The organism is Marinobacterium sp. xm-m-312, assembly GCF_013283295.1.
Taxonomy (GTDB): Bacteria; Pseudomonadota; Gammaproteobacteria; order Pseudomonadales; family Balneatricaceae; genus Marinobacterium_E.
Window position 1 is genome coordinate 56,725 of record NZ_WBYS01000007.1, and the last position, 57,671, is coordinate 114,395.

The following is a 57,671-nucleotide window of genomic DNA, read 5'->3' on the forward strand; positions in this document are numbered from 1 at the left end:
AGCAGGGTGATACATTTATCGAACAGGCAACAGCAGAGTTTGAAGCCTTTGTTCAAGAAGGAGAGTAAGCCATGGAAATTATGGTCATTACATTTATTGTTCTACTGGTTGTCATCGTTGGTATGTCAGTAGGCGTGATCTTCTCGAATAAGCCAATTAAGGGCTCTTGTGGTGGCATGAGTGCACTCGGCATGGATACCGTTTGTGATATCTGTGGCGGTCGTCCCGAAGATTGTGATGGCGAGCAAGACGCGGTCCAAAAGAAAGAGATTAATAAAGACGATCTAGCTTACGAAGTTAAGTAGATCGATCGACGATAACGACAAGGAAAGTTGAGGTACTAAATGGCAGCCTACGAATACGATGTAGTGGTAATTGGCTCGGGTCCTGCGGGTGAGGGTGCTGCAATGAATGCAGCTAAAAAAGGTCGCCGTGTAGCGGTGATCGAAGAGCAGTCCACAGTCGGCGGTAACTGTACTCATAAAGGTACCATCCCTTCTAAAGCGCTGCGTCACTCCGTTAAACAGATCATCGAGTTCAACACCAACCCAATGTTCCGTGATATCGGTGAACCACGCTGGTTCTCATTTCCTAAAGTGTTAAGTCGTGCCGAGAAGGTGATCTCTAATCAGGTCATGCTACGCACTAACTTCTATGCGCGCAATCGTGTTGATCTCTTCTTTGGTGAAGCCAAGCTGGTTTCAAACAGTGAAGTCAGTATTGTAGGTAATAACGGCAGTGCTGATACGCTCAAAGCGAAAAACATCATCATCGCAACGGGCTCCAGCCCATACTGTCCACCGGATGTTGATTTTAACCACCCACGTATCTACAACTCAGACACTGTGCTTAAACTCTGCCATACACCACGCAATATGGTGATCTACGGTGCCGGTGTTATCGGTTGTGAATACGCCTCTATCTTCAGTGGGTTAGGGGTGAAAGTGGATTTGATCGACAATCGTGATCGTCTTCTATCTTTTCTAGATGGCGAGATCTCTGATGCGTTGAGTTACCACCTACGCAACAACGGCGTCATGATTCGTCACAACGAAGAGTATGACAAGATTGAAGGGACAGAGAACGGTGTCGTAATCACCATGAAGTCTGGTAAGGTCCTTCGTACGGATGCCTTCCTATGGTGTAACGGTCGTACCGGCAATACCGCACAACTTGATCTTGATAAGGTCGGTTTGAAAGCCAACGGTCGCGGACAGTTGGATGTTGATGATCACTACCGTACGGAAGTCGATGGTATCTACGCTGTAGGTGATGTGATCGGCTGGCCTGGCCTGGCATCAGCAGCGCTTGATCAAGGGCGTGCCGCTTCAGAAGATATGTTGGATGCCGATGATTTTCGTTTTGTCAGTGAAGTGCCTTCAGGTATCTATACCATTCCAGAGATCAGCTCGATCGGTAAAACCGAAGAGGAGCTTACCTCGGCAGCGGTACCCTACGAAGTGGGTCAAGCCTTCTTTAAAGATACTGCGCGTGCTCAGATTTCCGGTGAACCCGTTGGTATGCTGAAAATCTTGTTCCACCGTGAATCTCTGGAAATTCTGGGTATCCACTGCTTTGGTGACCAAGCATCCGAGATCATCCACATCGGCCAAGCGATCATGGCACAAGAGGGTGAAGCGAATACTGTGAAGTACTTTGTAAACACCACCTTCAACTACCCAACCATGGCTGAAGCCTACCGTGTTGCTGCTCTTGCGGGCCTAAACCGATTAGAGAGTAAATAAACTATTCTATGGTTGTTAAGAGCGCCTTAGGGCGCTCTTTTTGTTTAAGCCAAAGATCTATAACGGTATAACTAAATTAGCTACAATGGTTCATTACTTCACCGAAGGGGTTTGAACCGTGAGCGAGCTGACACCACTGCATGAGTTAAGGTCTAAAATCGAAGAGATCATCGTCGGCCAAGAGTCTGTGATCGATCGTCTTCTTATTGCGTTACTCAGTGGCGGGCACGTGCTCCTTGAAGGCCCACCGGGTCTAGCTAAGACAACTCTGGTTCATTCTCTCGCCGCGGGAATGAATGCCCGTTTTCAGCGTGTTCAATTTACACCGGATCTTATGCCAGCCGATTTGACTGGCAGTGAAGTGTTCGATGCCAATAGTGGCAGCTTCCGTTTTATCGAAGGACCACTGTTTCATGAGGTGTTACTGGCTGATGAGATCAACCGTGCGCCACCTAAGGTGCAATCTGCACTGTTGGAAGCCATGGCCGAGCATCAAATCACGGTGGCCGGTAAAACCTATCCTCTGCCTCCTGTCTTTATGGTGTTGGCAACTCAAAACCCCCTAGAACAATCGGGTACCTACCCTCTGCCTGAAGCTCAACTGGATCGTTTCCTATTCAAGATCGTATTGGACTACCCAAGCATCGATGAAGAGATCGAGATCACTCGTCGAGCTCGTGCCGCCCAGGAGGGGCATGTCGAGGCCGACATGCAGGCCCTACTGACACCCAGTGAGCTTCTTGCCCTGAGAGAGTCGTTAAACAGTGTCTTTATTGAAGAAAGGGTAGAGCGGTTTGCGATAGAGTTGGTCTCTGCCACTCGTCGATTAAATCAATACATCCCAGAGTGGTGTGGTTATGTGAAAGCGGGTGCGTCGCCCCGCGCGTCGATTGCTCTGCTTCAGGCGGCGACCGCAAGAGCACTACTGAATCAGCGTGATTTTGTGCTTCCTGAGGATATTTATGCGCTTGCCGTTGATGTACTTCGTCATCGCTTGGTACTCAGCTTCTCGGCTAAGGCCGACGGGGTAACTGAAGAGGCAGTGATTCATCGTCTTTTAGAGACGCTCCCCGCGGTTTAACAGGTCTGTTGTGAACAGCTTAGTTGACCAACCACTGCTGACTCCTGATGAGATAGCACAACTGATTGCCTCTGGCGCTGCCTTGGCTTCACAGGTAGTAGGTCAGATTAATCAACGTCTAAACAGTGGTGCTAATAAAGCAGCATTATTAGGCAGTGGTACGGAATTTGATGACCTAAGGGTGTTTCAGTTTGGGGATGACCCTCGAAAGATCGATTGGCGCGCCTCTGCTCGATCTCAAGAGTGGTTAGTTAGATCCTACCGCAGTGAATTTCAGCAACCTCTTCAGTTGGTCGTTGATCGCAACTCAACCATGCGGTTTGGCACAAAGAAGCGTCTGAAAGTCACTCAAGCGGCTAGATTGTCACTCTGGTTAGCAGGTATTTACCATCAGCAAGATTATGCACTGGGTGCGTTTTTATTAGAGCAGAATGCCACTGTGTTTGACTCTAGGGTGGGGGATGACTGGCTCAACCTTCTCTGTGAGGCTTTGGTCTCGCCTGCACCGCCTTCGCAGAATTCAGCGATCAACTGGGATGCTGTTTTAACGCAACTTGTTTCTGATACACCCACCGGTGCTAAAGTCATTTTGATTTCAGATTTTAGATCGTTGAACTCAGATCACCGAGCGCTTTTAACTGAACTATCAGAAAAGAGATCATTGAGCGCGTTCCTCATTTCAGACCCCATGGAGAGAGATCCAAAGGCGCTGTTAGGTCGTGATTTGATCTGGGGTCCTAAGAGGTTCTGTGTCGATGACCAAGAGTCCATCGCTCGTATTCATCAAGCCTACTTGAATCGGTTGTTAGAGATTCAGGATCTAATGTCACAATCAGGCATCCCACTGATTGAGGTCTGTAGTTCGCTCGATCAGTTTACCCTGAGCCTGTTAGGTGGTGAGTATCATGAATGAAGCACCGTTAAGGCTGTTCGATATTTTGCCAATGGTTGACCACTCATCCAATCTGGCACTGACGGCTATACTCTCTCTGACAGTACTATTTACCCTATTTATTGCAATTTGGTACCGCTTTTTTACACCGCTGGCAAAGTTGCAGCGCGCACTATCAAATCAGTTAATGACGCCGCGTCAGGGCTGTCATCAATTAGCGGGAATCATGGTCATTGACACTGCCTTACTACAGGAACTGAACAGGTTGCGGTTTCAACCTGTTGAACCGACACTTGATGAAGTTCAAACATTGATCAAGAGGGCGCGACATGTTCTCTGATTGGGGAATGTTACAACCTCTTTGGTTGTTACTAACGCCTCTGATTTTGATTCTCTTTTGGCGTCGAAGAGACACTGATGCGCCTTGGCCAGACCTACTGCAAAGAGAGAGAGTTCGTTACCCTCTTTATGGCGAACTGACTAATGAACAGCCGGAAGCATCGCAATACCAGCCTCGTCGTGAACGGCTATTGTTGATGTCGATGACATTATTCGTATTGGCTTTGGCGCAACCCGTTGTCTACCGTGACACCATTGAGCTACCAGATCAGAAAGATCCTGTAGACCTAGTGCTATTGGTGGATACTAACATCACGATGGTGCTGAAAGACTATTTTGACGGTCAACAGTCGATTGAAAGAATGAGCCTTACCAAAGAGCTCTTATCAGAGTTCGTTAATGGCTTTCAGGGTAATCGTATTGGCCTAAGTATTATGGGTAACCCTCCCTATCATTGGTTGCCGTTTACCGATGATCGAGACGCCGTGACACAAGCCATTGCTCGTATTAGGGTGACACTCGGCGGGCGTTTAAGCGACATGTCGGCTTCACTCAAGCTGGTCAGTGACAACTATCCAACGGATCTTAATCCTGTCGTTGTGATGGTGACCGACAGCGGTATGCAGTTGGGTGAAACCTCTCCACAAGCTGCTGCGAAAGCCCTAGCTGATGCCGGCTATACTCTCTATGTCATTGCGATAGGCTCGACTGAGCTCTCTCAGGAACAGAAAGCGCGTGCCGGATTTGTCTATGATCCCGTGGACCTCGCTCTGTTGGATGAAGTGGCTAAAGCGGGCGCCGGCAAGATGTTTCACGCTCTGAACATCGATGCTTTTGAAGAGGCTCTGCAAACCATTTCACGTGAGCAGACGACTCAGAATCGATCGATTAATACATTGCCCTTGGTGGAGCCGCTCTACCCCTGGTTTATTCTGTCTGGACTCACGCTGCTGATACTGATCTTTGTTAGGAGGAGCGTCTGATGGTTTATTGGCGCGAACCTCTTCTGCTATGGCTAATGCTATTGCCATTGGCGATTCTCGTTATCTCTACTGTTAGAGAAAAAAGGAGACTGACACAGCTGGTCGATGATGAGCTGCTCCCTTGGGTTCAGCCACCCAGTCGCTCTGGACAGGAGGGGTTAAAGCCGCTCTTATTGTCATCGGTTTGGGCGCTTTTGATCCTTTCATTAGCGGGACCTAGAACCCCCCAATTCATACCAAATGATCTTACATCAGCGCAGGATCGAGTCATTATCCTGTTGGATTATTCAGACTCCATGCGAGCGATAGATGCGCGAGGTCTTCAGGGTGTGGTGCCTCGCATAACTGCAGCCACCGAGCTGGCAAACTCTTGGCTGGACCCTGATGTACAGATCGTTGAGACAGGTCTATTAGCTTTTTCTGGCAGTGCACACTGGCTATTAAAACCGACCATGGACAGTCATCTAATCCAACATTTTCTAGCTCAAGGTGATGAGTTTTATCTGCCCACTCTTGGGAGTAACCTAGTTGAGGCATTGTCGGCCATTCGGTCTCTGCCAAGGGGGCCTGATACAAAAAGCCATATAGTGCTTTTAACGGATGGAGATGTGGCTCTGGAAAACAGCGAGAGCATAGAGTCCGCTCTAGTATCCCTGCATGCCTCTATGCCGATGACACTGAATCTAATCGGGTTGGGCAGTGGAGAGCCTACTCAAGTTCCCGGTCACCCTTCGGCAAACACTCAAATGAACAGCACCTTTCTTAAGTCACTGGCGTCACTGCATCCCGATTTTAGTTACAGGACATCGGAATCCTTGCTTGGGCAGCCGTTGCTAAAGTGGCTCAATATTGAGTCTAGGCGCATCACTCCAGAGAACTACGCCCGAGTTGTCTGGTCTGAGTGGTTTTCGATACCGCTTTTGATAGCACTTCTGCTCATAGTCGTTCTCATTCATCGTTCACCAACGAGGTGGTCGAATGGTTAGTCTCAAGCGAGCGGCACTCTTCGGTTATGGCTTACTTTTGCTGTTAGTGATACTGATCTATTGGGTGGTGCCACAGTTTATTGAACCTTCGAAATATGAATCACAATTTCAGCAAGCAGAAGCCTGCTATCGTAAGCAAGATTGGAAGTGCGCGCAGCTCAACTTTGCGGCGGCTGTCTGGTCCTCTGAATCGGATATTGATCGTGGGATTGCACTGTTTAACCTGGCAAATGCTCACTTTTACCGCGGCGAATACACACAAGCTAAGTTGCTCTACCAAGAGGCTGAAGAGTTTGGGGTGGATGCGGAAAAAATAGCGGTGAATCTATCGTTCGCGCGTTCACTCGAAGCATCAATGAAGCAGCTGTTATTGGATATTCAAAAGAGTGCCGAGAAAGCCGATTGGCATAACGCTTCAGGTAACCTACCGATCGACCTTTTGGATCAGGTGGCAGAAGGTGTCTACCTTGGTGTCAGTCAGGAGCTTCCGGAAAACATACTTAACCTATCGGCCGATCAGGTCAAACCCCTGTTAATGGCCTCCATCGATCAGCATTTAGGCAGGCAGAGCGAGCTGGAGTACCAGCCACGCTGGATCAGAACTGAATCGACCGACTCCGGAACGACTGCAGAGTTATTGAGTCGTGTGATGCGCCTTGAGTTAGATTTACCTAATAGCATCGATCCAACTCCTATCAAAGTGGAGGGGGAACGGCCGTGGTAAAACTGTTATTGATGCTCGTCTTCAGCATCGGGCAGCTTCATGCTGCCAACTTGTCTATCCTGCCTGAAAAAGATCAGATCGAGCAGGGCCGCTCTGTGATAGTCAATATCCTCTATGTTGGCCCCACCTCGCCAGATGAGTTGAATGTTAAGCGTTGGCAAACTCAGGTGTTTACAGAAAAAGGTTATCGTAAAGAGAGAGAATTGCCCGATGGGCAGGTAGAAGTAAAGCAGCGCCTTACACTCTTTCCAAGACAATCAGGTCTGCTAACCTTGGGCCCCCTAGCATTGGGTGGGGCTAAATCGCAGCGTTTTAATCTGATGGTGACACCTGCGGTGGTTAATAATGTAGACATTACACCTATCTGGGACACACTGCCGGAACAGATCTGGCAAGGCGAATCCATTGAGAGTTGTGTGAGTATGCCGTTATCTGAGCAACGCAACCGTATTAAGATTGAGTCGCTGGAAATTCCGGGAATCTCTGCAGTGCAGACACTATCCAGAACAGGTTTATTTGAGGAGCAGCTCATCGCAAAACGGTGTTGGCGCTTCTCTGCCCAACAGTCTGGAAATTACCTCATTGAGTTACCACCCATTATCCAACGAGGGCGTGGCCGGTGGACTTTCTATCTACCAGCTCAGGTTATTGAAGTCTTACCTCTGCCAAGCTATCTGCCAAACAGCATCAGTATCGGCAAGCCGAATATTGAGGTACAGCAGGGTGAGCTTGGTTGGCGAATCAGTGTCCAGGTGGTTGCAGGGTCTTCGGCGCAAACCTTATGGGGTGTAAGAAGTGCGCTAGCCAGAGCGATGGCTATTTCTACAGATCAAATCATAGATTCTGAGGGTGAATTTTTTGTCCCCTATAAGCGCTGGTCGTTTGGCCAGATTGTCACAGTAAAACTCCCTTTCTTTAATACACTAACGGGGCGATTAGACACAGTTGATCTGCTGCTTAAAGCGCCCTGGAAATTGCCAATGACCGCCATTGTGCTCTTATCGATAATCGCTGTCGCTATCCTCATTAAAGTGACTCTTTTAGCGGGAGCATTTAGGCAAAGAAGAGCGAGAGTAAAGGCGTTTAAACGTGCGATCTACTCAGCAACGACGGCTGATCAGCTTAGATCACTCGTGTTAGCGAGTGGTTGTGCTGGGGCAGAGGGTAGCGAGCGTTATAAAACCCTTCAACACTGGGCCGATGCGCAAGGTGATCAAGAGGCGACTTGGCTAGCTCACAGCATTAACCAATTGGCTTTTTCTAAAAGCGATCAAGCGCCTCTTGAAGAGATAAAACGAACATTGATCAATCGATTAACTCTCTAGTTTGTTAACCGGTTGATCACAATTTTAAAGTTCACCCTCTGCTCTTAGCATTTCTATATCCCAATTTATTTCTAAATTGCCATATCAATTGGCACAAAACCTGCATTGTTAATTACAAACAGTCTTCAATTTCGAGATTTATGACTGAAATAGCAATTGAGGTTTTTAAATGCATCCAAATGATGTTGATCCACTACTAGAGTCTTTACTGGCTTTAGCGCGTATTTATGGCATCACCGCGACTGAAGAGACTCTAACAGCGGGTCTACCTCTAGTGGATGATCGGTTAACACCGTCAGTTTTCCCTCGTGCAGCTGAACGTGCCAAATTGACGACACGTATCGTTAATAAAACCTTGGAGGAGATGACAACTAACCATCTTTTGCCGGCTATTCTGTTAACAAAAGATAATAAAGCACTCGTATTGCTTGGTTGGAGTCAGGATGAAGATGAACTAGAGGTGATCCTTCCTGAACTAGGTCATGCCAAATCGACGATCAGCCGATCTGAACTAAATGCCATTTACACGGGCCACGCCATTTTGGCGCGTCCCGTGTTTCAAATAGATAACAATCTAAAATCAAATCGTCTTAAACAGCAAAAAGGACACTGGTTCTGGTCAGCTATTCGCGAAAATAGAGCAGTCTACCGTGATGTCCTGTTGGCAGCCCTGTTTATTAATCTCTTCGCATTAGTTGTTCCAATATTTACCATGAACGTCTACGACCGCGTTGTACCAAACCACGCCGTTGAGACGCTGTGGATGTTGGCGGCCGGAGTAGGGGTTGTATTGGTTGCTGATGCCTTTTTGAAAACGATCCGCTCTCACTTCTTGGATTTGGCATCTAGGCGTGTTGATGTGCGCCTATCCGCACTGATAATGGAACGTGTTTTAGGCTTACGCTTAGACGCTAAACCCAACTCAGTGGGCTCTTTTGCCTCTAACTTGCGCTCATTTGAATCGGTGCGAGAATTCATTACCTCTGCTTCAGTAAATACCCTAATAGATCTGCCATTTTCGATTATATTTCTAATGGTCATTGCCTGGATTGCACCGCCTATTGTTATTCCTGTCGTAGTCGCGATTGGTTTAGTTGTTCTGTATGCGTTAATCACGCAATCACGTTTACGCCGTTTAACTGAAACCATGCACGTAGCCAGCGCCATGCGGAACTCGACACTGGTTGAATCCCTGGTCGGCCTGGAGACCCTAAAATCAATGGGTGCAGAGGGGCGTATGCAGCGAAAATGGGAAAGCACCACCTCTTATATTGCACGAGTGGGTATTCAGCTGCGCAAACTATCGACCTCTAGCATCTCCTTCACACAATGGGCACAACAGACCTGTGCCGTTGCGGTCATTGTTTACGGCGTCTACTTAATCACCGCTGCAGAGTTGAGTATGGGCGGCTTAATTGCGGTGAATATGCTGGCATCTCGTGCACTAGCACCGTTTGCGCAAATGGCCGGCCTCATACTGCAATACCACAATGCCGCCACTGCGCTCGACTCGTTAGAAGAGATTATGTCTAAACCGGTTGAGCGCTCGGAAGATCGCCAACTCCTCACGCGCGATCATCTCAAGGGTGATTTGGTTTTCAGTAATGTCAGCTTTGCTTATCCAGAATCAGACGTCGGCGCCTTGCGTGATGCCTCATTAAGCGTCAACCAAGGTGAGACGGTGGTGGTGCTTGGGCGTGTAGGTAGTGGTAAATCGACCCTGCTAAAAATGGCGATGGGCCTTTATACCCCAAGTGAAGGCTCGGTCACTATCGATGGCATTGATCTTCGTCAGTTGGATCCTGCTGATCTTCGCACCCGTGTAGGGTATGTGCCTCAAGAGGCCGTGCTGTTCCGTGGCACCTTGCGAGAAAACCTAATGCTTGCGCAGCTGCACGTGACCGATGCTGACCTAATGCAAGCGGCTGAAATGGCCGGAATTGATGAGTTTATAAAGCGTCACCCTAAAGGGCTAGACATGGAAGTCGGTGAGCGCGGTGAAGCACTATCCGGCGGTCAGCGAAAGGGGGTGGTATTGGCACGTGCGCTGGTTCATAAACCGAACGTGATGTTCATGGATGAACCGACCGGATCAATGGACCACTCAACAGAAGCAGCGGTGGTTAAAAACCTAGCCGAATATCGAAAGGGTCGAACCCTCTTTTTGATAACACACCGCACGTCACTGCTCGATTTGGCCGATCGCATCGTGGTGGTTGATAACGGCAAAGTGGTTGCTAATGGACCTCGAGACAATGTCATAGAAGCGCTGCGCCAAGGCAAAGTGGGGAGGGCTTCGTAATGAAAGATCAAAAAATAGATAGCCAGCTTCAAGCGATTGATGAGCAGTTTAACTGGGGGGCGGATGTAAATCGCGCCTATGCGGAACAGTCCCCCCTGCGTTTGAGGGGGCTGCTCTACATGCTTATGTTGCTGGTGATCGTACTGGTCGCCTGGGCCTACTATGCAGAAGTGGATGAGGTGACGCGTGGAGAAGCGCGTGTCATACCGGCACAACAAGTACAGATTATCCAATCGCAAGATGGTGGACTGGTTCAAGAGATACACATTAAAGAGGGTGACGTCGTCACAAAAGATCAGCTATTGATCAGTCTAGATGCAACCCGAACAGGATCTCAGCTACGGGAAAGTCGAGCAGAACTTCTTGCGTTACAGGTAAAAGCTGAGCGTTTATCCGCTGTAGCTAATGGAACCGTCTTTACGCCCAGCGAAGCGTTAAGTGCCCAAGTTCCGATGATCGTTCTACAAGAGCAACAGTTGTTTACATCCAATACAAACCGCTTAGAGACGATTAAAACTATAGCGAGCGAGCAGCTGAATCAGCGTCGACAGGAAGTGGATGAACTAGAAGCGCGCCGTCGTCAATTAACGGAATCACTCAAGTTGGCTAAGCGTGAACTAGAAGTAACGCGCCCCTTGGTTAAAACCGGTGCCGTCTCCGAGGTGGAACTACTGCGTTTGCAGCGAGAAGTAAACCAGTTTAGTGGTGAATTAGAGCAGGCAAAATCACAAATTCAACGCTCTAAATTTGCCATTACCGAAGCCGAAAACAATTTACGCGATGTTGAACTATCCTTCTTTAATGAGATTCAAGAAGAGCTAGCAAGGACCACTGCCCGCGTGAACGCACTCACTGAAACCGATAGCGCACTGTCTGACCGAGTTAATCAGACACAGATCTATTCGCCGGTGACCGGTACCGTAAAGCAGCTCTACTTCAATACACGTGGCGGTGTGATCAGTGCAGGCCAAGAGATAGCCGAGATTGTCCCGCTGGATGATAGCCTGTTATTGGAGGTGAAAATTCAGCCGCGTGACATCGCATTCTTACGCCCTGGGCAAGAGACCGTGGTTAAGTTTACCGCCTACGATTTCGTTATTTATGGCGGATTAACAGGGATTGTGGAGCAGATCGGTGCCGACAGTATCATTGATGAAGAGGGCAATGCCTTCTACAACGTCACAGTGCGCACGACAGAATCCTTCAACCGAGACGACATGCCCATTATCCCGGGTATGGTGGCTGAGGTGGATGTCTTAACTGGCAAAAAGTCAGTACTTAATTACCTTGCTAAACCAATATTGCGTGCCAAGCAGTACGCCCTTACGGAGCGCTAATGAAGAGTATATTCTTCGGCTACCGCAATGGCCTACGGGACAACTGGAAATTAGCCTTTCCTGATGCTCAGGTCGGCAGTGATTCTGCCGATAGTTTGCAAGCAAAGTTAGTCTGGTTGGATATAAGTGCGTTTGAAAACCACGATGCTGCGCCTTGGGTAACCTCTTTCTTAGGAAATGGTCGTAAAGTGATTGTGATGTCCTCTTCACCAAATGATGAACAGGCCTACAGCATGATGAGTATTGGTGCCTCAGGTTATTGTCATGCGCTGGCCGTAGAGACTCAGTTACAAGAGATTGCTGATGTCGTCAGCAAAGAGGGACTTTGGGTAGGCCCAGGCGTTTTGCAACGCATTATGGGAATTGCCAATAAAGTAGCATCACTAAGAACGGGAAAGCCCCCGGTTAATCCTGCTCTTTCGGTATTAACTGCAAAAGAGTTAGAAGTGGCAGCCGATGTAGCCGCCGGTGCAAACAATAAAGAGATCGCTGAAAAGCGTTATATGTCAGAGCGTACAGTTAAGTCCCATCTCACCTCTATATTTCAAAAGCTTAATGTGCGTGATCGCGTTCAATTAGCCCTTCTGATGAATGGTGTGCCGTTCAAAACGGAACAAGCAAGCTAGCCTTTAACTTGGCACGCTTCCTGCATTTCACATCCTAAGCGGCAGAAAAAGTCTGCCCAAAAGTACGATGTATAGAAATAGAGCACAACCTAGTATGAGTTCAAAGAACTCTAATTAGCTCTCTAAGCAGGATGACAAAATGGCCAACCCAGTTATTGCTACCGTTCAATCAGTTACAGCACCTATCACCGTTCGCGATGAGGCAGGTGCTCTTCGTCAAGTAACCACCGGTGATCAGCTTCGCTTAGGTGAAGTGGTATTAACCGAGAATGGGCAATCAGCCAATATCTTAATGACAGATGGCACGGCCGCAACACTAACGGGTGCTAAAGAGACGCTCATATCAAACGACTTAATGTCTGAAACGGCCAGCACAGCAGGCGAAGCTGCGATTAGCGAAGCAAGCCTGGATCAGCTAATTAACGAAATCAGTGATCAGGTAACGACCAACACCCCAGAAGCGGAGCAAATTCTAGCCGCGTTGCAAGGTGAGGGTACGCTAGATGACGTATTAGAAGAGACTGCAGCCGGTCTAACAGGAGAAGGTGAAGGGGAAGGCCACTCTTTCGTCATCCTAGATCGCGTCGATGAACAGATAGATCTAGCACTGACCACAACCACTCCTTTTATTGCTGCAGAAGATCAAGAGCCATTTGAAGGAGTGCAAATCGCAAGCCTCAACTTGGATGCTAATGCTCCAGTTGCAGAAGCTGTTGAAAATACTGGCGCTGAAGACGCTGAATCAATAAGCATTACCCTTAAAGGCAGCGATGTAGATGTTAACGACAGCGTTGAGAGCTTTACATTAAGTGGCTTGCCAACAAACGGCAAACTTTACACTGATGCTAACTTGACTACTTTGGCAGAGGTAGACACAAGCTACGCTGCAAGTAGTGAAGAGCTCACTCTTTACTTTGTACCCAACGCAGACTGGAATGGTGAAACAACCTTTGACTATACCGCTAACGATGGGGAGTTAGATTCATTAGCGGCGACGGCTAAGATTATTGTTACGCCGGTGAACGATGCACCTGAATTTACACCTGGTGACACCACCATTGGTGATGACGCTGGCGTTGTTCAAGAAAATGTGACCCTCACAACGTCAGGTACATTAAGCATCACGGATGCTGATGCAGGCGAAGAGACCTTCCAACCAGAAACTGACAAAGCAGGCACCTACGGTTCATTAACGTTGTCTGCCAATGGCAACTGGACCTACACCCTCGACAATGCCAATGCTGACGTACAAGCCCTGTCAGCCGGTGATGAACTGAGCGAATCTTTTGATGTTGTGTCTGTTGATGGTTCAGTCACGCAAGTGGCGATCACCATTCAAGGTACTAACGACGTGCCTGCATTGACCGGCGATACCGGTTCAGTGACTGAAGACACCACATTAAGCACCAGCGGCAATGTGACCATTGCCGATACCGACACGGGCGAATCAAGCTTTGCACCACAAGCGAGCACCGCAGGCACCTACGGCACCTTCACTCTGGCTGCCGACGGCGCCTGGTCATATGACCTTGATAACGCCAATGGCGACGTACAAGCGCTCGGCGCGGGAGACAGCCTGACCGAAAGCTTCACCGTGACCAGTGCAGATGGCACCGCGACTGAAACTGTGACCATTACCATCAATGGCACTAACGACGTACCTTCTATCACATCTGATGCACAAAACGGTGCTGTTAAAGAAGACGTGACACTGACTGCAACAGGCATGGTGACTTCACATGATGTTGATGATTCAGCAACAGCAACGTTCTCAGGCGATGCTACGGGCAACTATGGCAGTTTTGTGGTTGATGCCGAAACCGGTGAGTGGACTTACACCTTTGATAACGAACAGTCTTTAGCTGAAGGTGAAGAGCATACAGAAACATTCACCGTGACAGTGACTGATGATCAGGGTGCGACCACTACCCAAGATGTGACTATTACCGTGACAGGTACCAACGATGCACCAATTATAGCGAATGATACAGATTGGATTTTAGAAGGTTCAAATAGTGGCTATACCCTTGGTCGCGCAGGCGGCAACGTTCTTGAATCACTTGACCAATCATTTGGCGCACCATCGGGTACTTTTGCAACCGTAGCTGATAGTGACATCGATAATGATACCACTTTAACTATTACCGCGATTGAAGGTAGCGAGGTAGCTGCAGGTAGCGATATACATGACGACAATGGTACAAGTGTCGATGGTAAATATGGCACCCTGGTAATGTATTCCAATGGTGAATATCGTTATTTCTTAGATAACAGCAATGCTACGGTCGATGGCTTAACCGCTGATGATACGCTGACGGATGAGGTTTTCACTTACACCGTATCTGATGGTATTGATACCAGTACAGCAACGCTGACTATGACAATATTTGGATCAAATGATCTGCCAACGGTTACTGGTGATTCAGGCTCCGTGACAGAAGATACAATGCTGAGTACCAGTGGTTCAGTGACTATCGATGATCCAGATGCTGGTGAGTCTAACTTTGTGCCACAGCCTAGCACGGCAGGTACCTACGGCACCTTCACCCTAGCTGCCGATGGCGACTGGTCATACGACGTGGATAACGCCAATGGCGACGTACAAGCCTTGGGTGCAGGCGATACCCTGACCGAAAGCTTCACCGTCACCAGTGCCGATGGCACCGCGACTGAAACTGTCACCATTACCATCAATGGCACTAATGATGCGGCGACTATTACAACGACGGACTCTGCAGTAACTGAAAACGATACGCTGACTACGTTGACCGACAGCGGCACGTTGACCGTGGTTGATCCAGACCAAGGTGAAAGTGGTGTTGCATCGGTTGAGATGACAGGCCGTGTTAACAGCAATACCGATGATGCTGGCACAGCAGAGCTAGGTGGCTTGACGGTTAATGCGAATGGCACCTACACCTTCAATGTTGCGAATGCGGCTGTGAATTACCTGGCAACGGGTGAGACCATCACCCAAACGTACACAGTGACGACCACCGATGGCAGTACAGAGACCTTCGATGTTGTGATCACCGGCACCAATGATGCGGCGACTGTAGGTGATGCGAGTAAAGACCTGGATGAAACCGATGTGGCCTTGACCACCTCAGGCACGATCAGCATCAGCGATGCGGATGATGGCGAAGCTCAAGTACAAGCGTTCACCAATGCCGCTGGAGATAACGGTTACGGTACGTTCACGGTTGATGCAGATGGCAACTGGAGCTTCACTGCGAACAGCGCGTTCGATGAGTTGAATGCTGGTGATGAAATCACCGACACCATTACGGTGACCAGTGCTGATGGCACGGATACTGGTGTGATCACCGTTAAGATCACCGGCACCAATGATGCGGCGACTGTAGGTGATGCGAGCAAAGACCTGGATGAAACCGATGTGGCCTTGACCACCTCAGGCACGATCAGCATCAGCGATGCGGATGATGGCGAAGCTCAAGTACAAGCGTTCACCAATGCCGCTGGAGATAACGGTTACGGTACGTTCACGGTTGATGCAGATGGCAACTGGAGCTTCACTGCGAACAGCGCGTTCGATGAGTTGAATGCTGGTGATGAAATCACCGACACCATTACGGTGACCAGTGCTGATGGCACGGATACTGGTGTGATCACCGTTAAGATCACCGGCACCAATGATGCGGCGACTATTACAACGACGGACTCTGCAGTAACTGAAAACGATGCGCTGACTACTTTGACCGACAGCGGTACGTTGACCGTGGTTGATCCAGACCAAGGTGAAAGTGGTGTTGCATCGGTTGAGATGACAGGCCGTGTTAACAGCAATACCGCTGATGCAGGCACAGCAGAGCTAGGTGGTGTGACGGTTAATACCGATGGCACCTACACCTTCAATGTTGCGAATGCGGATGTGAATTACCTGGCAGCGGGTGAGACCATCACACAAACGTACACAGTGACTACCACCGATGGCAGCACTGAGACCTTCGATGTTGTGATCACAGGCACCAATGACGGCCCTGTCGCGGTAAATGATGACTTGGGCGTTATTCGAGATGATTCAACATCTACGTTCTCTTTTGCAGAGTTGTTGGCAAACGATTCTGATCCTGACGGTGATGTTCTGACCATAACAGGTATAAGCAACGTAGTGGGCGGTACAGCAACTTTAGTTGATACTGACAGCGATGGTACGTTGGACTCGGTATCCTTTGTACCAACAGATATTTCAGCGGATGCCCCTGGATCTTTTGATTACACGATTAGTGATGGCAATGGTGGAACCGATTCAGCAACGGCTAACTTTGTGATTAATGATATTCCTATCACATACACTGGTGATGCTGCTTGGCAAATGAAGGCAGCAGGGAATAAATCTAGTTATGATCTCAAACCAAAAATAAGTAATGGAGAATCCATTACTTTCTCTCCTAATGGTGATATTTATTGGGATTTGGTGGTTTCCGGAACTAATGTCGATATTAACGATATATCAGTGAGTGGTTTATCCGCGAGCGGGTTTGTTTCAAATACAAAAATCATTGCTGAAAATGGTTCAAATACAATCGTTAGGGTTTACATCATAAATGGCAACGACACTGCTCAGGATGCTGATAACTCAGGAAGCTTCCAGTTTAGCATTGACTTCGCTAATGGTTCAGGTTTGTCTACTACAAATGTGATGTTAGTAAGTTCTGATACTTATGTTGTAGCTCATAATGATGGCAGTAATTTATATGACATAGATGAAAATCCACAGTTATTAAGCGACCTAGAGTCGATTGATATTTATTACGACGAAAGTGGTGTCAGTAATACTATGGATTATTCCGGTTCTGTAGATGACATTATTATACTTGCACGAAATGGTTCTGATGTGATTAAAGGCGGTTCCGGAGATGATGTCTTACTCGGCGAACGCGATAATGACCAGTTATATGGTGGTTTGGGCGATGATGTTTTAACTGGTAATTCGGGTGATGATGTCTTTGCTTGGAACCTTGCAGATAGTGATCCAAACAATCCATCGAGTGATGTTATTACTGATTTTGGAACTGGGAATGACGCTATCGATATTTCTGATCTATTAGGAAATATGACTGATGGAGCAGATATTACGAGCTTTATATCAGTTACAGAAGATAGTGGCAGCACAGTTGTTAAAATCAGCACTTCTGGTGATTTAGATACCTCTTACGATCAACAAATCACGCTGAATAGTGTTGATATTACTGGTGGTGAGACTGATCAAGCTACTTTGATTCAGGATCTACTAAACAGCGGCAAACTCATCATCGACTAGGGAAACCCTAAATGAACTACATTAAACGGAATGAGAGTGGTGACATTGTGGCGGTGTCTCAGGAGGAGCTGCCAGGGTTTGTTGAGTCGACTGAGTCTGATGACGGGGAGATTATGGCCTTTAGTGCCACGCTTGCAGGGCAGGATCATGTTGAACTTAGCCGGTCAGATTTAGACTTTGTTCGTGTATTGGATGATGTGATTGAGCTGTTGATGGCGAAGAATGTGATTCAGTTTACGGAGCTGCCTGATGCGTCGCAGGCGAAGATGTTACTGCGTCGTCGCTTGCGTGATGGGTTGGACAATCGGTTGGATATATTGCCTGAAGATGAAAACCTGTTCTTAAAATGATTCGCGTTTTGCGTTTTATAATAAGAATGTAGTCATCATTCAATTGACTAAAAAACCACCTCAGCTTAGTTGCTTTGGTGGTTTTTTGCTTCTGGGCCTGCGCCTGCATCTAGGCCGAGTTCCTTGAGGTTATGCCACTCTTCAGGTGTTTGTACCATTGTAGCAATAGCGGTTAAGCCGATTGAGTGAACCACTAGGCACAGTGCACGCAGTAGGGTCTGGTTTTGCGGGTTTTGGTCGATATCACGAATCATAGAGGCGTCTATTTTTACGTAGTCTAACCCCAGGTCATGCAGTGCACTGATGCGTTCGATGTCCTGTCCGGCGTGTTTAATTCCCACTCGCACACCCATCGGTTTCAGTGTGTTGATAAGCTCTTTAAAAGCGGAGATACGTTGGTGAGCTCCTCGTTCTGGTATCTCTATAGATAGGCGGCTTGCTGCTTTGGGTGACTTTTTAAGTGTCTGGGCTAACCACTCCTTGAACAGGCTGTCATCGATCGATGCAGGGGTCAGGTTGACCGCCAACGCGTGATCACTGTTTTCAAGTGTTTCGATTGCTTGCACTATCAGTGCTTTATCAAATTCAGTTGTTCGCTTAATGCGCTGTAACCAAGGGATAAACTCGGCTGCTTGTATTAAAGTCCCTTGGTAAGTTAAACGAGCGGCGGTCTCGTTGTGCACGAGCTTGCCATCCATCGCGACAACTGGGAACTGTGCTAAGCCAAAGGCTTTCGTATAGAAAGCATCTTTCAGTAACGCACTCCAATGATCTAGGGAGTTATTGGCAGCATCACCGTATTGTCCCGTCCCCTCTACAATCAACGGTTCTGGTAGAGATGCGGTTTGTGCCTCTTGCAGCTTGGCATCAAGATTGGTCATCAGCTCACCCAGCGTATTGTTAGGTGAATATTGGGCAGCGCTTGTGGGAATCAGATTTAAACTACTTACCCCGAATTTATGTGTTGCGTCTTTAAGTTGTTGCAGCAGCTCAGTGGCCAAAGGGCGAGGGCTCTCGATACCCGTTGCTAAGAGTGCAAAGTCGGATCCATTGAGTCGGCCTGCTGCCCAGTCGTTGCTCTTAGAGACATAAGCATTGAGTACTGCACCGATTGTGGATAGAAGTTTATCAGCCTCTATGCGGCCTAGGTCGCGGTTGATCTCTTGTAGGTTGGTAATGCGCAATAGAATAAGAACACCACTTGATGACTCATCATCATGGCTTAATGCAGCCGATAATTTACCCATAAACGGTTCTCGGTTGAGTACCTTGGTGACTCTGTCCACTTGTGCATTTTTACGCCACTGCTCTAAACGATCCGTCTCTTGCTTTAGCATCTCTTGAATGCGACCAGACAGACTGTTCATTGAGGAGACAACCGATTTGAACTCCAGTGTTTTAGGCTCAGGAGTAGTGATGAATCGGCGTTCGCTAATCGCTTTGGCTTGATTTACCACACTGGTCAGTGGTTGTGTAACGACGCGCAGTAATAGGCTGCCCAGTATTCCCGCCACAGCAGCGGCAATAACAAAGTAACCCATTAAACGTTTGGTGCTTGACCAGAGTTCAGCGTAAGCAAAGCGGTTGTGGCTCTCTAGAGTGAGTGTACCTACTTGGGTCCACCCATCTTGAATAGCAGCGACACCGGGTTTTGCATTGATAGGGAACAGTTCAGTAAACCAGTTTGGTGCTTCTGTTACTGGGGCGTGATCAGTCCGCTCTAGTAGGGTAGTGCCGTCTGCGCCAGTGAGTTTAATCTCTTTGTAAAAGCCGGTATCAAACTGTGCTGCTAGCGTTAGTTCAAGCATCACGGGATCGGCTTGCGAACGACTCAACGACAGTGCTAGAGCATTAACGTTATCTGAGTTTTTGATAGTGAGCTGCTTCTCTAAATAGTTTTTTGCAGACAAACTGCTGACAACGAAACTGCCACCAAAGGCGATCGCCATAAGCAAGATGATGCCAATCCATAACTGTTTAACTAGTGACATAGCAAAGCTCCATATTGGTCACGTGAGGGCACTACTGTATTCCCTCGTTTTGCATTCGTTCGATGAGATCGCTCCAGCGTGATAATTTGGCTGCTGGATCATTTGAAGCGGCGGTTGTCGCACCACCGACCCAGATACCTGCAGAGTTAAAGCTAAAGACAGGTGTGAGGTCAGGGCGGTTCTTAGCCGCTTTAATATCAGGTATCAGGTTATCTAAAATCAGTGGTGCCGAAGTGGGCTGTTCATAGTAGCTCAAGACCATGTGTGCCTGACTCAGTGTGCTGTTCACGCCGCCGATTTTGGCTTTGACGTAAAACAGTCTCAGATGCTCCATAGGCATTCCGGCTAATAAAAGGGTGATGTATTTCGCGATGGTAAAGTCTTCGCAATCACCCTTTAAAACCCCCATGGTCTCTAATGGGGTTGCCCAATAGTCGCTCTCTTTCCAGTTGTAGATGTCATCTACAAACAACACCCTTTTGTTAAAAAAGTCGTTAACGGCTTTGAGTTTAGCCTCATTAGCTAGCGGCGCTATTTCATTAATGAGGCTCTGCCAGTCATTCACGGTCGCCACGGCTTTATCGCCGTAGCGCTCAAGCGCTATGTCTTGAATACGAACATAATCGGTCGTCGCGACCGCTGTGGTCAGTGTTAATGCAAACAGCACGCCTGTTGATCGAGTAAGCGACCTACCTATCCAGTTCGTTTGGAAAGTTGGGCGTGTGAGGGTCATAAACCTTGGCCTGTTTCTCTTTTTATAAAAAAATTGTGTTTTTCGAAAAGTTGGCCTGCAAATTGCAAAACATTGACTACACTTTCCTTATGGAAATATAGACGCTGTATGACATTTATACCAACTCAGCAGCGTTATTAATTAAATTTAAAGGATGAAGTTAATGCGTCGAATAGTAGCCCTATCAGTTCTGTTTGGTTCTTCAGCACTCAGTGTGCAAGCGACTGAAACCAGCATCTTTGACAAAGCGATCAGTGAAGCGCTGTTGAATAACCCAAGTGTGAATGCCGCTTGGTACAACTTTGAATCTGCTGAGCATGAGCAGCGTTCTGCAGAGGGTGGGTACTATCCAAGTATCGATCTAGACATGGATGCCGGAACACGTTGGTCTAAAAGCCCCGGCACTGATATGGACGATTACCACCACTCAACAGCAACGCTTACGCTGACACAGATGATCTATGACGGAAACGAGACCCGCAATCAGGTGGCTCGTTTAGGCCACGAACGCCGCGCTCGTTTCTTTGAGTTCAAGTACGCAACTGAACAAGCTGCTTTTCAGGCGGTGAATGCTTATGCGGATGTGGCTCGTGAACAAAAGCTCGTTGCGCTCACCAAAGAGAACTACATTGAACACCGTAAAATTTACGATCAGATCCTAGAGCGAGTAGAGCAGGGGGTTGGTCGGGGTGTTGACCTAGAACAGGCCAATGGCCGATTGGCTCTGGCGGAAACAAACCTGCTGACAGAGGTGGCTAATTTGCACGATGTGTCGGCACGTTACCAACGCATCACTAACATGCAGCCAGAAGATGACCTTGCGGACATTAGCTTGAATGTTGAGATGATCGGTGAAGATGCAGCCAGCGTCCTTAAAACCGCCTATCAAGAACATCCATTTTTAATGGCCAGTACTGAATCACTAATGGCGGCACAAGCTGACAAGCGAATTCGAGAGGCGGCCAATAAACCAAAGTTAGATCTGCGTTTGCGTGATCAGTATGAGCAAAATCGTTCTGGTAACTCAGGCGACTACCACGATATGGCGGTAGAGCTTGTGCTTAGCTTTAACTTATACAACGGTGGTGCTGATGCGGCCGCTATTCGTCAGTACGAACAAGCAGCAGCCAGTGTCGAGACTGAACGCCTTGGAGCCTGTTACGACATTCGTCAGGAGGCGATGGTGGCCTTTAATGCGATTAACAATTTGCAGAGCCAAATAAGCTTGCTAGAGCAAAACGTCTTGGCTATCAGTAAAGCGCGTGTCGCCTATCGCGGGCAGTTTGATATTGGTCAGCGTACCTTGCTCGATCTTCTCGATACTGAGAATGAGTACTTCGAAACGCGTCGAGCATTAGTTAATGCACAGAGCGACCTGACGATTGCTAAGGCAAGAACACTTTCTGCAATGGGTTTGCTGGTAAGATCGTTTGATGACCGATCTTTTTTACGTGTTGCAGATGATGTTCAGGCGCCGTCCAATGAGGGTTATAGCCTTTGCCCTGAACAGCCTTCACGACAATATTCGATCGATCGTGAAGCGCTTCTAACGGAGGTTATGAGTGGCCAATAGCTTTAAAAAGTGAAGAGGCTCTTTTATCACTAAAAATGCAGAAAAGCAGCCCAAGGGCTGCTTTTGATTGGTAAAAGAGGTTAGGTTAACGCGGCTATCCTAGCCTCTAGGATGCGATTGAAAACGCTTAAAGTTCGCCTTTGATGACAATGTCATCTTTCGATACTGACGCTATGTCTCGATGCCCCATAAATGCCATGGTCAGTTCAGCCTCTTCATGGAAGATCTCTAACATGCGGGTTACGCCGGCTTTGCCCATTGCACCCAAGCCATAGACCATAGGACGGCCGACAAGCACGCCTTTAGCCCCCAATGCGCGGGCACGAATAACGTCTTGGCCAGAGCGAATACCACCATCCATCCACACCTCGATTTGATCACCTACAGCATCGACTATTTCAGGCAGTACAGAGATGGATGAGCGAGCACCGTCTAGTTGGCGCCCACCGTGGTTAGAGACAACGATGGCATCAGCTCCCAGTTTTACACACTCACGCGCATCGTCTGCTTCCATGATGCCTTTAATGATCAACGGTCCATCCCACAGTTCACGGAAGAACTTGAGATCATCCCAAGAGAGATTAGGGTCAAAAGAGCCCGCGGTCCATTTCATTAGATCGTTCATATCATCAACACCTGTGGCACAGCCTTGGATGTTGCCAAACTCACGGTTCTTAGTACCCAGCATGCCAAATGCCCAGCTTGGACGACGTGAAATATCTAAAATGTTAGGGATAGTCAGGCGGGGAGGTGCGGTCATACCGTTGCGGTGGTCTGCGTGGCGCTTACCTATCATCTGCAGATCCAGTGTAACAACCAGAGCGGAGCAGCCTGCAGCTTTGGCACGTTCGATCAGCTTCTTAGTGAATTCACGATCTTTCTGAACGTAGAGCTGGAACCAGAAAGGTTTGGTGGTTGCTTCGGCTACCTTCTCAATGGAACAGATACTCATGGTAGACAGAGTAAAAGGAACGCCAAAGGCCTCTGCAGCTTGCGCTGCTTTGATCTCACCATCGGCGTGTTGCATACCCAAAAGACCAACAGGTGCCATGGCTACCGGCATGGTGACGTCCTGTCCTACCATTTGAGTCGCTAAGGTCCGGGGTGCAAGATCGCGCGCCACGCGCTGACGAAACAGAATCTTGTTAAAGTCAGAGTCATTCATTGCCAGCGTCTGTTGCGTCCATGATCCAGACTCACAGTAGCCTTGGAACATTTTAGGGACACGTTTGTGGTAAAGACGACGTAGGTCAGATAGTTCGCAAATGATACTCATTGATGGGCTCCTTAACTTTTTTTGCACTCTATCCTGTTGCAGCGTACTCTTGCAGAAAATAAACACCACTTGTCAGACCAGTTATGTCGATCACTTCTTCTCTGTTATCGCTATTGATGGATACCACTCGAGCAGGCGAAACCCTTCCGTCTGAGTCAAGGTTGGCCGCTCACTTTTCAGTATCACGAAGTGCGATCAGGGAGGCTATGTCAGAGTTGCTTGCCGCCGGTCTGCTCATTAAACAGCAGGGACGTCTTACTCGTCTGGTTAACCCCTTAGAGAGTGTGGTTCTTAATTTACCGGTGAAAGCGGAGCCGACATTGAATGACGTTAGGGATGTGCTTGAGTTAAGAGCTTTTATTGAATCTGTGGCCGCTGGATGTTGTGCTGAAAACGCTTCGAAAAAGCAGATTGCAATCATTCGATCTGAGTTCGAGAAGATGCAGCTGCGGAGTCAAAAGAACACGACATTGATTCGTGCAAAAGCGGATCTTCAGTTTCATATGCTGATCGCTAAATACAGCCACAACCTCGTAGTCGCTAGTTTAAGCGAGCTCTTCTACAACCGTTATTTTTCTTCTATTTACAAGGCCTTAGATCTAACACTTAAACGATATGGGCGATATCCTGAGAGGATTAATCCACAGCATCAGCAGATATTCTCGGCTCTTGAACAAGGGGATCGGTTAGCCGCGCAGGAGGCGGCAAGAGAGCATGTGCTTTACACACGCTCTTTGTTAGCGTTCGCCCGTCAATAGACAATTCTTTTATTCCATACTGTTAAGCTTTCTTGTGAACTTTATGAACAAAATGCTGTTTATAGAATTAATAATCCTTATCGCCACAAGCTTTTTCTTAAGAGTGGATTTTTTTAAATTCCCGTTAACTGTTCATCAAACTGCGATGTCAGTGTTCATAACAAGGAGAAGAAAATGAAACTAGCAAAAATTAAATTTCTAGCAGCAGGCGTTGCAATGAGCGTTGCCTCTTCTGCAATGGCGGCTGAGTGTATTGCACCTGCTAACCCAGGCGGTGGTTGGGACTTCACTTGTCGTCAAATCGGCAAAATCATGCATGACATCGGTGCCGTTAAAGATCCCGTTCAAGTCACTAACATGGCCGGTGCAGGCGGTGGTCTAGCGTACGCGCACGTGGTTAACGAGCGTAACGACGACGGTGATCTTATTGTTGCTGCTTCAACAGCTACTGCAACGCGTCTAGCTCAAAACGCTTACTCAGGTATGACGTCTGATCAGGTTCGTTTCCTAGGTGCTATCGGTGCTGACCCTGGCGTTATCGTGGTTGCTAAAGACTCGCCATACCAGACTCTGAATGAGCTTCTTGATGATGTTATTGCGAACCCAGGTAAGCACGCATTTGCCGGTGGATCAGCTGCAGGCGGTTACGATCACCTTAAAGTCCTAATGGCATTGAAACGTAAAGGCTTCACGGATATCCGTAAGGTTAAGTACATTGCTGTTGATGGTGACGCTGATGCGATCACTCAGACAGTTGGTGGCTTTACGTCAGCAATGACAGGTGACATCTCAGGTGTTGTAAGCTTCATCAAAAACGGCGACGTTCGCGTACTGGCTTCATTCACTGACGAGCGTATCGAAATTCCAGGTCTAGATGCTGTGATTCCAACGGCTAAAGAGCAGGGTATCGATGTTGTCGCGGTTAACTGGCGTGGTCTGTACACTCCAAAAGGTGCGTCTGAAGCTTCTTACAAGCAGTGGTCTGATGCGCTAGCTCAGGTTGCAGCCTCTAAAGAGTGGGCGGACGCTATGGAAGCAAACGGTCTTGTTAAGTTCACGAAAGTGGGCCCAGACTTCCAGAACTACCTAAACGGTGTGATGCAGGAAGTACAAGATATGTCTAAAGAGCTTGGTGTAATCAAGTAATGACAGATCGCATAACGGGGTTGATCGTCGTTGTGCTGGCGCTCGCGTATTTCGCGGGCGCCACTCAACTGCAAGAGCCTTTTTTCTCTGATCCTCTCGGCCCAAAAGCCTTCCCGATGATGATTGCGTCGGTAGCGGTAATCTGTGGTCTTGTGATGATCATGAAACCGGATCAAGAGCCAGAGTGGCCAGGTTTAACAACCTTTATGCACATTGGCTTTGCAGTTGTAGCGCTGGTTTTCTATGCCTACACACTTAAACCGCTGGGTTTCTTAGTTTCAACCGCGATAGCCGGTACCGCTGTATCCTATCTGATTGAAGCTAGAGCAAAAAATGCTGTGGTGACTGGAGTGCTTTTCTCAGGAGCGCTGTTCCTGATCTTTAAGTTCATCTTCGGTTTAAGTCTTTTCGCGCTACCGCGCTGGTTGATGGGGTAGGGTATGGATATCTTTGCAAATTTGGCCATTGGTTTTGATGTGGCGCTCTCGCCATTTACCCTGGCCCTTGCTATAGCAGGCTGTATCCTTGGAACGATGATCGGCTCTCTGCCGGGTCTAGGTCCATCGAACGGTGTTGCGATACTAATTCCTTTAACATTCTCATTTGGTCTAGATGCAACTCAGGCACTGGTGTTAATGACGAGTGTTTACTACGGCGCCATGTACGGCGGTCGTATCTCTTCGATTCTTCTGAATATCCCGGGTGATGAGCCGGCTATGATGACCTGTCTTGATGGGTATCCAATGGCCAAAGCAGGTCGCGCCGGAGATGCGTTGGTACTCTCAGGTGTCGCTTCGTTTGTCGGTGCACTGTTGGCGACCATTGGTTTAATGCTGCTTGCGCCGTTGTTGGCTCGTGTGGCTTACCAGTTCGGCCCGGCCGAGTACTTTGCGCTCTACATGCTGGCCTTTGCCACCTTAGGTGGTATCGGTTCTAACAACCAGGCTAAGGCAGCATTAGCCGTCTGTATCGGTCTGGGAATCGCGACTATTGGTGTGGATGCTTCAACGGGTATGACTCGCTTTACCGGCGATAACATGCACCTGTTTGATGGTATCGACTTCTTGGTAGCCATCGTTGGTCTTTTTGCGGTCTCTGAAGTACTGGTGTTTATTGAGTCACACGGTAAAGACTCTGCCATAGGCGTGAAACTAGAGAAAGTACGTATTCCTTGGGCTGACATTGCTCGCACTAAATGGACCATGCTAAAGGCAACAGTGATCGGCTTTATTGCAGGTCTATTGCCGGGTGCAGGTGCTTCCTTGGGTAGTTTCTTGGCGTATATGCAAGAGAAGTCATCGGTACGTGACAACTCGCAGTTCGGTAAAGGTGATCCACGTGGTATCGCTGCACCAGAGGCCGGTAACAATGCGGCGGCAGGGGGTGCGTTAGTACCTATGTTGACGCTAGGTGTTCCGGGTTCAGGTACAACAGCCGTTCTGCTAGCACTGTTGATGACGTTGAATATCACCCCAGGTCCCACGTTGTTTAACGATCGACCTGAGGTGGTTTGGGGTTTGATCGCCTCACTACTGATTGCCAACGTTGTACTGTTGGTGCTTAACGTCCCAATGGTGAAGATGTTCAGCCGAGTGCTACAGGTATCCCCTGCGATTCTGCTGCCAGGTGTGACCCTGGTTGCCTTTGTCGGTATCTACTCACTGACCGGTAGCTACTTCGATCTACTATTGATGATTGGCTTTGGTGTGCTGGGTTACCTGCTTCGCAAGATGGACATTCCTTCAGTACCGGTGATTCTGGGTATCCTGTTGGGTGGTCACATGGAAGTGAACCTGCGCCGTGCGATGGTGCTTTCTGATGGTGACTGGACCTATCTGTTCAGCAGTAACATCTCAGTCGGTCTATGGATTGCTGCTGTTCTTGGCTTCCTAGCGCCGTTCATCTTCCGTGGCAAATTGAAACCACCTACGCAGAGTAGCTAACCACGACAGGTTGGTAGATGCTCTAATAAAAAACGCTGATAAGACTCAGCGTTTTTTTGTTTATAGCCCTTTGTAGCGCCGTTCAGGTCGGCCGACCGTGCCATAGTTAATATCGGCATTGAGTCGCTCTTGTCCCACTAGATATTCCAAATAGCGTCTCGCGGTGGTGCGGCTAGAGCCAATGCGCTCGCCTACCTGTTCTGCACTTAAAGAGTCATGACTCTCCCTGAACACCGCAACGATTTTATCCAGTGTAATCTGGTCGATCCCCTTGGGTAGAGCTTCAAGTTTAAGGCTGCTGTTTTTGCTCTCTCTGTGACGCGAGAGCAGTTGATCAACATCTTGCTGAGACAGCTCGTTAGCTTGATTGGTAAGGGTGGTTTTATGTGATCTGTACTGGTTTAAGGCGCCAGAGAGTCGATCAAAAACTAAGGGTTTCAGAACATAGTCAAACACACCCAGGCGCAGAGCCTCGGATAGGCTATCGACCTCTTTAGCGGCTGTAATCATGATGACGTCGGTTTGTGAGTCCCCTGAACGCAGGGTTTTAAGAAGATCTAAACCGCTTCCGTCAGGGAAGTGGATGTCTAACAGCACAAGATCCGGCTGGAAAACGTCGAGCATATCTTGTGCGTCTCGGGTTGAGTGGCTAATGCCTATGACGTCAAAGCCATCGATGCGCTCCACAAAACGTCGTTGAATTTCAGCAATCTGTGGATCATCTTCAGCGATCAGTATTTTCAATGTATCAGACATCCTTGCCACTCCTTGGTAGATAGAGGGTAAAACGGCTTCCGCCTGAGTGTGAGGCCTCAACAGTAATGTGGCCACCTAGGGCCTCTATGGTCTCTTGCACTAAAAATAGTCCTATGCCGCGACCTTCGCCTTTGCTGCTGACGCCTGAGGTAAATAGGTTGTTGATCTTGTTGGGATCAATACCCTCACCGTCATCTTCGACCTCAATAATGATATCCGAGCCCATATCGGTCATTGATAGACGTACCTCTTCGGAGTGGGCCGAAAGTGAGGCATCAAAAGCGTTATCAATGAGGTTGCCGATTAACGTCACCATCTGCTGTGATTCAATATGAGACGGAAGTTGGTGAAGCTGTGAACCCTCATCAATCTCAAGTGTCAGCCCTAGTTCATTCGCGCGATTGAATTTTCCGAGTATACAGCCTGCTACGACCGGATCTGCCACCGACTCTTTTAGCCAGGTTAAGAGCTCCTGGTGCTCCTTAGTCTCCTGCCCAATAAGATCGAGCGCTTCCTGCTTGGCATCTAAGCTGATAAGACCTGCAATGGTGTGCAGTTTATTGGCGTATTCATGTGCTTGTGAACGAAGTGCTTCAGCATACTGGCGAATGCGGGTTAGCTTTCGGCTCACCTCCGTCAACTCATCTTTCGGGCGGAAGCTGGCAACCACACCCACCACCTGGTCCTCTTTAACGATGGGTAATCGGTTAATGATCAGCTGTCGGCCGTTGACGAGAGTCTCTCGGTCGTACTCGGCTTCACCGGTCTCAAGCAGCATGGGCATTCTTGAATCGGGAAGCACCTCACTGAGTGGGCGTCCTGAAACATCTTGATCATCAATCCCCAGTGTTCTCAAGGCTGCTCGGTTAAAGGTGGTGATTTCACCTTTTGAGTTAATGGAGATGATCCCTTCTCGAACCGACTCTAGCGTGGCGTTTCGCTCTAGGAATAGGGCAGCGATCTCGTGAGGTTCAAGGTCAAAAATGGCAGACCTAAAACGGCGTGCAATCCACATGGCCAACATAATCGATACCAAGAGTAGGGCAAAGGTGCCTACGATGACGGTGCCTTGATAGTTAAAGATGGTCTGGTCGATGGTTTTGGTTAAATAACCGACCGAAACCACGCCGACGATCTTACCCTGATCATCCAGCACCGGTGTCTTGCCTCGGATTGACTCCCCAAGGCTGCCAACGGCTTTAGAGATGTAGCTCTCACCGAGTTCCAGTGCGCGATAGTTATCACCACCCACCATCGGTTTTCCGATGCGTTCTGGTTTTGGGTGAACGAGACGTATGCCGTCAATGTCGCCAATAGAGATGAAACTGGCGTCGGTTGCTAATCTGAGGTCCGCTACAATGGCTTGGACAGCGTCACTATCACTTCGACTGACAGCGTCGCGAATAGAGGGGGTTTGAGAGATCATTGACGAGAGCTGCAGGGCGCGTTGACCGATCTGATCTTCGAGTGAATCCGCTAGATATCTTAGGGTGAAAATTCCCAACACAATCGCCTGCGTCAGGATCAATAGACTGACCAGTAGTGTTAAGCGGGTGCTGATTTTAAGGCGAGGTGCTTTCATCCCTGTGCTCTTATCATTTTTGTTGTCGCAATGATGCCACGATGCTTGATAAAAATCAGTCACTTCGTGGCTAACCATTGGGTTTTAAGCCGGATCAGGGTGGAGACTGGTTGGTTAGATCTGTATAATACTGCCCTTCAATTGAAACGCGCTTCGACTGAGTCGTTCGCACATAACTTACGTGGCCTGTCGTATGGGTCACCACTGAGCACTAGGATCTATAAATGCCTGTTATTACTCTTCCTGATTCAAGTAAACGTGAATTCGATCAGCCACTGTCTGTCTTTGATCTGGCGTCTGATATCGGCCCAGGTCTAGCGAAAGCTACCCTTGCTGGTCGAGTGAATGGTGAATTGGTTGATACCTCTTTTGTCATCGAGGCGGATGCAGACGTCTCTCTTATCACGGCGCGCGATGAAGAGGGTGTCGATATCATTCGTCACTCAACTGCGCACTTGATGGCGATGGCCGTTCAAGATCTTTTTCCTGGTGCTCAAGTGACGATTGGTCCAACGATCGATGACGGTTTCTACTACGATTTTGCTTATGAGCGTCCATTTACGCCAGAAGATCTAGAGAAGATCGAAAAGCGCATGGCGGAACTGGCTAAGTCGAATCTTCCTGTTGAGCGCTCAGTTATGAGCCGTCCTGACGCAGTGAAAATGTTTGAAGCGATGGGCGAGAAGTACAAGGTTGAGATCATTGAATCGATTCCTGGTGAAGAGGATCTCTCGTTCTACAAGCAGGGTGATTTCATCGATCTATGTCGTGGCCCACACGTGCCTAATACGGGCCACCTAAAAGTTTTCAAACTGATGAAAGTGGCTGGCGCTTACTGGCGCGGTGACGTTAAAAACGAGCAGCTAACTCGTATCTACGGCACAGCTTGGGGTGACAAGAAAGACCTTAAAGCCTACTTGCACCGCCTTGAAGAGGCAGAGAAGCGTGACCACCGTAAACTCGGTAAGCAGTTGAATCTGTTCCATCTTCAGGAAGAAGCACCAGGTATGGTGTTTTGGCATCCGAATGGCTGGACTCTTTGGCAGGCAGTGGAACAGTACATGCGTGAACAGCAGCGCAAACGTGGCTACCAAGAGATCAAGACACCGCAGGTGGTTGAACGTACTCTGTGGGAAAAATCAGGTCACTGGGATAAGTTCCAAGAGCAGATGTTCACGACCCACTCTGAGAGCCGTGACTTTGCCGTTAAGCCGATGAACTGCCCATGTCACATTCAAGTATTCAACCAGGGATTGCGTTCATACCGTGACCTACCTTTGCGTATGGCTGAATTTGGCTCGTGTCACCGCAATGAGCCATCTGGTGCACTGCACGGTATCATGCGTGTTCGTGGCTTCGTTCAAGATGATGGTCACACTTTCTGTGCTGAGGACTCTATTCAATCTGAGGTGGCTGAATTCATCGACTTCCTTCATGAGGTCTACACTGATTTTGGATTCAGCGACATTATCTACAAGCTCTCTACTCGCCCTGAGCAGCGCGTAGGTTCTGATGAAGTATGGGATAAAGCCGAAAAGGCGTTGGCTGACGCATTGGATGCAGCGGGTCTGGATTGGGAAGAGCTTCCTGGTGAAGGTGCCTTCTACGGTCCTAAGATTGAATTCTCACTACGTGACTGTCTGGGTCGTGTTTGGCAGTGTGGAACGATTCAGGTCGACTTCTCGATGCCGGGTCGACTCGATGCTCAGTTTGTTAACGAGAAGGGCGATCGTGAAACACCGGTTATGTTGCACCGTGCGATTCTAGGTTCGTTTGAGCGATTTATCGGTATTTTGATTGAGCACTACGCGGGGGCGCTGCCGACTTGGTTGTCTCCAGTGCAGGTTGCCGTCATGAATATCACCGATAAACAGTCAGATTTTGTCAATGAAGTGGTGTCTAAGCTGCAAAATAGCGGCATTAGAGCAATTTCGGACTTGAGAAATGAGAAGATCGGCTTTAAAATCCGCGAGCGCACTCTACAGAAAATCCCTTATCTTCTAGTAATCGGCGATAAAGAAGTTGAATCTGGCAGCGTTGCTGTACGCACACGCACAGGTGAAGATATGGGTGTATTTAGTGTTGAAGACTTTGCTAACTTGTTGATTCAAGAGAATAATCGCAAAGGTCGCAGCGAATAAAAACGCTTTAGGAGAAACTAGCTATCAAGCGTGATAACAAGCGCGGTCAAAAGAATTTGCCGCCAATTAATGAAAATATTCGAGCTCGTGAGTGTCGTTTAATCGGCGCTGACGGAGAGCAGGTTGGTGTTGTAAGCCTTAATGAAGCGCTTCGTGCGGCTGAAGAGGCAGGATTGGATCTAGTACAGATCTCCGATTCCGACCCAATCGTCTGTAAGGTGATGGACTACGGTAAACACCTTTACGACCAGAAAAAACGTGCAAATGAGGCTAAGAAGAAACAGACTCAGATGCAGGTTAAAGAGATTAAGTTCCGTCCAGGGACTGATGTGGGGGATTATCAGGTAAAACTACGCAACCTGATACGTTTCCTAGAAGGTGGAGATAAGACCAAGATTACGATTCGCTTCCGCGGTCGTGAGATGGCGCACCAGGAGCTCGGAATGGAGCTTCTTAATCGAGTTGAAACGGATTTGGCAGACTACGGTACTGTTGAAGCTCGTCCTAAACTTGAAGGTCGTCAGATGGTCATGGTCATAGCTCCTAAGAAAAAGTAGTTGGTTCCAAACTAAGACCTGCCGTGCCATCCAGTATGGTGTTGCAGGTTTTGTTCGTTCCAACAGATAACTAACGAATGCGTGGAGAAAGTAAATGCCAAAGATTAAATCTGTCCGCGGTGCGGCAAAGCGTTTCAAGAAGACTGCTAATGGCTTCAAGCACAAGCAAGCCTTCAAAAGTCACATTCTGACCAAGAAGACTACTAAGCGTAAGCGTCAGCTACGCCCAATGCTTCAGGTACATGCAGCTGACCAGGCTCTGGTTAAGCGCATGCTTCCATACATTTAATTGGTTACGAATAGGATTAAGAAGGAGTTACCATGCCTCGCGTAAAACGTGGTGTACAAGCTCGTGCACGTCATAAAAAAGTATTGAAACAGGCTAAAGGTTACTACGGCGCTCGTAGTCGTGTATTCCGCGTAGCCAAACAAGCTGTCATCAAAGCGGGTCAGTACGCTTACCGTGACCGCCGTCAGCGCAAACGTCAGTTCCGTGCTCTGTGGATTGCTCGTATTAACGCAGCAGCTCGCATCAATGGTTTGTCGTACAGCCGTCTGATCGCTGGCCTTAAAAAGGCTAACGTTGAGATCGACCGTAAGGTACTGGCTGATCTGGCAGTGCATCAGCAAACAGCGTTTACCGCTGTTGTTGAAAAAGCAAAAGCAGCACTAGCCTAAGACAATCGTCACCCTAGGGTGATGAATTGATCGACTCAGATAGGGGAAGGGTGCTCGCTCTTCCCCTATTTTTGTATTTGGACCCAGAGAGTGGAGCCGTAAATGGAAAATCTTGACGCCCTGTTGGCGGAAGGAAAAGCCGCTGCTGAAGCAGCGAGCGATGTAAAAACTTTAGACGAAGTTCGTGTTCAGTACCTAGGTAAGAAGGGGCACCTTACCCAGCTATTGAAAGGGCTTGGTAAACTATCTAACGAAGAGCGTCCTGCTGCAGGTGCACGCATCAACGTGGCCAAAGAGGCGCTGTCCGATGTGCTGAATGCGCGTAAGAGCCTACTCGAAAATGCTGCACTTGAAGCGAAGTTGGCTGCAGAGAAGGTGGATGTCACGCTTCCTGGTCGTCAGCCAGAGTTGGGTGGCCTGCACCCAGTGACAAAAACGATGGATCGTATTGAAGCTTTCTTCAGTCGCATCGGTTACTCGGTAGAAGAGGGGCCTGAGATCGAAGATGATTACCACAACTTCGAAGCGCTCAACATTCCATCGCACCACCCAGCGCGTGCGATGCACGATACCTTCTATTTTGACGCTCACCGTCTGTTAAGAACCCACACTTCTCCAGTACAGGTTCGTACGATGGAGGCGCAGAAGCCGCCTATTCGTATTATCTGTCCAGGTCGTGTCTACCGTTGTGACTATGACCAGACCCACTCACCAATGTTCCATCAGGTTGAAGGTTTGATCATCGATAAGAACATCAGCTTTGCAGATCTTAAAGGTACGCTTGAACAGTTCTTACGTGAATTCTTTGAAGAGGATGTGCGTGTGCGTTTCCGTCCTTCCTACTTCCCATTTACTGAGCCTTCTATTGAAGTCGATATCGATCGCGGTGATGGTAAATGGCTAGAAGTACTAGGCTGTGGCATGGTTCATCCAAAAGTACTTGAGATGTCGGGTATCGACTCTGAAGAGTACACCGGATTTGCCTTTGGTATGGGGGTAGAGCGTTTCGCAATGCTGCGTTATGGCGTTGACGATCTACGACTATTCTTTGAAAACGATCTGCGCTTCCTAAGCCAGTTCAACTAATTCAGCCGATAGCAGACGAGAGTATTTAACTATGAAATTCAGTGAACAGTGGTTACGTGAACTGGTTCAGCCTGCCATCGATACGCAGGGTTTAGCGGATCAACTCAGCCTAGCAGGTTTAGAAGTTGATGAGATTGAGTCGGTTGCCAAAGAGTTTTCCGGTGTGGTTGTGGGTGAAGTTCTGAGTGCCGAGCAGCACCCAGATGCCGATAAACTGCGCGTATGTCAGGTAAGCGACGGTAGTGAGACCTTCCAAGTGGTGTGTGGTGCCCCCAACGCCCGTGCTGGAATCAAGACCGCTTTTGCAACGGTCGGTGCCGTTCTACCGGGTAACTTTAAGATTAAGAAAGCCAAGCTACGTGGTGTTGAATCCATGGGTATGCTCTGTGCTGAAGATGAGCTAGGCCTATCGGATGACCATGGCGGCATTATGGAGCTTCCAGTCGATGCTCCAGTCGGTCAGAGTGTTCGTGACTACCTCAATCTCGAAGATATGATCATCGATGTCGATTTAACCCCTAACCGTGGCGATTGCCTAGGTATGGTCGGTATGGCTCGTGAAGTGGGTGTTCTGAACAAAGCGGCAGTGGCTGAGATCGATTGCTCTGCTGTTGCAGCGACCATTGATGATACCGTTTCGATCGAGTTAGAAGCCGCTTCAGCTTGCCCTCGCTACTTGGGTCGTGTCATTCGTGGCATCGATATCAATGCACAGACACCGCGTTGGATGGTTGAGCGTTTAGAGCGTTCAGGCGTTCGCTCTATTGACCCTGTTGTCGATGTTACCAACTATGTGTTGCTTGAGTTAGGGCAGCCTATGCACGCTTTTGATCTGAATAAGATTGAAGGTGGTATTCGTGTTCGCATGGCCGAGCAGGGCGAAGCGCTAACACTGCTTGATGGCAGTGAGATTAAGCTGAACGCTGATACGCTAGTGATTGCCGATCACAATAAAGCGATTGCGATGGCGGGCATCATGGGTGGCGGTAACTCTGAAGTCTCTGAAGAGAGTAAAGATATTCTGCTTGAGTGTGCCTACTTTGACCCTATCGCGATTGCAGGTCGCGCACGAAACTATGGTCTGCATACGGATGCATCCCACCGTTACGAACGTGGTGTTGATTGGCAACTACAGGCGCGTGCTATTGAGCGTGCGACAGCCTTGCTGATTGATATTGTCGGTGGTGAGGTTGGTCCGGTTATCCAGGCTGTATCTGAAGCGAACTTGCCGAAGCCGGTCGCTCTTGAGCTGCGTCACCAGCGTGTAACCGATATGTTGGCACTTGAGATTCCAGCGGCAGAGATCGAAGAGATCCTAACGCGTCTAGGACTTCAGTTGCGTGCTAATGGCGATGGCTCATGGATGGTTGCGGTTCCTAGCTACCGTTTTGATATCAGCATCGAGGTCGATCTGATTGAAGAGATTGCGCGAGTCTATGGCTACAACAATCTGCCGTCTAACACACCCCGTGCCGAGCTTCCTCTGCCCTCTATCAAAGAGTCTAAACTAACGGCCAGCACCCTGCGTCGTCATTTGGTGTCTCGTGGATACCAAGAGGCGATTACCTACAGCTTCATTGAAGCGGGTCTCGCTAAACAGTTTGACGATCAGAATGAAGCGGTAGCGCTTGCTAACCCTATCTCTGCTGAGATGGCGGTGATGCGTACCACTATCTGGCCAGGTCTCTCTAAAGCCGTTGCCTACAACCAAGCGCGTCAACAGAGCCGTGTGCGTCTGTTCGAGATTGGTCAGTGCTTCATTGCCAATGGCGATGAGCTTGAACAAGAGAACAGCTTAGCGGGTATTATTTCAGGTAACCGTTCACCCGAGTCGTGGATGGGTAAGAGCGACAAGGTCGATTTCTTTGATATCAAGGGTGATCTTGAGTCCTTGTTCTCTTTGGGTGGCGATGCGAGCCAGTTTAAACTGGTTGCCGATACTCACCATGCTCTTCACCCAGGTCAGTCAGCTCGCATTGAGAAGGCGGGCGTGACAGTGGGTTGGGTTGGAGCAATGCACCCAAGCCTACAAAAGAGTTTAGATCTTGCTGGTCCAGTCTATCTTTTCGAGATGAAGCTATCATCTCTATTGGAAGGGCGTCTACCTCGCTTTGCATCCCTCTCTAAATTCCCAGAGTCACGTCGTGATTTAGCAATGGTGATCGGTGCAGAAGTGAGCTTTGACTCGGTTCGTTCTGTTGCGCAGTCAGAGGGCGGTGAGTTCCTAAAAGAGGTCATCCTATTTGACGTATATACCGGCCAAGGTATTGATGATGGACAAAAAAGTCTTGCTCTTGGCTTGACCTGGCAGCACCCATCGCGCACTCTTAACGAAGAAGAGATCAATGCATCAGTGCAAGCGGTCGTTGAAAAACTGACCTCTGATCTAGGTGCAGTATTGCGAGATTAAACCTAATAAAGGGGTTTGGTATGAGTGCGTTAACAAAAGCGGATATGGCAGAGCGTCTTTTTGAAGAGCTCGGTCTAAACAAACGCGAAGCGAAAGAGATGGTTGAATCGATGTTCGATGAGATTAAAGAGAGCCTTTCGCATAACGAGCATGTCAAACTCTCGGGTTTTGGTAATTTTGATCTACGCGATAAGCGACAGCGTCCTGGACGTAACCCTAAGACGGGTGAAGAGGTGCCTATCTCTGCCCGTCGAGTGGTAACCTTCCGTCCGGGGCAAAAGCTTAAAGAGCGAGTAGAGCTGCATTCAGCTAAGCAACAATAATGTCGAGCGATCTTCCTACCATCCCAACCAAGCGTTACTTTACGATTGGTGAAGTCAGCAAGTTGTGTGATCTAAAGCCTCATGTGCTTCGCTACTGGGAGCAAGAGTTCGATCAAATTGAGCCGGTTAAACGCAGTAATCGCCGCTACTATCAGCACCAAGACATTCTTCTGATTCGTGAAATCAAGGGCCTTCTCTACGAACAAGGCCTTACTATTGCGGGAGCAAAACAGTATCTGACAGCAGGTAATACACACGATGATCAAGGGCGCTATAAGCAGTTGATTCGCCAATCGATTACCGAGCTGGAAGATATTCTCAAATCGATGAGAATTAACGCCAACTAGGCTTTAAACCCGAAAGCGCATCCTGTAACATGCGCGCCAAGTTTCCGGAATGTAGCGCAGCCTGGTAGCGCACCTGCATGGGGTGCAGGGGGTCGGAGGTTCGAATCCTCTCATTCCGACCATACAAACACAAAGGGCCACCCGTTAGGGTGGCCCTTTGTGTTTCTGGTGACTGGCTTTAGCCTGTCATCCGCTGTTGGCTTAAATGGACCCTCTGGAAAACGCTCATAAAGCCGATGACAGACTGAAGTCAGTCACGTCGCAGGCGATCAAAGCGCGGCCCCGAAGGGGCGAAATACAGGGGTGTATTTCGTAATCCTCTCATCTCAAATTCGCGACTTTTCGCTGTGCTCAAAATCGCTCCAACAGGAATAAAGTCACCCGTTAGGGTGGCCCTTTGTGTTTTCCGGTGACTGGCTTTAGCCTGTCATCCGCTGTCCGGTTAATTGGGTTGTCTGGAAAACGCTCATAGAGCCGATGACAGACTGAAGTCAGTCACGGGGGCTGCGAGACAGGGTGATGAGTTGTTCTTCTAGTATCCCTCTAATCTCAGGGGCTATATCTTCAATCAAGCGCCTATTAATCTCAATTGCTAGCCATTTGGAAGATCCCTCCTTGAAGGCGGTCTCAAAGTGTTCAGACGCTTTATTGACGTCTTTAGCAACGACTCTTCCAGTGAGGTAGTAGTAGCCTAGATTCCAGTGCGCGAAGGCGTGTTTTTTGGAAGCTGCGCCTTGGTATAGCTTAAACGCTCTCTCCCAATCGATCTCGGTACCTTCCCCGTTTTCGACCATCTGCGCTAAGTTGAACTGTGCGTTGGGTCCGCCTTTTTCAGCGGCTTGTGAAATGAGCTGATAGGCCAGTGCTGTCTGTTTCGGTACGCCAGGGTGTCCCTCCCGGTACATCTTTCCCAATCGAAAGGTTGCACCATTAAAGCCGGCCTCCGAGGCGCGTTTGAAATAGGATTCAGCCTTAACAGGATCTTGTTCCAGCCCTTTACCAAACAGATACATATAACCAAACAGAAAATTGCCTCTGGGGTCTTCATTGAGCTGAATATCACGAGCACCGGCGATAGCTTCTGAATACTGTTCACTGAACAGTGCTTGCCAGGTCTCCCTGAAACTGGCGGCTTGAAGAGGAGTGGTGAGAAGCAGAAATGCAACAGCGATCAGTTTCATCATTAGCTTAGCTCCCAGAACGCTTCAATCAATGGGTTTTTTAAGCTACGTGTTAGTGTAAATAGTCCGATCTCATAGGGTTTTAGAGCGGGTTGTACATCCAGTATTCTGATTCGCTCGACCAGTGGACTGTTATCCAAAACAATTTTGGGCACGACACCAATGCCGAACCCCAAGCTCACCATGCTGACGATCGCCTCGTTACCTGCAACCTGAGCATAGATATTGGGTGTGATGCCTTGCTCGTTTAACCAGTCGTCGACCCGACTTCGAGCAACGCCCGCTTCAGAGAGAATCATAGGGGTGCTCTGCCAATCCTCAACGCTTTGTGGTGAGCTGTTGGGTAAGTTGGGTTGTGCCTCTGCCGGTGCAATAAATACTAAGGGAGATTGGGTAATCGGTTTAAATGAGAGGCTTTTGCTCAGGTTGTCGGGTTGAGCGGCAATGGTGATCTCCTCTATACCCTCTTGGATACGTGCAATGGCGCGATCAGGGTCCCCTGTATGAAGCTTAATCTCGATATGCGGATGTACTTGGCGAAAGCGGTTTAACAATTCGTACAGGAAGCTGTAACTAGCTGTTACCGAGCAGTAGATACTGATCTCACCGCTGAGCTGTCCTGTTTTGTCCGTCAATTCGCTGCGAATAATATTCCACTGACTGTAAGTTTCGCGGGCGTACTGTAGAAAGCGTTGCCCCTCTTGGGTAAGAACTACAGTCCGATTATCACGTTTGAACAGTTCTACGCCCAGCTCCTCTTCGAGTTGGCGAATGTTTCGAGAGAGGGCTGATAGACTGACATGGCACTCTTCACTGGCCCGTCCAAAGTGCAGAGTGTCGGCCAATGCTAAAAACTGTTTCAGATTCTTTAAATTCATGGGGGTAGTCTATCTAAATTGTCTATTGTTGCGCAAATCGGGATGTTGTGTTGCAAATATATCAATTTAAGAAACTATTGGTTTTGCTTATAATCTGCCCACTTTGATTAGAACTCTAGTCAGTTGTCCGTGTCGTTCAACGACGCACCTCCCAATTAAATTAGGATCTGTTTAGCATGGCTAACTACTTCAATACACTGCCACTACGTGAGCAGCTAGCGGAACTGGCAAAGTGCCGTTTCATGGATATGTCTGAATTTGCTGATGGCGTTGAAGCGCTTAAAGGCAAAAAAATGGTTGTAATAGGTTGTGGTGCGCAAGGCCTTAACCAGGGTCTTAACCTACGCGACTCAGGCCTAGATGTCTCTTACGCTCTGCGTCCTGAAGCGATTGCTGAAAAGCGTCAGTCATGGAAAAACGCAACGGACAACGGTTTCACTGTTGGTACTTACGAAGAGCTTATTCCTACTGCAGACGTCGTACTTAACCTAACTCCAGATAAGCAGCACACAGCCGTTGTTAACGCGGTGATGCCTCTGATGAAAGAGGGCGCTTGCCTATCTTACTCACACGGTTTCAACATCGTTGAAGAGGGTATGCAGATCCGTGACGACCTAACCGTTATCATGGTTGCACCTAAGTGTCCTGGTTCAGAAGTACGTGCTGAGTACGTGCGTGGCTTCGGTGTTCCAACTCTAATCGCGGTTCACGAAGATAACGATCCTAAGGGTGAAGGTCTAGCACTGGCTAAAGCTTACGCTGTAGGTACTGGCGGTCACAAAGCGGGCGTTCTAATGTCATCGTTCATCGCAGAAGTTAAGTCTGACCTTATGGGTGAACAGACTATCCTTTGTGGTATGTTGCAGACTGGTTCGATCCTATGTTTCGACAAGATGGTTGAAGAGGGTATCGACGCTGGTTACGCATCTAAGTTGATTCAGTACGGTTGGGAAACCATCACTGAAGCACTTAAGTACGGCGGCGTTACCAACATGCTAGACCGTCTATCTAACCCAGCTAAGATCAAGTGTTTCGACCTTGCTGAAGAGCTAAAAGTGATCATGCGTCCGCTTTACAACAAGCACCAGGATGACATCATCGACGGCACTTTCTCACGTGTCATGATGGAGGATTGGGCGAACGATGACGCTAATCTTCTTAAATGGCGTGCAGAGACTGCAGAGACTAACTTCGAGAAGACTCCAGCAGGCGACGTAGAGATCTCTGAGCAAGAGTACTTCGACAAAGGCATCCTTATGGTTGCTATGGTCAAAGCAGGTGTTGAGCTTGCATTCGAAACAATGACGGCTGCTGGTATCATCGCTGAGTCTGCGTACTACGAGTCACTTCACGAGACTCCACTAATCGCAAACACTATCGCTCGTAAGAAGCTTTACGAAATGAACGCAACAATCTCTGATACTGCAGAGTACGGCTGTTACCTATACAACCACGCGTGTGTTCCGCTACTAGCTGACTTCATGAAGGGCATCAAGTCTGACGTTATCGGTAAAGGCCTAGATCTTGACGACAACGGCGTAGATAACGCTCGTCTAATCGAAGTTAACGCTGCACTACGCGCTCACCCAGTTGAAGCGATCGGTACAGTTCTTCGTGGCCACATGGCTGACATGAAGAAGATCGTTTAATTTTAGATAAAATTTAAACGACTCAAAGCCGAGTGCCTCGCAAGGAGTACTCGGCTTTATGCTTTTTATAAACTCTATTTGTTGATTAGGAATCCCCATGTCGACATCCATTCACATTGAAAACCTTGACGTAAACTTTGATGAACGCTTTGACCTTAAAGGGGTCGATTGGACCATTGAGCCCAATCAGCATTGGGTCATCACCGGTACCAATGGTTCTGGTAAGTCGGCGCTTGCAGCGGTGTTAGCAGGGTTTGGTGATGCATTGAATGGATCCATAGAGGGAGTCCCAAACAGAGTTGGACTCGTCTCATTCGAAGCACAGGCTGAATTGATCAAGCAGGAGCTGAAAAAGGACGACGCGGATATTTTAGATGTCATCTCAGAAGGAACACCCGTTCGAGAGATGATCTTTGAACACTGTGAAGATCAACTATTAGCGGCTGAATTAGTCGAGCAGTTCGGTCTGTCACCCCTGTTGGATAGAGCATTCCGCAAGCTCTCGACCGGTGAGAGCCGAAAGATGATGTTGGTGCGTGCGTTGGCCAACAACCCTGAACTGTTGATCTTAGATGAACCCTTTGATGGGTTAGATGCTGATACGCTTGCGATGCTGCAGAAGCATTTAGCAAGCATCATTGATACAACGCCGATGATACTGGTGTTAAACCGCTTCGATGAGATGCCCGATTTTATTACGCATGTCGCTTACATGGAGAAAGTGGGTAATGATGCCGGCCGTCTGGCGTTTCAGGTCGATCGCAGCGATGAATCGGCTTATGCAGAGCTATACCAACTGCTTCACTTGAAAACGACAGATCTAGAGGTTCCACCGGCGGATCCTGCTAACCCGCTTCCAGAACTGAATCCGAATGATCCACTGGTCAAACTGACCGATATCTCGATCAAATACAGTGATGCAGTAATTGTTGAGGGCTTCAACTGGACGATAAATCCTGGCCAACATTGGCAACTGAGCGGTCCAAACGGCAGTGGTAAAACAGGTGTGCTCTCATTGATTACTGGCGATCACCCGCAGTGTTACGTCAACGACATCTTTGTGTTCGGTTTTCAGCGCGGTAACGGCGAGAGTATCTGGCAGATTAAGCAGTTTATTGGTTATGTGTCGACCGCACTGCAATGGGAGTATCGTGTCAGCATCAGTTGTAAAAATGTCATTATCTCGGGCTTCTTTGACAGCATTGGTATGTACACCAAATCAACCGATAATCAGAAGATGATTGCCGATCAGTGGCTTGCACTGCTGGGTATGCAGGATCGCGCCGATGTGCCGTTCAACAAGCTCTCTTACGGTGATCAGCGACTCTTGTTGATTGCGCGCGCCATGGTAAAACATCCACCGCTATTAATTCTGGATGAGCCCTGTCTAGGGCTAGATGATATGAACCGACAGTTGGTATTGGCTCTGATTGAGAAGATCTGTGAGGGTAACGAGACGACCGTCTTGTATGTAAACCACCACGCTGAAGATCAAATCAAAGGGATAGAGCACTTTATGGCGATGCAGAAACGCCAATCCTAATCCGTTAACGAACCACCCATAGTGCAATGAGTAGTGCGGTTGGAATAAGATTTTTAGTAGTTATTGACGGTCCAATATACCTGTGTACGCAATGTTTCTTAAGAGTGGGGATTAAATGAAATATCCAGAAGCCCGCGAATGCGCTGTAACAAAGCTTGTGATGATAGTCCTTTCTTACACACCACGGTAGCACCAGCACTGTAGGTAATTCTCTCCATTGCTGCATCAGCGTGTGAAGACAGAACAAAGACAGGTATTTTATATTCACTCAAATCATGGCGAATATAACGGGTAATCTCGATACCGTTCATTGCATACATGACAATGTCGACAACCACTAAATCTGGCAATTGACCGGTGTCACTCAATTTTTGAAGCGCCTGTTCGCCACTGTTTGCGATACTCACTTCAGCCAGTGTATCTAGGGCTCCACTGATGAAATCTTGAGAAAATTCATCGTCTTCAACTATAAGTATTCTTGGCTTTCGGGTGTCATCTGTCATTGTTCTATCTACTTTATCCTATAGATTTATCCTAGCACTGATTGAATCAGTTCAATACAGCACAGATCATGTTTCTGGTATAAATAGTAAAAATTTAGAATATGAGTCTCTTCTAATGAGTAATCAGATTAGTGTTTTTAGTACCCCTGATATAAAGGATCTACCTGAGGATATCCGTGATCTTATTTTAACGGTTCAGGAAAAGTCCGGTTTTGTTCCTAATGTTTTTCTGGCATTGGCTAGGAGGCCAGACGAGTTCCGTGCGTTCATTGCTTATCACGATGCGCTTATGGAGCGGGAATCGGGGCTGACAAAGGCTGAGCGTGAGATGATTGTGGTAGCCACTAGTAGTCTTAATCAGTGCCAATACTGTGTTGTTGCGCACGGCGCAATTTTGAGAATACGTGCGAAAAATCCATTGATTGCCGATCAGATAGTCGCTAACTACCGTAAAGCAGACATTACTGACCGCCAGCGCGCTATGTTGGACTTTGCCATGAAGGTCGCTCAATCAGCTAATGAGGTCGGTGAGGCAGACTTTGATAGGCTGCATGCTCAGGGGTTCAGTGATGATGATATTTGGGATATCACGTCAATCACAGGGTTGTTTGGCTTCTCTAATCGCATGGCCAATGTCATGAGTTTGCGCCCTAATGATGAATTTTACAGTTTAGGTCGCTAGTAAGGATTGTTATGAAAAAACAGGTCACAGCTTCACTATTTGCTGGCTCTTTAGCCTTAGTTTCAATCGGTGTGTGGGCAGAAGATTGTAAGGTTAAAACCTATGTTTCTGCGAGTGAAGAGCTTTCCGAACATGTGGCAGATCTATATGGATTCGAACGTAAGCCCTCATTGGGCTACTTGACGATCACTTGCGTTGATCCTGTGACCTTCGGTTCTTATCAATTTGAGGATCCAAAGGTAAGAGTGTCAGGATCAACAGGAGACGTGGTATTGGAGATGCGTGAGTTTTATGAAGGGATGCGCATCATGTACACCGCTAACTTTCCGTTCACGCATGGTGAAGTGACTCGATTCAGTGTTGTAACCGATCTCAAAGAGACAGACGCTCAACTCAATCATCAGTTTGAGCAGCGTCTGTTTAATCGCTAACTATTAGCTTAAAGGGACGATCAACACGGGTATTACACTGTGGCTCATGACTTTGCGTGACGTTGAGCCCAGTAACATGTGCTGAAGGGTCGCATGGGTCCGAACACCCATGACAATCATATCCGCATTGATCTTGTCAGCTGTATCGATGATGACTTGCCAAGGTGTGCCCTGATCGACGCAGGTGGCAATGTCGCTCGGATTAATGGACCCTTCTGGAACCTCGTCCTCGCAAAACGCTTTGATGCGTTGTTCCACTTTTTCCATCAAACGGGCAGAGCCACTTCTCTCTAACTCATTAAGCTCATCACGATCGATGACATTTTGTAGAACAGCAGCTGCGCCGTCACTGATCTTCTCGACGGCGTGTAAGTAGGTGAGTTTGGCATCGTACAGCTCGGCGAGTTTAACTGCGTGTCGAAACGCAGGGCGTGAGCCATCACTAATGTCTGATGCGTAAAGAATATTGTTTACGGCAGGTAGCATAACACTCTCCAGATTGGGTCTTATGCCTGTACTTTAGAGAGTGTTTGGCAGGGTGTCAGAAAAAGAACATCTTTGTCTGATTTAGAGCAATTTTAGATCGGGATTTTGTCAATTCCATCCGCCACGGTGTCGATTGACTCGTCAATTGGGTCACCGACCACGGGTACGACAGAGATGATTGCCCCACCAACGCGCATAGGCACCGTCACGACTTTAGTAAGTACACAGCCTTGAAGAGTCAGGGCTGCAAGGGATAAGGTAATGAGCTTAATATTCATTCGAGCACTATACCTTAAAAACGCCGATAAAAGTGGCTATATTCTCAGAGTGCTTAAAGAAAAAATGAACGGAGATAAGAGGTAGTAAATGGTGCCGGCACCAAGAGTCGAACTCGGGACCTACTGATTACAAGTCAGTTGCTCTACCAACTGAGCTATACCGGCACAAAGAGATGGTCGGAGTAGTAGGATTCGAACCTACGACCCTCTGCTCCCAAAGCAGATGCGCTACCAGGCTGCGCTATACTCCGACAAGGAGTGAGAAAAAGTGGTCGGAGTAGTAGGATTCGAACCTACGACCCTCTGCTCCCAAAGCAGATGCGCTACCAGGCTGCGCTATACTCCGACTTTTTCTCTTGTTGAGTAAAGTTGGCTCCTCGAGCTGGACTCGAACCAGCGACCAATAGATTAACAGTCTACTGCTCTACCAACTGAGCTATCGAGGAACTGTTTGCTCAACTGAGGGCGCATATACTAATTACGGGGCGGACCTTCGTCAAGCGCTCATTTGAACTTTTTCCTACTATTTCTTCAGGTATAATCTTTCGAATAAATAATAAGTTAGCTGACACCTCTGTTAGCCCACAAAGAGTACAAAAAATGACCAGAATTCCAGGAAAAGATGCCCCGCTTGAAGAGTCGATCGAGCGCATGAGTCAGGGGCTGAAGGAGCTTGGTTTTGACATAGAGGAGGTGAGTTGGCTCAATCCTGTGCCTCACGTCTGGTCACTGCATATTCGTGATCGTCACTGCCCACTATTATTTACTAACGGTAAAGGGTCTACTCCTGAAGCTTGTCTTGCCAGTGCGCTGGGCGAGTTCTATGAACGATTGAGTACTAATTACTTTTTTGCCGATTACTTTTTCGGTCAAGACATTTCCGATCGTGAGTTTGTTCACTATCCCAATGAGCGCTGGTTCCCAGCCTCTGCCGGTCAGTGGCCAGAAGGCCTGCTGGATCAAAACAGCCGAAATCACTACGACCCTGATGAGGAGCTCAGTGCCGATATGTTGGTAGACCTAAACTCGGGTCGAGCTGATAGGGGTGTGTGCGCTTTACCCTTTGTTCGTCAGTCGGATAAACAGACAGTCTGGTTTCCAGTCAATGTGTTGGAGAATCTCTATGTCTCCAATGGTATGGCTGCCGGCAATAATCTCTTTGAAGCGCGCGTTCAAGCGCTGTCTGAGATTTTTGAGCGTCATATAAAGAACACCATTATCTCCAGCGGTATTACACTGCCGCGCATTCCGGCTAAGGTGATTGCACAATATCCTCGCATCGAAGCATCCATCAAAGCACTGCGTGTTCAAGGATTTTTGGTTGATGTGCGTGACGCCTCTCTTGGGGGAAAATACCCTCTGGTAAATGTCACGCTCTTTAATCGCAATGATGGTGGCTGTTTCGCTTCATTTGGTGCTCACCCTAAGTTTGAAGTTGCACTGGAGCGAACCGTCACTGAGTTGTTGCAGGGTAGGGCTTTGGACTCTCTGAACGATTTCCCGCACCCAACCTTTGATATTGATGAGGCGGCAGAGCCTCAAAACTTGGAGACGCACTTTATCGACTCCAGTGGGGTTGTCGCATGGGATATGTTCGCCGATGAGCCTGATTACCCCTTTACCGAGTGGAATATAGAGGGAAGTTCTGAGGATGAGTTTGACGAGCTCTGTCGAATCATTCATGGCGTAGATTTACAGATCTATATTGCTGACTATCAACACCTTGGGCTCGATTGTTGCAGGATTTTGGTCCCAGGGATGTCAGAGATCTATCCTGTTGATGAGTTAATTTGGCGAAACAACAATCTAGCTGCGCCTCTGCGATCACGACTGTTATCGCCCGCTCAACTTGATCAGGAGATGGCGTTGGATCTGTTGGAAGAGTTAGAGCAGGGTGGATTTGATGATCAACAGCGTCTTGCTAAGCTGTTAGGGGTCGCAACGGACTCTGATTCGCCCTGGGATCGTGTTCGCATTGGGGATATTAAGTTCAAGCTCGCGCTTAAGTCTGGCGAGTTAGAGTTAGCCCTAGAGCAAGTTGACTGGATGTTAAACTTTGGTCACCTAACAGACGATGAGATTAAATTGCACCGCTGTCTTTCTGAATTGATACGATTAGAGATAGATTCCAATCGTGAACGAGAACAGTATGAACGCCCATTGGTTGCGCTCTATGGTGAAGCGCTATACCAAGAAGCTCTGGCTAATATTGCTGGAGAGAAGCTGTTCGATGCTCTGTCCGGGCTTGATGAGACACTCTCTAACCTAAACACTCATCACTCTCTGCTAACAGTCTATAAGCGTTTGCATGATGTGAAGTCAGGTTCTTATGAAAAACGGTATTAAGACAATAGGGACAGTCAGCACAGTTGCGGTCGCAGAGGCTCTATTTAGATGCTAGTTTTAATTTGTGATTGTCCCTTGGCTGTCTAGTTCGATTCCTATTATTAGCAGCACAATTCAGCACCCGCAGTGGGTGCTTTTTTTTTCCACAAAAAAGGCCAGCATCCGCTGACCTTTTATCCTATGGGCAGTTAACCCTTATCGACCATTAACCTGCGATCAGTGAGCCTACAAAAATTAGGGCGGGTGAAATCGCGATCAGTAGAAAGACTAGATCCAGTGCCCATACAGTTGCCGGTGTGTGATCTTTTGAAATAGCAGCCATTTGCTTGCTCCTTCTGTTTGTTTGGTTAACTGTAGATTACGCCTTTCTAATATAGCCGCATTGATATGTGTCAAAAGATTCATTTGTCTTCAATTTGTAACAAAACGCTGAAATAATTCTGTCATCTTATGAAGGAGTATTTTATGCGCGTTGGTATCAATGGGTTTGGTCGAATGGGCCGTCTGACAGCTCGTGTACTGTTTGATAGTGCGGATGTGGAGATTGTTCAGATCAATGATCCCGCTGGGGATGCGGCAACCTTGGCTCACCTTATGAATTTCGATTCCGTTCATGGACGTTGGAGCAGAGAGGCACTTCCCGTTGATGGTGGCATGCAGGTGGCAGATCAGTTCATTGCCGTTAGCTCGCACAAGACCATTGATGAGACCAACTGGAGTGGCTGTGACCTGGTCATAGAGGCGTCAGGGAAGTTCAAATCAAAAGAGGCACTCCAGCCCTACCTTGATCAAGGGGTTAAGCGTGTCGTCGTCACGGCGCCGGTTAAGCAAGAGGGTGTGTTGGACTGCGTCATGGGGGTAAATGATGACCTATTTGACCCTGAGCAGCATCGAATTGTGACAGCCGCCTCATGTACTACCAATTGTCTAGCACCTGCGGTGAAGGTAATTCATGAGAATTTAGGTATTAAACATGGTTCTATGACGACCATTCATGATATTACCAATACCCAGACTATTATTGATGCTCCGCACAAAGATCTGCGTCGTGCTCGCTCTTGTGGCACCAGTTTGATTCCCACCACAACCGGTTCGGCGACGGCCATTACGCATATATTCCCAGACCTGAAAGGTAAATTGAACGGCCACGCGATACGTGTACCTCTAACCAATGCATCGATTACAGACTGTGTCTTTGAGGTCAACAGAGCGACCAGTGTTGAAGAGGTTAATCAGTTGCTTAAAGCCGCATCTGAGAGCTATTTAGCTGGGATTCTGGGCTATGAAGAGCGTCCACTGGTTTCGATCGATTACAAGACGGATCCTCGTTCAAGTGTCGTCGATGCGCTCTCGACCATGGTGGTTAACGACACTCATGTGAAACTCTACCTCTGGTATGACAATGAGTGGGGCTACGCGAACCGTACGGCCGAACTGGCCCTTAAAGTCGGTCACCGAGTTTAAGTAGTCCGACCCTAATTGAGTTGCGTAATCTCTTTAACTACTTTAAGGAGGCTGCGTGACTCAAATCGCCATTTTTCCCATTCCCGACTGTGTCACCTTTCCTGGCACCGTGTTTCCGTTGCATGTATTTGAACCTCGTTACCGACAGATGATCAATCACTGTTTGGAGACAGGTATGCCGGTAGCGATTTGTCACACACAAAAAGAGATCAGTCCTGCCAAATCGGGATTGCCTCTGAAAGAGGCGTTGCAGACAAACCAGGCAACCTATCGACCCTACACAGTGTTTAGTGCTGGTCAGTGCGAGCTGATTAAGCAGTTAGATGATGGGCGTCTAGTGGTGGATGTCCATATCGATCAGCGATACCGTTTGGGTCGATCACTGCAGCAGATTCCCTACTCGGTGTATGAGTGTCAACCAATGGCTGATCGTGAGATGACTGAAGATGAGTTATCAGAAGCGATTGAGCTGGTTGATAAGGTGCGCCATCGTGTACTGGCAATGGTGCAAGGTGATAGCCGAGCGGCCAATAAATTGAGAGACATTCTCAATCAAGAGGAGTGGTTAACAAAATCGCCACAAGCGTTCAGTTTTGAGCTGTTTGGATTAATTCGATTTGATGCTCACTATTTGCAGCAAGCACTGGAGATGGAGAGTGCGGTGGAGCGACTCAGATTCACACTGGATTTAATGAATCGCTGACCTAGGGAATCTGCGAATAAGTTTCGCATCTTCTCTGCGGGACTTGTTCGCAGGTTTCTTACTCCCAAACTTCTCGGATAGGCTCTCCGAAATCGTCGTAAATGACTTTGCGTTTAGGTTTACTCAGTTTTCTAGCTAATTTAGGGCGCTCTTTGATTAGGCGTCTTGCATCGATGGTCTGCAACACACCCTCGCAGGGGGTTCTCGACTCGCGCGGTTTGCCGTCATTAAAGACGGGGCGTATCAGTCCTCCGTGCGGAACTCCACTCTGACCCTGAGGAATCTCTTTAACCTCGCCACCAGAGCGCAGAAAATCCTGAACTTGCTGTTCAAGCTCGGCGCGGATCTGGGCTTTGGTCTTTTTGTCGAACATGATTCCATCCAAATAGGTCAGCCGAGTATTGTAAGGCTTTGCGCAGTGGTTGGCGATATCTATTGAGTGGCTGGTCTGGCGGATGACAGGCTGAAAGCCAGTCACCGCAGCTCCGAAGCCAAGTCGGTATACCAGTGACTGGCTTTAGCCTGTCATCTGCTCTTTGATGCTTCTGAGATTGTTAGGGTCAGACCATAGGTCAGACCCTGTGTCATTACGACTGGGTCAGACAGTTGCGTCAGACAACTCCGAGTTGCTGTGCTGTTTCAAAAACTCGTTGGAGAGTTCAAACGTGACTTTGCGGCGTTGAATAGGGCAGTTGAATGCCAGTTTGACAGCAAATAACTGCATGCCTGCTAGGTTTTTGTTGTCACTTCCGTAGCGTGGATCACCCATAACAGGGTGGTCGATCTGATTGAGATGACGTCGGATCTGGTGTGTTCGCCCGGTCAGTATTTCTACGTAGAGATCCGAATAGTCACGATCGGGGTTGTAGTGCAGTCGGGTGAATTTGGTATGGGCTGGTTTGCCATCCAGTTTATTGATGATTTCACCGGACTCAGGTGCCTGGCCTGAGACAAGACAGCGGTAAAATTTTTCAACCTTACGGTTTTGGAATTCGCGCGAGATGGCGCCTGCAACACCCTGTTTATGAGCGATCACGATCAGACCTGCCGTTTCACGATCCAATCGGTGTATCAAAAACGAAGCGCGTTTCGGTTCAAGTGTTTGCTCGGCTAAACGAGTAATGGCGAGGTGATCACACCAGTCATTTCCCTGTGCAACCATACCGGCTGGTTTGAACCAGACAGAGTAACCTTGAGCATCCACTAAACATTGCGCGCCCTCTGGCTTTCGGCCTAAGAGTTCAGAATCGTAAAAGAGAGAGATCCGATCGTTTTTTTGCAGAATCTCTTTGGCCTTACGCAGGCGCTTACGACCTTTTTGGCCACGCTTCAGCCAGCAGGCGCCTTTACTCAGTGCGTCCTTAATTTTCTGTTTGGAGATTGCAGTCTCTTGCGCCAGAAAGTCAGTGACATTGCTGCCGGCTTGTTCAGTGGTGATGGTTTTTTCGAACTCTATCTTCATAAAAATTCGGCACCCGAAGGTGCCGTTATCTCGTCTTTTTGAATCAGTCTTTTACGACATCAATGTAGTAGTGGTCGACGCCGTTGATGTTCTCTCGCACTAGGCCGTGACAGTCTGTTTCAAAGCCAGGGAACTTGGCGTTGAATTCGCGAACAAACTTCAAGTAGTCAACGATGGTTGAGTTAAAGCGCTCACCCGGTATCAGTAGTGGTATGCCCGGTGGGTAAGGTGTCACGAGCATGGCTGTGGTTCGACCCTCTAGCTCATCAATAGAGACACGTTCAACTTCACGGTGCGCCATCTTCGACCAAGCATCTGCCGGTGTCATAGCTGGCTCAATCTTAGAGAGATACATCTCTGTCGTGATTTTTGCGACATTGTACTTGCGGTAGATGTCGTGCAGTGAGTGACAAAGATCACGCAGACCAATTCGCTGATATTCAGGGTGCTGTGCGACAAATTCAGGCATAACCCGCCACATGGGTAGGTTGTTATCAAAGTCATCTTTGAACTGCTGAAGTTCAGTCACCATGGAGTTCCAGCGGCCCTTAGTGATGCCGATGGTGAACATGATGAAGAACGAATAGAGTCCCGTTTTTTCAATGATAATACCGTGCTCAGCAAGGTATTTACTGACAATCGCCGCCGGAATGCCGTGCTCATCAAACTCACCATGGATATTCAATCCAGGTGTGATAATGGTCGCCTTAATGGGGTCGAGCATGTTAAAGCCAGACTCGATCTTGCCAAAACCGTGCCAAGTGTCATCTTCATGGATGACCCAAGCATCACGATCGCCAAGACCTTCATCATCCCACTTCTGAGGTCCCCAAACTTTGAACCACCAGTCGTTCTCACCAAACTCTTTTTCGACCTTAACCATGGCACGACGGAAGTCGATCGCCTCGTACAGGGACTCCTCGACCAGTGCTGTACCACCGGGAGGCTCCATCATTGCAGCGGCAACATCACAAGAGGCGATGATCGCATACTGAGGGCTGGTCGATGAGTGCATCAGGTAGGACTCGTTGAATCGGAAGGTATCCAGCTTACGGTTCTTAGCGTCCTGCACTAGGATCTGAGAGGCCTGTGACAGACCTGCCAACAGCTTGTGCGTTGACTGTGTTGCAAACACCAGGGTGTCGTCAGAGCGTTCACGGCTCTCTGTGCCGCCAATCGCGTGCATGTGGTTGTAGAACTTGTGGAATGCTGCGTGAGGCAGCCAGGCCTCGTCAAAGTGCAGCGTATCAATGGTGTCGCCCAGCATCGATTTAATCGTCTCTACGTTGTAGAGAATGCCATCGTAGGTCGATTGCGTCAGTGTCAGTACACGAGGTTTTTTGTTCAGTGCTTCACGAGCAAAAGGGTTCTCTTCGATCTTGCGACGAATCGTCTCGGGATCAAACTCACTCTTTGGAATCGGTCCGATAATGCCGTAGTGGTTACGAGTTGGCATTAGGAAGACAGGGATCGCACCACACATGATGATCGAATGCAGAATCGATTTATGACAGTTACGATCCACTACCACAATATCGCCAGGGGCAACGGTTGAGTGCCAGACCACTTTGTTCGACGTCGAGGTACCGTTAGTGACAAAGAAGAGATGGTCTGCGCCAAATATGCGTGCAGCACTCTGCTCTGAATCTGAAACAGGGCCTGTGTGGTCCAGAAGCTGTCCAAGCTCTTCAACCGCATTACAGACATCGGCACGCAGCATGTTCTCCCCGAAGAACTGGTGGAACATCTGCCCAACCGGACTTTTCAAAAAGGCAACACCGCCCGAGTGTCCTGGGCAGTGCCAAGAGTATGAAGAGTCGCTTGCGTAGTTCATCAACGCATTGAAGAACGGCGGTGCTAGTGATTCGAGGTACTTTTTCGCTTCACGAATAATGTGGCGTGCAACGAACTCGGCAGTGTCTTCGAACATATGGATGAAGCCGTGAAGCTCACGCAAAATATCATTCGTCACATGACGAGAGGTACGAGTTTCACCGTACAAGAAGATTGGGATCTCGTTGTTACGCTTGCGAACTTCGGTAATAAAGTCGCGGATGTTATTCAGTACTTCGTCGGACAGATCATCCGTTTCACCCGAATCAAACTCCTCATCATCGACGGAGATGATGAAGCAGCTGGCGCGGCTCGCCTGTTGAGCAAATGCAGTAAGATCGCCGTAGCTGGTTAAGCCGACAACCTCCATACCCTCTTTTTCAATGGCGGCTGCAAGGTCACGAATGCCTGAGCCAGAGATATTTTCAGAACGGAAATCTTCGTCAATGATGACGACAGGGAAACGAAATTTCATCCACAACGCCTTTAAGGTGGTGAAACGAATCCGCTTCGGTGAGATAGGTCACTCTGCGGTACTGATGGGCCATGTTGGCCCGCTTTAAAGCAGATAATAACAAGCTTTCATGCTAGGTAAAACAGTTCTTGTGGCAGGGTGGTTGGGGGCTATTTTTTGACTCAAGGGTTAAAGATTTTTCATTTACGCCAAAGTCTCATCTAAGAGGCCTATACAGCACTCCTTTTTTTGTTAGAATCGATGGTTATTCGATTTGCTGCCTATTGAATGGGTAGCCCTCAAATGGTGGATTTTTAGTGCTTTTCAATAAGCTACCAGACGATATATTTGCGCCGCTCTCTGGGCAGAATAGACAGGTTTACCAGTCTGTTCTTCTTGAGCTGGCCGATCTCTTCTTTGATGAAGATCTGATAGACCCCTTTATTGCCAAAGATTTAGTCCGTTCAACCATCGAAAATGCCGTTGTTAAGCTTGGTGTTCGTCGGTGGGTGGCTGAGTCTGAAGAGGAGGCGGAGCTGCCTACCTCTAGCGCAGATTACACAAACCGTATCTACCGACGCCTAGTGCAAACGGGCTGGTTAGAGGAAGAGCAGAAGATCTATCGCACCTATGTGTTGCTCTCACCTTCGGTCAGTTATCTGTTGCGTAACCTGGTTTCGATCGCGCGTTTGGAAAAACGCAGTTACGGTGGCACCGTTCTTAACGTGCTGTCGTCTCTGGAATCGGCCATCAATGATCCGGTGGGTCGTGGTATTACCCTATCGGAAGCGGCAGACACAGCAGCCGAGTTCAGTGCACACCTGACCGATATGATGTTGGGTCTGCGCGAACTTAAAATATCATTGGCTGAGTCGCATAACCCGCAAGAGATTGTCCGTGGCTTCTTTGATCGTTTCGTTGAGCACATTCTTGTTTCTGACTATAAGACGTTGAAAACAAAGAACAACCCCTTCCGTTTTAGACGTCAAATTCTCTCTTTATTGCGTGATCTTCAGTTCGATACGCTGAAGGTAGAGATGCTGACTGAACACTATCAGATGCAGTATGAGATCGAATCTGAGACTGCGGAAGCGATGGTGCACCAGCACATCAATCGCATCATCCGGATCTTCGAGTCGGTCGACCAGCGTCTGGCGATCATTGATGATTTCCGTTACCAGTTAGAGAAACGGGTAGCCGACACTGTTCGTTACATGGACAAGACAACGCCGGGTATGGCGGCTCGTTTGTCGCGTGTCATTGCCAAATTGGCGGAGAAAGATGGTCGAGAGATACCACCGGTTCAATCACTTGATCAGTACGGCTTTATCTCGCCTTCGTCAATTCGCTCGCCAGTGCGTCGACGTGTTGAGACAGCGCCTAGAGTCATTACCCAACAGCAGATCGATCCTAAGGTGCTTTACATGCGTCAACTCTTCAAAGAGTGGAAGGCGCGCCGTGAGGTGAAAGTGGATCGAATCGAGGCCTACTTAGATCGTCACTTCTTAAACGGCGAAACCTTAGTGGCGGCGTCTGAATTTACCATTGATTCAATCGAAGATTACATCTGCTTCAGCTATGTACGACACCTAAATTCGTTAGGTAAGAAAGCGCGCAAGACAGCTGAACGCTACCAAATAGAATTTGATGAAGAGTACGTGCGCGTTGCCGATATGGTGGAGTGCCGTGGTTTCAAAATACACAGGAATAACGCCTGATGCTTGGTGATTTACAAAAAGCGCTGACGCGCAATGAAAAGAGTACAGAAGCCGATTTCGTTCGCGCTGCAAACTCACTACTGACAAACCAGTTCCTCTATGCGGATCGCCCTGCACAGCGTGATACTTATTTCCTTATTTCGCAGAATATGGAGTACTTCCGTAACCTGTTCGCGGCACTGGGTTGGTCTCTGGTCTATCAACCTGATGAAGCCTATTTGGGTGTGCTACCCCAGGGTGAAGAGCGAGTCATGCGATTGAAGCTCGATGAGTCTCTGTTGATGCTCTGTATGCGTCAAATGTATGAACAGAAACTGGAAAATTTCGAAGTAGAGAGCGGTAAGGCGTACACCACGTCTGATGATCTGTTGAGCACTTACGAGAGTTTAACCGGTAAAGAGATCCCTAATGAGACGCGTCTAAAAGAGATCCTGTCGCTCTTCTCACGTCACGGTTTGATTGAACGCGGCAAGGCGAATGAGACCGACCCTAAAAACATTCCAATCGGCATCTACCCCACCATTCGTCAAGTGGTGGTCGAAGATTACATCCGACAGCTTGAGGCGCTCTGTGACATCGAAAGCGCTGATGCGGCCTTGATGGATGATATTGCTGACACTCCAGAGGAGTCGATCGAAGAGGTGAGTGAGCCAGCTGATGAGTCAGTGGAGTCAGAAGAGAAGGGTGCAGTAGAGGAGTCTGACGATGAAACAGCTTAATCGCATCGTTCTAGTTAACTGGTATGTATTGGGTGCTCAAGAGATCCCGATCAAAGGTAATGTCGCGATTGTAGGTCCTAACGGCTCAGGTAAATCGTCACTACTGGACGCCATGCAGACCATTTTGATGGGTGGCCATAAGCGCCACTTAAGTTTTAACGCCTCGGCGGGTGAAAAGTCTGAGCGTTCACTGCGCACCTACTGTCTCGGTTTTATGGATGATGGTGGTAAAAGCAACAGTGCCCGTGAAGATTCTATCAGCTATCTGGCGATGAGCTTCTTTGATACTGAGACGGCACAAGAGAGCTGTATTGGTGTTGCGATCAGTGCATCAACCGCCAGCCCAGATGAAGAGGTTTTGGGTCGCTTTATTCTGCCTAACTTCTCTGTTTCGCTGGATGACTTTAGTCGAAAAGAGGGCGGTGGTCGTATGCCGCGTCCTTGGAATGAAGTTCGTGAAAGCCTGCTTAAACAGTGTCCGGATATGACGCTAGAGAAGCGTGCAAGCCGCTACATTCGTGAGGTTGTGACCCACTTGAGTCACGATCCAGCGATGCCGAATGACGATGACAAATTCATCAAGAACTTCAAAAACGCTCTTAAATTTGTACCCATTGATAGTCCGACTCGATTCGTTCGCGAGTTTGTCTTGGATGAGAACGTAGTGCATGTCGGAGCCTTCCGTAAATCGCTGGATGAGTATCGAGCGATGGAGGAGAAGACGCGTGATGTGGCTAACCGTATTGATGAACTGGTTAAAGTACAAGAGCTCTGCCAGGGTATCAGTCGTAACATCAAAAACGCCGTCGAGTACGAGTGGGTTGTTCACGAGTCACGTTTTGAAAGTGCCGACCTTCGTAAAGAGGAGGCTGAAGAGCGTCTAGAGAAGTGGCAAGAGCAAGAGGCGGAAGTTGAGCGAGAGCTAACCAATATTGGTGCTGATCTCAATCAGGTTATGCAGGATCTTGCCAACGCACGTGCAGCGCTAAACAACACCGATGCTGCGCATCAGATTAACGCGATGGAATCTTCTATACGCGTTGGTCAACACGAACTCAATGTCATCGAAGAGCGCATTCAGAAGGCCTACTCGCTGATGCGCACAGCGGTGAGCTTTAATCAGAATCGTGAGTTCTTGCCTGAAGAGTTTGCAGCACTGGTGGATCAAGCATCAGAGATCTGGCGCTCGGGTGAAAACCTAATGGCAGACGCTTGGCCTTCAGATCCTGTCAGCGTCGATAACACGCTAAACGCAATGCGTAAGTCGATTGAGAACGTTCGTCGTAAAGTGTCGCGTCGTTATGAAGAGTCAGTTATCCGTATTTCTGAACTGCGCGCTCAGATACAGAACCAGAAGAGTGCCGTAGAACAGCTTCAGCAGGGGCGCGCCCCCGTTCGTCGTAACACGGCTGAATTGATGGAGCTGTTGAGTGAGTACGGTATCGACTCAACACCCATTTGTGAGTTGGTTGATATTACCGATGACAAGTGGCGCATTGCAATTGAGTCCTTCTTAGGTGCTCGCCGCGAAGCATTGGTCGTCGATCCTGATCGTGTCAAAGAGGCGATTACACTCTACCGCCGTAAAGGGCGTCACCTGAAAGGGTGTCGTATCATCAACACCACTAAATCGGGTGACTGGTTACACCGCACTAAGCCAGGTTCTCTGGCTCAGTTTATCGAGTCTGACTCTGACGATGCCCGCGCATTTATGAATCGCGCACTGGGCGGTGTCATGGCGGTTGAGACGGAAGCGGAGCTTTTGAAACAGGAGCGTGCGTTGACCTATGACTGCATGTTGCAGACCGAAGGTTCAACCACATCAATTAATGAACTGACACCAATTATGGGTATTCGTCGTCGTGGTGATCAACTTGAACTGCAGGGCAAGCAGGTCGATCAGCTGGTCAATGAGTTCACACTGCTAGGTCGTCAGCACGAATCTCTAGAGAAGCTACGTGATGCGTTAATAAGCCTTGATGGCGGTCTGTCTCAAGTGAACGAGCCTCTGTTTGATTTGACAGAACAGCGTAAGAAACTGACGCATCAGATTGAAGGGTACCAGCA

Annotated in this window: 51 protein-coding genes and 5 tRNA genes (2 of these 56 only partly in view); 39 read left to right on the forward strand and 17 right to left on the reverse strand. The window is 48.3% G+C overall.

The genetic code is table 11. From position 1 onward, the window contains the following. The 15 genes from XMM312_RS09755 to XMM312_RS09825 form a co-directional block, all read left to right on the forward strand. Positions 1-68, forward strand: partial view of an FAD:protein FMN transferase gene (locus XMM312_RS09755; protein ID WP_173489147.1) — the 3' portion only. Its footprint begins 979 nt before the window's first position; the window shows 68 of its 1,047 coding nt (coding positions 980-1,047); its start codon lies beyond the left edge, outside the window; the stop codon is at positions 66-68. Positions 69-71: 3 nt separating this feature from the next. Further along, positions 72-305, forward strand: a complete 234-nt coding sequence (gene nqrM, locus XMM312_RS09760) for a (Na+)-NQR maturation NqrM (protein WP_173482072.1) — start codon at positions 72-74, stop codon at positions 303-305. A gap of 39 nt (positions 306-344) precedes the next feature. Further along, positions 345-1,745: a Si-specific NAD(P)(+) transhydrogenase gene (gene sthA, locus XMM312_RS09765; RefSeq protein WP_173482071.1), complete on the forward strand. Its 1,401-nt coding sequence runs from the start codon at positions 345-347 to the stop codon at positions 1,743-1,745. A 118-nt stretch (positions 1,746-1,863) separates the two neighbouring features. Continuing rightward, positions 1,864-2,826 carry a MoxR family ATPase gene (locus XMM312_RS09770; RefSeq protein WP_173482070.1) on the forward strand — a complete coding sequence of 321 codons (963 nt, stop codon included), beginning with the start codon at positions 1,864-1,866 and terminating at the stop codon, positions 2,824-2,826. Positions 2,827-2,836: 10 nt separating this feature from the next. Further along, positions 2,837-3,739, forward strand: a complete 903-nt coding sequence (locus XMM312_RS09775) for a DUF58 domain-containing protein (RefSeq protein WP_173482069.1) — start codon at positions 2,837-2,839, stop codon at positions 3,737-3,739. Continuing rightward, a complete protein-coding gene (locus XMM312_RS09780) occupies positions 3,732-4,058 on the forward strand; it encodes a hypothetical protein (protein WP_173482068.1) in 327 nt (108 codons plus the stop codon). The genes XMM312_RS09775 and XMM312_RS09780 overlap by 8 nt, the downstream gene beginning before the upstream one ends. Before the next feature lie 7 nt (positions 4,059-4,065). Further along, positions 4,066-5,040, forward strand: coding sequence for a VWA domain-containing protein (locus XMM312_RS09785; protein WP_173489148.1), 975 nt, complete (start codon positions 4,066-4,068; stop codon positions 5,038-5,040). Then, a complete protein-coding gene (locus XMM312_RS09790; RefSeq protein ID WP_173489149.1) occupies positions 5,040-6,026 on the forward strand; it encodes a VWA domain-containing protein in 987 nt (328 codons plus the stop codon). Before XMM312_RS09785 ends, XMM312_RS09790 begins: the two co-directional genes overlap by 1 nt. Beyond that, positions 6,019-6,750 carry a hypothetical protein gene (locus tag XMM312_RS09795; protein ID WP_173489150.1) on the forward strand — a complete coding sequence of 244 codons (732 nt, stop codon included), beginning with the start codon at positions 6,019-6,021 and terminating at the stop codon, positions 6,748-6,750. Before XMM312_RS09790 ends, XMM312_RS09795 begins: the two co-directional genes overlap by 8 nt. Then, on the forward strand, positions 6,744-8,075 hold the full coding sequence (locus XMM312_RS09800; protein WP_173489151.1) for a hypothetical protein: 1,332 nt from the start codon (positions 6,744-6,746) through the stop codon (positions 8,073-8,075). Before XMM312_RS09795 ends, XMM312_RS09800 begins: the two co-directional genes overlap by 7 nt. Before the next feature lie 169 nt (positions 8,076-8,244). Next, the gene (locus tag XMM312_RS09805; protein ID WP_173489152.1) at positions 8,245-10,377 is read left to right on the forward strand and encodes a type I secretion system permease/ATPase; all 2,133 of its coding nucleotides are present in this window, start codon (positions 8,245-8,247) and stop codon (positions 10,375-10,377) included. Then, positions 10,377-11,714: an HlyD family type I secretion periplasmic adaptor subunit gene (locus tag XMM312_RS09810; RefSeq protein WP_173489153.1), complete on the forward strand. Its 1,338-nt coding sequence runs from the start codon at positions 10,377-10,379 to the stop codon at positions 11,712-11,714. Before XMM312_RS09805 ends, XMM312_RS09810 begins: the two co-directional genes overlap by 1 nt. Further along, positions 11,714-12,340, forward strand: coding sequence for a response regulator transcription factor (locus XMM312_RS09815; RefSeq protein ID WP_173489154.1), 627 nt, complete (start codon positions 11,714-11,716; stop codon positions 12,338-12,340). The genes XMM312_RS09810 and XMM312_RS09815 overlap by 1 nt, the downstream gene beginning before the upstream one ends. 139 nt (positions 12,341-12,479) lie before the next feature. Further along, positions 12,480-17,624, forward strand: a complete 5,145-nt coding sequence (locus XMM312_RS09820) for an S-layer family protein (RefSeq protein WP_173489155.1) — start codon at positions 12,480-12,482, stop codon at positions 17,622-17,624. Positions 17,625-17,635: 11 nt separating this feature from the next. After that, positions 17,636-17,974, forward strand: coding sequence for a hypothetical protein (locus XMM312_RS09825; protein ID WP_173489156.1), 339 nt, complete (start codon positions 17,636-17,638; stop codon positions 17,972-17,974). 65 nt (positions 17,975-18,039) lie between these two features. Here the strand turns inward: XMM312_RS09825 and XMM312_RS09830 are convergent, their stop codons facing one another. Continuing rightward, positions 18,040-19,965 carry an EAL domain-containing protein gene (locus XMM312_RS09830; protein ID WP_173489157.1) on the reverse strand — a complete coding sequence of 642 codons (1,926 nt, stop codon included), beginning with the start codon at positions 19,963-19,965 and terminating at the stop codon, positions 18,040-18,042. Between the two features lie 31 nt (positions 19,966-19,996). Then, positions 19,997-20,698: a transglutaminase-like cysteine peptidase gene (locus XMM312_RS09835; RefSeq protein WP_173489158.1), complete on the reverse strand. Its 702-nt coding sequence runs from the start codon at positions 20,696-20,698 to the stop codon at positions 19,997-19,999. A gap of 163 nt (positions 20,699-20,861) precedes the next feature. Between XMM312_RS09835 and XMM312_RS09840 the strand changes: the two genes are divergently transcribed. Further along, positions 20,862-22,271 carry a TolC family outer membrane protein gene (locus XMM312_RS09840; RefSeq protein WP_173489159.1) on the forward strand — a complete coding sequence of 470 codons (1,410 nt, stop codon included), beginning with the start codon at positions 20,862-20,864 and terminating at the stop codon, positions 22,269-22,271. A 127-nt stretch (positions 22,272-22,398) separates the two neighbouring features. Here XMM312_RS09840 and XMM312_RS09845 read toward each other — a convergent pair whose 3' ends face one another. Then, the gene (locus XMM312_RS09845; RefSeq protein ID WP_173489160.1) at positions 22,399-23,547 is read right to left on the reverse strand and encodes an alpha-hydroxy acid oxidase; all 1,149 of its coding nucleotides are present in this window, start codon (positions 23,545-23,547) and stop codon (positions 22,399-22,401) included. A gap of 83 nt (positions 23,548-23,630) precedes the next feature. On the opposite strand from XMM312_RS09845, the gene XMM312_RS09850 reads away from it, so the two are divergent. The 4 genes from XMM312_RS09850 (at position 23,631) to XMM312_RS09865 (ending at position 27,394) form a co-directional block, all read left to right on the forward strand. Beyond that, on the forward strand, positions 23,631-24,305 hold the full coding sequence (locus XMM312_RS09850; protein WP_173483497.1) for a FadR/GntR family transcriptional regulator: 675 nt from the start codon (positions 23,631-23,633) through the stop codon (positions 24,303-24,305). A 174-nt stretch (positions 24,306-24,479) separates the two neighbouring features. After that, a complete protein-coding gene (locus XMM312_RS09855) occupies positions 24,480-25,451 on the forward strand; it encodes a tripartite tricarboxylate transporter substrate binding protein (RefSeq protein ID WP_217363566.1) in 972 nt (323 codons plus the stop codon). After that, a complete protein-coding gene (locus XMM312_RS09860; RefSeq protein ID WP_173482061.1) occupies positions 25,451-25,888 on the forward strand; it encodes a tripartite tricarboxylate transporter TctB family protein in 438 nt (145 codons plus the stop codon). Before XMM312_RS09855 ends, XMM312_RS09860 begins: the two co-directional genes overlap by 1 nt. Positions 25,889-25,891: 3 nt before the next feature. After that, complete coding sequence (locus tag XMM312_RS09865) at positions 25,892-27,394, forward strand: tripartite tricarboxylate transporter permease (RefSeq protein ID WP_173482060.1); 1,503 nt, start codon at positions 25,892-25,894, stop codon at positions 27,392-27,394. A 60-nt stretch (positions 27,395-27,454) separates the two neighbouring features. Here the strand turns inward: XMM312_RS09865 and XMM312_RS09870 are convergent, their stop codons facing one another. Together XMM312_RS09870 and XMM312_RS09875 are read right to left on the reverse strand one after the other, a co-directional pair. Further along, positions 27,455-28,150, reverse strand: a complete 696-nt coding sequence (locus XMM312_RS09870; protein ID WP_173482059.1) for a response regulator — start codon at positions 28,148-28,150, stop codon at positions 27,455-27,457. Continuing rightward, positions 28,143-29,732 (reverse strand): sensor histidine kinase, encoded by a 1,590-nt coding sequence (locus XMM312_RS09875; protein ID WP_173483498.1) that lies wholly within the window; start codon positions 29,730-29,732, stop codon positions 28,143-28,145. The genes XMM312_RS09870 and XMM312_RS09875 overlap by 8 nt, the downstream gene beginning before the upstream one ends. 224 nt (positions 29,733-29,956) lie before the next feature. Here XMM312_RS09875 and thrS point away from each other — a divergent pair, with 224 nt between their 5' ends. The 9 genes from thrS (at position 29,957) to XMM312_RS09920 (ending at position 37,396) form a co-directional block, all read left to right on the forward strand. Next, complete coding sequence (gene thrS / locus XMM312_RS09880) at positions 29,957-31,873, forward strand: threonine--tRNA ligase (protein ID WP_173483499.1); 1,917 nt, start codon at positions 29,957-29,959, stop codon at positions 31,871-31,873. A gap of 56 nt (positions 31,874-31,929) precedes the next feature. Continuing rightward, positions 31,930-32,430 carry a translation initiation factor IF-3 gene (gene infC / locus XMM312_RS09885; protein WP_173482056.1) on the forward strand — a complete coding sequence of 167 codons (501 nt, stop codon included), beginning with the start codon at positions 31,930-31,932 and terminating at the stop codon, positions 32,428-32,430. A 94-nt stretch (positions 32,431-32,524) separates the two neighbouring features. Continuing rightward, a complete protein-coding gene (rpmI, locus tag XMM312_RS09890) occupies positions 32,525-32,719 on the forward strand; it encodes a 50S ribosomal protein L35 (protein ID WP_173482055.1) in 195 nt (64 codons plus the stop codon). A 32-nt stretch (positions 32,720-32,751) separates the two neighbouring features. After that, the gene (gene rplT, locus XMM312_RS09895) at positions 32,752-33,108 is read left to right on the forward strand and encodes a 50S ribosomal protein L20 (RefSeq protein ID WP_173482054.1); all 357 of its coding nucleotides are present in this window, start codon (positions 32,752-32,754) and stop codon (positions 33,106-33,108) included. A gap of 102 nt (positions 33,109-33,210) precedes the next feature. Continuing rightward, on the forward strand, positions 33,211-34,194 hold the full coding sequence (pheS, locus tag XMM312_RS09900; protein ID WP_173483500.1) for a phenylalanine--tRNA ligase subunit alpha: 984 nt from the start codon (positions 33,211-33,213) through the stop codon (positions 34,192-34,194). Positions 34,195-34,225: 31 nt separating this feature from the next. Further along, on the forward strand, positions 34,226-36,604 hold the full coding sequence (gene pheT / locus XMM312_RS09905; RefSeq protein WP_173489161.1) for a phenylalanine--tRNA ligase subunit beta: 2,379 nt from the start codon (positions 34,226-34,228) through the stop codon (positions 36,602-36,604). A 20-nt stretch (positions 36,605-36,624) separates the two neighbouring features. Beyond that, entirely contained in the window at positions 36,625-36,927 is a 303-nt protein-coding gene (gene ihfA / locus XMM312_RS09910; RefSeq protein WP_173482051.1) for an integration host factor subunit alpha, read from the forward strand. Next, positions 36,927-37,274, forward strand: a complete 348-nt coding sequence (locus XMM312_RS09915; protein WP_173489162.1) for a MerR family transcriptional regulator — start codon at positions 36,927-36,929, stop codon at positions 37,272-37,274. Before ihfA ends, XMM312_RS09915 begins: the two co-directional genes overlap by 1 nt. 45 nt (positions 37,275-37,319) lie before the next feature. Then, positions 37,320-37,396: transfer RNA gene (locus XMM312_RS09920), tRNA-Pro, on the forward strand. Positions 37,397-37,765: 369 nt separating this feature from the next. Here XMM312_RS09920 and XMM312_RS09925 read toward each other — a convergent pair. Both XMM312_RS09925 and ilvY read right to left on the reverse strand, forming a co-directional pair. Continuing rightward, on the reverse strand, positions 37,766-38,458 hold the full coding sequence (locus XMM312_RS09925; protein ID WP_173489163.1) for a tetratricopeptide repeat protein: 693 nt from the start codon (positions 38,456-38,458) through the stop codon (positions 37,766-37,768). Then, entirely contained in the window at positions 38,458-39,333 is an 876-nt protein-coding gene (gene ilvY, locus XMM312_RS09930) for an HTH-type transcriptional activator IlvY (protein WP_173481120.1), read from the reverse strand. The genes XMM312_RS09925 and ilvY overlap by 1 nt, the downstream gene beginning before the upstream one ends. A gap of 176 nt (positions 39,334-39,509) precedes the next feature. On the opposite strand from ilvY, the gene ilvC reads away from it, so the two are divergent. Continuing rightward, positions 39,510-40,982, forward strand: coding sequence for a ketol-acid reductoisomerase (gene ilvC / locus XMM312_RS09935; RefSeq protein ID WP_173483503.1), 1,473 nt, complete (start codon positions 39,510-39,512; stop codon positions 40,980-40,982). A 97-nt stretch (positions 40,983-41,079) separates the two neighbouring features. Beyond that, positions 41,080-42,525, forward strand: a complete 1,446-nt coding sequence (gene modF, locus XMM312_RS09940; RefSeq protein ID WP_173489164.1) for a molybdate ABC transporter ATP-binding protein ModF — start codon at positions 41,080-41,082, stop codon at positions 42,523-42,525. Between the two features lie 98 nt (positions 42,526-42,623). Here the strand turns inward: modF and XMM312_RS09945 are convergent, their stop codons facing one another. Then, positions 42,624-43,028: a response regulator gene (locus tag XMM312_RS09945; protein WP_173489165.1), complete on the reverse strand. Its 405-nt coding sequence runs from the start codon at positions 43,026-43,028 to the stop codon at positions 42,624-42,626. Between the two features lie 115 nt (positions 43,029-43,143). Here XMM312_RS09945 and XMM312_RS09950 point away from each other — a divergent pair, with 115 nt between their 5' ends. After that, positions 43,144-43,710: a peroxidase-related enzyme gene (locus XMM312_RS09950; RefSeq protein ID WP_173489166.1), complete on the forward strand. Its 567-nt coding sequence runs from the start codon at positions 43,144-43,146 to the stop codon at positions 43,708-43,710. 11 nt (positions 43,711-43,721) lie between these two features. Next, positions 43,722-44,141 carry a DUF4426 domain-containing protein gene (locus XMM312_RS09955; protein ID WP_173489167.1) on the forward strand — a complete coding sequence of 140 codons (420 nt, stop codon included), beginning with the start codon at positions 43,722-43,724 and terminating at the stop codon, positions 44,139-44,141. A 3-nt stretch (positions 44,142-44,144) separates the two neighbouring features. Here XMM312_RS09955 and XMM312_RS09960 read toward each other — a convergent pair whose 3' ends face one another. The 6 genes from XMM312_RS09960 to XMM312_RS09985 all read right to left on the reverse strand — a co-directional run bounded on the left by XMM312_RS09960 (position 44,145) and on the right by XMM312_RS09985 (position 45,351). Next, positions 44,145-44,627, reverse strand: a complete 483-nt coding sequence (locus tag XMM312_RS09960; protein ID WP_173489168.1) for a universal stress protein — start codon at positions 44,625-44,627, stop codon at positions 44,145-44,147. Between the two features lie 92 nt (positions 44,628-44,719). After that, positions 44,720-44,905, reverse strand: a complete 186-nt coding sequence (locus XMM312_RS09965; RefSeq protein WP_173481113.1) for a DUF6726 family protein — start codon at positions 44,903-44,905, stop codon at positions 44,720-44,722. Between the two features lie 89 nt (positions 44,906-44,994). Continuing rightward, positions 44,995-45,070: transfer RNA gene (locus tag XMM312_RS09970), tRNA-Thr, on the reverse strand. A 9-nt stretch (positions 45,071-45,079) separates the two neighbouring features. Then, positions 45,080-45,156, reverse strand: a tRNA-Pro gene (locus tag XMM312_RS09975). Between the two features lie 18 nt (positions 45,157-45,174). Then, a tRNA-Pro gene (locus tag XMM312_RS09980) sits at positions 45,175-45,251 on the reverse strand. Between the two features lie 24 nt (positions 45,252-45,275). Continuing rightward, a tRNA-Asn gene (locus XMM312_RS09985) sits at positions 45,276-45,351 on the reverse strand. Between the two features lie 154 nt (positions 45,352-45,505). Here XMM312_RS09985 and ycaO point away from each other — a divergent pair. The 3 genes from ycaO to XMM312_RS10000 all read left to right on the forward strand — a co-directional run bounded on the left by ycaO (position 45,506) and on the right by XMM312_RS10000 (position 49,418). Further along, positions 45,506-47,251, forward strand: a complete 1,746-nt coding sequence (gene ycaO, locus XMM312_RS09990) for a 30S ribosomal protein S12 methylthiotransferase accessory factor YcaO (protein ID WP_173489169.1) — start codon at positions 45,506-45,508, stop codon at positions 47,249-47,251. A gap of 465 nt (positions 47,252-47,716) precedes the next feature. Beyond that, entirely contained in the window at positions 47,717-48,715 is a 999-nt protein-coding gene (locus tag XMM312_RS09995) for an ArsJ-associated glyceraldehyde-3-phosphate dehydrogenase (protein ID WP_173489170.1), read from the forward strand. 55 nt (positions 48,716-48,770) lie between these two features. After that, complete coding sequence (locus tag XMM312_RS10000) at positions 48,771-49,418, forward strand: LON peptidase substrate-binding domain-containing protein (RefSeq protein ID WP_173489171.1); 648 nt, start codon at positions 48,771-48,773, stop codon at positions 49,416-49,418. A gap of 58 nt (positions 49,419-49,476) precedes the next feature. On the opposite strand, the gene XMM312_RS10005 is transcribed toward XMM312_RS10000, so the two are convergent. The 3 genes from XMM312_RS10005 to XMM312_RS10015 form a co-directional block, all read right to left on the reverse strand. Beyond that, on the reverse strand, positions 49,477-49,896 hold the full coding sequence (locus XMM312_RS10005) for a hypothetical protein (RefSeq protein ID WP_173481109.1): 420 nt from the start codon (positions 49,894-49,896) through the stop codon (positions 49,477-49,479). A 120-nt stretch (positions 49,897-50,016) separates the two neighbouring features. Then, entirely contained in the window at positions 50,017-50,880 is an 864-nt protein-coding gene (locus tag XMM312_RS10010) for an RluA family pseudouridine synthase (RefSeq protein WP_173489172.1), read from the reverse strand. A gap of 43 nt (positions 50,881-50,923) precedes the next feature. Beyond that, entirely contained in the window at positions 50,924-53,188 is a 2,265-nt protein-coding gene (locus tag XMM312_RS10015) for an Orn/Lys/Arg decarboxylase N-terminal domain-containing protein (protein WP_173489173.1), read from the reverse strand. Between the two features lie 296 nt (positions 53,189-53,484). Here XMM312_RS10015 and XMM312_RS10020 point away from each other — a divergent pair, with 296 nt between their 5' ends. The 3 genes in view from XMM312_RS10020 to XMM312_RS10030 are tightly spaced (each overlapping or abutting the next) and all read left to right on the forward strand, a layout consistent with a single transcriptional unit that may run on beyond the window. Next, positions 53,485-54,885: a Wadjet anti-phage system protein JetA family protein gene (locus XMM312_RS10020; RefSeq protein ID WP_173489174.1), complete on the forward strand. Its 1,401-nt coding sequence runs from the start codon at positions 53,485-53,487 to the stop codon at positions 54,883-54,885. Continuing rightward, positions 54,885-55,604: a DUF4194 domain-containing protein gene (locus XMM312_RS10025; protein WP_173481105.1), complete on the forward strand. Its 720-nt coding sequence runs from the start codon at positions 54,885-54,887 to the stop codon at positions 55,602-55,604. The genes XMM312_RS10020 and XMM312_RS10025 overlap by 1 nt, the downstream gene beginning before the upstream one ends. Next, positions 55,591-57,671: the 5' portion of an SbcC/MukB-like Walker B domain-containing protein gene (locus tag XMM312_RS10030; protein WP_173481104.1), read on the forward strand. The gene runs 1,333 nt beyond the window's last position; the window shows 2,081 of its 3,414 coding nt (coding positions 1-2,081); it begins with the start codon at positions 55,591-55,593; its stop codon lies beyond the right edge, outside the window. Before XMM312_RS10025 ends, XMM312_RS10030 begins: the two co-directional genes overlap by 14 nt.

Bases quoted from the DNA above. Each gene is read 5' to 3' on its own strand.
- XMM312_RS09805 (WP_173489152.1), top strand. From the start codon at position 8,245: ATGCATCCAAATGATGTTGATCCACTACTAGAGTCTTTACTGGCTTTA.
- XMM312_RS09950 (WP_173489166.1), top strand. From the start codon at position 43,144: ATGAGTAATCAGATTAGTGTTTTTAGTACCCCTGATATAAAGGATCTA.
- ilvY (WP_173481120.1), bottom strand. From the start codon at position 39,333: ATGAATTTAAAGAATCTGAAACAGTTTTTAGCATTGGCCGACACTCTG.
- XMM312_RS09830 (WP_173489157.1), bottom strand. From the start codon at position 19,965: ATGTCACTAGTTAAACAGTTATGGATTGGCATCATCTTGCTTATGGCG.
- rplT (WP_173482054.1), top strand. From the start codon at position 32,752: ATGCCTCGCGTAAAACGTGGTGTACAAGCTCGTGCACGTCATAAAAAA.
- XMM312_RS09875 (WP_173483498.1), bottom strand. From the start codon at position 29,732: ATGAAAGCACCTCGCCTTAAAATCAGCACCCGCTTAACACTACTGGTC.
- nqrM (WP_173482072.1), top strand. From the start codon at position 72: ATGGAAATTATGGTCATTACATTTATTGTTCTACTGGTTGTCATCGTT.
- XMM312_RS09960 (WP_173489168.1), bottom strand. From the start codon at position 44,627: ATGCTACCTGCCGTAAACAATATTCTTTACGCATCAGACATTAGTGAT.
- XMM312_RS09790 (WP_173489149.1), top strand. From the start codon at position 5,040: ATGGTTTATTGGCGCGAACCTCTTCTGCTATGGCTAATGCTATTGCCA.
- XMM312_RS09865 (WP_173482060.1), top strand. From the start codon at position 25,892: ATGGATATCTTTGCAAATTTGGCCATTGGTTTTGATGTGGCGCTCTCG.
- XMM312_RS09845 (WP_173489160.1), bottom strand. From the start codon at position 23,547: ATGAGTATCATTTGCGAACTATCTGACCTACGTCGTCTTTACCACAAA.
- ycaO (WP_173489169.1), top strand. From the start codon at position 45,506: ATGACCAGAATTCCAGGAAAAGATGCCCCGCTTGAAGAGTCGATCGAG.
- XMM312_RS09850 (WP_173483497.1), top strand. From the start codon at position 23,631: ATGTCGATCACTTCTTCTCTGTTATCGCTATTGATGGATACCACTCGA.
- XMM312_RS09955 (WP_173489167.1), top strand. From the start codon at position 43,722: ATGAAAAAACAGGTCACAGCTTCACTATTTGCTGGCTCTTTAGCCTTA.
- XMM312_RS09995 (WP_173489170.1), top strand. From the start codon at position 47,717: ATGCGCGTTGGTATCAATGGGTTTGGTCGAATGGGCCGTCTGACAGCT.
- XMM312_RS09780 (WP_173482068.1), top strand. From the start codon at position 3,732: ATGAATGAAGCACCGTTAAGGCTGTTCGATATTTTGCCAATGGTTGAC.
- XMM312_RS09840 (WP_173489159.1), top strand. From the start codon at position 20,862: ATGCGTCGAATAGTAGCCCTATCAGTTCTGTTTGGTTCTTCAGCACTC.
- XMM312_RS10010 (WP_173489172.1), bottom strand. From the start codon at position 50,880: ATGAAGATAGAGTTCGAAAAAACCATCACCACTGAACAAGCCGGCAGC.
- thrS (WP_173483499.1), top strand. From the start codon at position 29,957: ATGCCTGTTATTACTCTTCCTGATTCAAGTAAACGTGAATTCGATCAG.
- modF (WP_173489164.1), top strand. From the start codon at position 41,080: ATGTCGACATCCATTCACATTGAAAACCTTGACGTAAACTTTGATGAA.
- rpmI (WP_173482055.1), top strand. From the start codon at position 32,525: ATGCCAAAGATTAAATCTGTCCGCGGTGCGGCAAAGCGTTTCAAGAAG.
- XMM312_RS09795 (WP_173489150.1), top strand. From the start codon at position 6,019: ATGGTTAGTCTCAAGCGAGCGGCACTCTTCGGTTATGGCTTACTTTTG.
- XMM312_RS09915 (WP_173489162.1), top strand. From the start codon at position 36,927: ATGTCGAGCGATCTTCCTACCATCCCAACCAAGCGTTACTTTACGATT.
- XMM312_RS09820 (WP_173489155.1), top strand. From the start codon at position 12,480: ATGGCCAACCCAGTTATTGCTACCGTTCAATCAGTTACAGCACCTATC.
- pheS (WP_173483500.1), top strand. From the start codon at position 33,211: ATGGAAAATCTTGACGCCCTGTTGGCGGAAGGAAAAGCCGCTGCTGAA.
- XMM312_RS09965 (WP_173481113.1), bottom strand. From the start codon at position 44,905: ATGAATATTAAGCTCATTACCTTATCCCTTGCAGCCCTGACTCTTCAA.
- ilvC (WP_173483503.1), top strand. From the start codon at position 39,510: ATGGCTAACTACTTCAATACACTGCCACTACGTGAGCAGCTAGCGGAA.
- XMM312_RS09810 (WP_173489153.1), top strand. From the start codon at position 10,377: ATGAAAGATCAAAAAATAGATAGCCAGCTTCAAGCGATTGATGAGCAG.
- XMM312_RS10015 (WP_173489173.1), bottom strand. From the start codon at position 53,188: ATGAAATTTCGTTTCCCTGTCGTCATCATTGACGAAGATTTCCGTTCT.
- XMM312_RS09815 (WP_173489154.1), top strand. From the start codon at position 11,714: ATGAAGAGTATATTCTTCGGCTACCGCAATGGCCTACGGGACAACTGG.
- XMM312_RS09835 (WP_173489158.1), bottom strand. From the start codon at position 20,698: ATGACCCTCACACGCCCAACTTTCCAAACGAACTGGATAGGTAGGTCG.
- XMM312_RS09860 (WP_173482061.1), top strand. From the start codon at position 25,451: ATGACAGATCGCATAACGGGGTTGATCGTCGTTGTGCTGGCGCTCGCG.
- XMM312_RS10025 (WP_173481105.1), top strand. From the start codon at position 54,885: ATGCTTGGTGATTTACAAAAAGCGCTGACGCGCAATGAAAAGAGTACA.
- XMM312_RS09870 (WP_173482059.1), bottom strand. From the start codon at position 28,150: ATGTCTGATACATTGAAAATACTGATCGCTGAAGATGATCCACAGATT.
- XMM312_RS09825 (WP_173489156.1), top strand. From the start codon at position 17,636: ATGAACTACATTAAACGGAATGAGAGTGGTGACATTGTGGCGGTGTCT.
- XMM312_RS09945 (WP_173489165.1), bottom strand. From the start codon at position 43,028: ATGACAGATGACACCCGAAAGCCAAGAATACTTATAGTTGAAGACGAT.
- XMM312_RS09785 (WP_173489148.1), top strand. From the start codon at position 4,066: ATGTTACAACCTCTTTGGTTGTTACTAACGCCTCTGATTTTGATTCTC.
- XMM312_RS09855 (WP_217363566.1), top strand. From the start codon at position 24,480: ATGAAACTAGCAAAAATTAAATTTCTAGCAGCAGGCGTTGCAATGAGC.
- ihfA (WP_173482051.1), top strand. From the start codon at position 36,625: ATGAGTGCGTTAACAAAAGCGGATATGGCAGAGCGTCTTTTTGAAGAG.
- XMM312_RS09925 (WP_173489163.1), bottom strand. From the start codon at position 38,458: ATGATGAAACTGATCGCTGTTGCATTTCTGCTTCTCACCACTCCTCTT.
- pheT (WP_173489161.1), top strand. From the start codon at position 34,226: ATGAAATTCAGTGAACAGTGGTTACGTGAACTGGTTCAGCCTGCCATC.
- sthA (WP_173482071.1), top strand. From the start codon at position 345: ATGGCAGCCTACGAATACGATGTAGTGGTAATTGGCTCGGGTCCTGCG.